This is a genomic window from Pseudomonas sp. GW822-FHT02E03 (assembly GCF_058802325.1).
Genome location: NZ_JBXAOA010000020.1, coordinates 55,071 through 105,391 on the forward strand (window position 1 = coordinate 55,071; position 50,321 = coordinate 105,391).

The window sequence follows — 50,321 nt, forward strand, 5'->3', positions numbered from 1 at the left end:
GTCCAGGGTATACGGACGTTTCGGGTGACGCGCCAGACGTGCGATCTGCCAGCTGGTCAGCTTGCCGAAGATGTCTTCGGTCAGCGTGCTGCTCTTGTCCTGCAGGCGGGAGATCTCATCGCCGATATTCAGCGAATTGTCATTACCGACCAAGCGCAACTCTTCGATCTTGGCTTGCAGGTCGGCGATCGGCTGTTCGAAATCTAGAAAATTCGGGTTCATAGGCGTCCGTCTTGGGTCGACCTTCCAAGAGAGCTTGGGCCGGCCGGTTGTCTATTCGCGCCCTACCTTAAGGGACAGGCGCGTTCAGGTCGAGATTAAAAATTTGGGTCGGGATCAGGCGCGCTCTAATGGTAAAGAATGGCACCTGACCGTCAACGGTATTGGAGGAAGACGTTGTCTCGCCCGAACTGGTCACGCAGGGCTTGAATCAAGGCATCCGCCGGATCGATCCGCCAGGTCTCGCCGAACTGCAACAAGGCCTTCGCATCGGGACTGGTGTACTCCATGGTGATCGGGCACGCGCCGCGGTGGCGCTTGAACAGCTCACCCAGCCAGCGTAGCTGATCGCCCTTCAAATCCTTGGTGTGCAATTTCAGGCGCAGGCTTTCGGCCAGGTTGGTGCGCGCATCTTCCATGCTCATCACGCGCTTGACCCGCAGCCGCAGGCCGCCAGAGAAGTCGTCATTACTGACTTCGCCTTCGACCACCACCATCGCGTCGGTCTGCAACAGCGACTGCGCGGAGTGGAAGGCGTCGGCGAACAGCGAGGCTTCGATCCGGCCGGAGCGATCGTCGAGGGTAATGAAACCCATCTTGTCGCCCTTTTTGTTCTTCATCACTCTCAGGGCGATGATCATGCCCGCGACTGTCTGGGTATCGCGAGCCGGCTTCAGATCGATGATGCGCTGACGGGCGAAGCGACGGATCTCGCCTTCGTATTCGTCGATCGGGTGACCGGTCAGGTACAGGCCCAGGGTGTCTTTCTCCCCTTTCAGGCGTTCCTTGAGGGTCAGTTCCTTGGCCTTGCGATGATTGGCGTAGACGTCGGCGTCTTCCTCGACAAACAGCCCGCCAAACAGGTCGGCGTGACCACTGTCGTGGGTGCGCGCGGTTTGTTCGGCAGCCTTGATCGCCCCTTCCATCGCGTTCAACAAGACCGCGCGGTTCTGGTCGATGCTGGCTTGATAGGCTTTGGGTTCGTCATGAAAATACGGGCCCAGACGATCCAGCGCGCCGCTGCGGATCAAACCGTCCAGGGTGCGCTTGTTGATCCGCTTGAGATCGACACGGGCGCAGAAATCGAACAGATCCTTGAACGGCCCGTCCTGACGCGCCTCGGTGATCGCTTCCACCGGCCCTTCGCCCACACCCTTGATTGCGCCGAGGCCATAAATAATGCGGCCTTCGTCATTCACCGTGAACTTGAACTCCGAAGTATTCACATCCGGCGCGTCGAGACGCAGCTTCATGGTGCGAATTTCTTCGATCAAGGTCACGACCTTGTCGGTGTTGTGCATATCCGCCGACAGCACCGCGGCCATGAACGGCGCCGGGTAGTGGGCTTTCAGCCAGGCGGTCTGGTACGACACCAGGCCATACGCGGCGGAGTGGGATTTGTTGAAGCCGTAACCGGCGAACTTTTCTACCAGGTCGAAGATGTTACCGGCCAGGTCGGCATCGATATTGTTGGTGGCGCAACCCTCAATGAAACCGCCGCGTTGCTTGGCCATTTCTTCGGGTTTTTTCTTACCCATGGCTCGACGCAGCATGTCCGCACCGCCAAGGGTGTAACCGGCCATGACCTGGGCAATCTGCATCACCTGTTCCTGATACAGGATGATGCCGTAAGTCGGCGCCAGGACGGGCTTGAGGCCTTCGTACTGGTAATCCGAGTGCGGGTACGCGAGTTCCGCGCGACCGTGCTTACGGTTGATGAAGTCGTCCACCATGCCCGATTGCAGCGGGCCCGGACGGAACAGGGCCACCAGTGCGATCAAGTCTTCCAGGCAGTCGGGCTTGAGCTTTTTGATCAGCTCTTTCATGCCGCGCGACTCGAGCTGGAACACCGCGGTGGTTTCAGCTTTTTGCAACAGCGTGTAGGTCGGTTTGTCGTCCAGCGGGATAAAGGCGATATCCAGCGGCGGCTCGTTGACCTTGGCGCGATCGCGGTTGATGGTTTTCAGCGCCCAGTCGATGACCGTTAGCGTCCGCAACCCCAGGAAGTCGAACTTCACCAGACCGGCCGCCTCAACGTCATCCTTGTCGAACTGGGTTACCAGGCCATCGCCCGCTTCGTCGCAATAAATCGGCGAGAAGTCGGTCAGCTTGGTCGGCGCGATTACCACACCACCGGCGTGTTTGCCGACGTTACGCACAACGCCTTCAAGCTTGCGCGCCATTTCCCAGATTTCCGCAGCCTCCTCATCGACCTTGATGAAGTCGCGCAGGATTTCTTCCTGCTCGTAGGCTTTTTCCAGGGTCATGCCGACTTCGAACGGAATCATCTTCGACAGACGATCCGCCAAACCGTAGGACTTGCCCTGCACCCGCGCCACGTCACGAACCACGGCTTTCGCCGCCATGGAACCGAAGGTGATGATCTGGCTAACCGCGTTACGGCCGTATTTTTCGGCCACGTAATCGATCACGCGGTCACGGCCGTCCATGCAGAAGTCGACGTCGAAGTCGGGCATGGAAACCCGTTCCGGGTTAAGGAAACGTTCAAACAGCAGGTCATATTCCAGCGGGTCGAGGTCGGTGATCTTCTGCACATAGGCCACCAGCGACCCGGCACCCGACCCACGACCAGGACCGACCGGCACGCCGTTGCTCTTGGCCCACTGGATAAAGTCCATCACGATCAGGAAGTAACCGGGGAAGCCCATCTGGATGATGATATCCAGCTCGAAATTCAACCGGTCGACATAAACCTGACGCTTGGCTTCGTAGTCTTCAGTGGTGTCCTTGGGCAGCAGAACGGTGAGGCGCTCTTCCAGACCGTCGAAGGAAACCTTGCGGAAGTACTCGTCGATGGTCATGCCATCGGGAATCGGGAAGTTGGGCAGGAAGTGCTTGCCCAGCTTCACGTCGATGTTGCAGCGCTTGGCGATCTCAACGGTGTTTTCCAGCGCCTCGGGCAAGTCGCTGAACAGCTCGGCCATTTCCTCGGCGCTTTTGAGGTATTGCTGATCACTGTAATTCTTCGAACGCCGCGGATCGTCGAGGGCGCGGCCCTCACCGATGCACACGCGGGTTTCGTGGGCTTCGAAGTCTTCCTGCTTGATGAAGCGCACGTCGTTGGTCGCCACCAGCGGCGCACCGATCTTCGCCGCCAGCGCCACGGCGCCGTGCAGTTGTTCTTCGTCATTGGGGCGGCTGGTGCGCTGGACTTCCAGATAGAAGCGATCCGGGAACACCGCCATCCACTCGCGAGCCAGGGTTTCGGCTTCGTCCGGGTTGCCGCTGAGCATGGCCAGACCGATCTCGCCCTCTTTCGCCGCCGACAGCATGATCAAGCCTTCGCTGGCTTCAGCCACCCACTCGCGCTCGATGATCACCGAGCCATTGCGCTGGCCGTCGATGAAGCCACGGGAGATCAGTTCGGTGAGGTTGCGATAACCCACCGCATTCATCGCCAACAGGCTGATCCGGCTCAAGGAGTTGTCCGGATCCTTGTTCGACAGCCACAGGTCGGCGCCGCAGATCGGCTTGATCCCCGCACCCATGGCCGCTTTATAGAATTTGACCAGGGAACACATGTTGTTCTGGTCAGTGACCGCCACGGCAGGCATGTTCATGCCGACCAGGGTCTTGACCAGCGGTTTGATCCGCACCAGACCGTCGACCAGGGAATATTCAGTGTGCAGGCGTAGATGAACGAATGAAGCCGGCATAGTGATCCTGTCTAGAAACTAGAAACGTGAAGACAACAAGGCCCGGATTGTACCGGGCCTTGAGTAAAACATCAGCCTGCGACTAACTCCCGATCAGGTTTTCCCGCGCTTCATACGCCAAGCGCACCGGGGCGAACGAGCGACGATGGATTGGGGTAGGCCCCAAGCGGGCCAGCGCTTCCAGATGAACGGGTGTCGGGTAGCCTTTATGGCCTCCGATCCCGTAACCCGGATAAATCAGTTCGAATGCCGCCATTTCCCGATCACGGCTGACCTTGGCCAGAATCGATGCCGCGGCAATGGCCGGTACCTTGCCGTCGCCCTGGATTACCGCTTCGGCGCGCATCGAGAGCTTCGGGCAACGGTTGCCGTCGATCATCGCCAGTTTCGGCTGAATATGCAGCCCTTCGACGGCACGCTGCATGGCCAGCATGGTGGCGTGAAGAATGTTCAGTTCGTCGATTTCTTCTACTTCAGCGCGAGCGACATACCAACTCAGGGCCTTTTCACAGATTTCGTCGTAAAGCGCTTCGCGACGGGCTTCGGTGAGCTTTTTGGAATCGTTGAGGCCCAGGATGGGGCGGCTCGGATCGAGGATCACTGCCGCCGTCACCACCGCACCGCACAGCGGGCCGCGACCGACTTCATCGACACCCGCCACCAGATCTACAACCTCATCGACCAGCATAAAATCCAGGCCCAGCTGCTTGCTTGCTTTGCTCATTATGCTCTGCCAATCAGGTTCAGTACCGCGTCCGCTGCCTGATTGGAGGCGTCCAAGCGCAGGGTTCGGTGGATTTCGTCAAAGCCTCGGGTCTGCTCCTGGCCACCTTCGATCAGTGGCGACAGGGTCTGGGCCAAGGCCTCAACCGTCGCATCGTCCTGCAACAACTCCGGCACCAGCAGGCGCTGGGCCAGCAGATTCGGCAACGAGACGTAGGGACTCTTCACCATCCGTTTGAGAATCCAGAACGTCAGCGGTGCCAAGCGATAAGCGACCACCATCGGCCGCTTGTACAACAAGGCTTCCAGCGTAGCGGTGCCCGAAGCGATCAACACGGCATCGCAAGCAGCCAAGGCCAGATGGGACTTGCCGTCGAGCAAGGTCAGCGGCAGATCGCGACCGGCCAGCAGCTCTTCAAGCTGGGCCCGACGCTGCGGGCTCGCGCACGGCATGACGAACCGTACGCCCGGGCGCATGGCACGCACGCGCTGGGCGGTGTCGAGGAACAGCGCACCAAGGCGCCCGACCTCACCACCCCGGCTACCCGGCATCAGGGCGACCAGCGGCCCATCCGGCAAGCCAAGTTCGGCACGCGCTGCGGCGCGATCAGCCTCAAGCGGAATCGCATCGGCCAGGGAATGGCCGACAAACCGCACCGGCACGCCCTTCTCTTCATAAAATTTAGCTTCGAACGGGAACAGCGTCAGCATCAGGTCGCAACCTTCGCGAATCTTCAGCACCCGCTTCTGTCGCCAGGCCCAGACCGACGGGCTGACGTAATGCACGGTCTTGATCCCGGCCTGACGCAGCTTGAGTTCGATATTGAGGTTGAAGTCCGGGGCATCGATACCGATGAACACGTCCGGCTTCTCGGCGATCAGGTCTGCGACCAGTTTCTTGCGACGTGCCAACAGCTCGCGCAAACGGCCCAGCACTTCCACCAGCCCCATGACAGAAAGGCGTTCCATCGGGAAATACGACGTCAAGCCTTCGGCCTGCATCAGCGGACCGCCGACACCGATGAACTCGACCGCCGGATGCTGAACCTTGAGTGCGCGCATGAGGCCCGCACCCAGAATGTCACCGGAAGCCTCTCCCGCCACCAGCGCAATACGCAAATTGGCCATGGTTAACGGGTGATGCCGCGGGTCGAAGACTGGATGGAGTCACGGAACACCGCGACTTCCGGGAACTGCAGCGAGGGTTCGGCCAGCTCGACAAGCGCCTGCTCGACCGTCAGGCCCTGGCGGTAAACCACCTTGTAGGCACGACGCAGGGCGTGGATCGCATCTTCGCTGAAGCCGCGACGGCGCAGGCCTTCGAAGTTCATGCTGCGGGCTTCGGCCGGGTTGCCGAATACCGTCACATAGGCTGGAACGTCCTTGCCAATGGCAGTGCCCATGCCGGAAAAGCTGTGGGCGCCAATGTGGCAATACTGGTGAACCAGGGTAAAACCGGACAGGATCGCCCAGTCTTCAACATGCACATGGCCCGCCAACGCGGTGTTGTTGACCAGGATGCAGTGGTTGCCAATAACGCTGTCGTGACCGATGTGGGCATAGGCCATGATCAGGTTGTGATCGCCCAGGGTCGTTTCCGAACGGTCCTGAATGGTCCCGCGGTGAATCGTCACGCCTTCACGGATGACGTTGTGGTCACCGATGACCAGACGGGTTTCTTCGCCCTTGTATTTCAGATCGGGCGTGTCCTCGCCTACCGAAGAAAACTGGTAGATGCGGTTGTGCTTACCGATTCGGGTCGGGCCCTTGAGAATCACATGCGGCCCGATCACTGTCCCCTCGCCGATTTCCACACCTGCGCCGATGATCGACCAAGGGCCGACTTCGACGTCGTCGGCCAGAATGGCCGTCGGATCGATGATTGCGCGAGGGTCAATCAAACTCATAGTTTGCGTTCCGCGCAGATGATTTCAGCGGAGCAGACTGGCTTGCCATCGACCGAAGCCTGGCATTCGAACTTCCAGATCTGACGCTTGCAGCTCAGGAACTTGGCTTCCAGGATCAACTGATCGCCCGGCAGCACAGGCTGACGGAAGCGCAACTTGTCGGAGCCGACGAAGTAATAAAGCGTGCCGTCGGCAGGCTTCACGTCGAGCATTTTGAAACCAAGGATCCCGGCAGCCTGAGCCATCGCTTCGATGATCAATACGCCCGGCATGATTGGATGCGCAGGGAAGTGACCATTGAAGAACGGTTCGTTGATGCTGACATTCTTGTAGGCGCGAATGCGCTTGCCTTCCACATCCAGATCCACGACCCGGTCCACCAGCAGGAACGGGTAACGGTGAGGCAGGTATTCGCGAATCTCGTTGATGTCCATCATTTCGGGGGGAAGCCTATGTAAAGATTGGGAGCGCGCGACTGACGCGCACTCCTCTAGCAAATCAAGGAGGCAGTCTAGCGGCTGTGCACACTTGATATGGAAATGGTATCAGCCATCTGATGAAGCATTACCGTCAGGGGTCACGTCCCCTACACGCTTTTCCAGCTGTCGCAGTCGTCGCGCGATGTCATCGAGCTGACGGATACGTGCCGCGCTTTTGCGCCATTCGGCTGCCGGTTGCATCGCCGTACCGGAAGAATAGGAACCCGGCTCGGTAATCGAGTGGGTCACCATGGTCATCCCGGTCAGGAAAACGTTGTCGCAAATCTCGATATGTCCCACCAGCCCTACGCCACCGGCGAGCATGCAATGCTTGCCGATTTTGGTGCTGCCGGAGATCCCCACACAGGCGGCCATGGCAGTGTGATCACCGACCTGGACGTTGTGAGCGATCTGAATCTGGTTGTCGAGCTTCACACCATTGCCGATAACGGTATCGGCCAGTGCGCCGCGATCGATAGCGGTATTTACGCCTATTTCCACGTCATCGCCGATCGAGACACCGCCGATCTGGGCGATTTTCTGCCAGACACCTTTCTCGTTGGCAAAACCGAAGCCTTCACCGCCGAGCACGGCACCGGATTGAATCACCACCCGTTTACCGATGCGCACATCGTGATACAGCGTGACCCGCGGGGCCAACCAGCCGCCTTCGCCGATTTCGCAGCGCACACCGATGAAGCAATGAGCTCCAACGGTCACACCTGCGCCAATACGCGCTGCACTTTCGATGACCGCAAAGGCACCGATGCTCGCCGCTGGATCGACCACTGCATCCGCTGCCACCACCGCTGTCGGGTGAATACCGGCAGGCGCCTTGGGTTTGGGATCGAACAAGTGGGAAACGCGCGCGTAGGCCAGATACGGATCCGGCACCACCAGTGCATCACCGGCAAAACCTTCTGCGTCAGCGGCCTTCAGCAATACGGCTGCGGCCCGACTGTCAGCCAGGTATTTACGGTATTGAGGATTTGCCAGAAAGCTCAACTGAGCTGGGCCAGCCTCTTGCAAAGTGGCTAGCCCAGTAATTGCTTTCTTCGGGTCGCCACGCAAGGTGGCGCCGAGGAACTCGGCCAACTGGCCGAGCTTTATAGTCGCTGTCATGGGTTACTTCAGCTGATTCATGCGCTCGATAACCTGGCGAGTGATGTCGTACTGAGGCTTGACATCAATCACTGCGCCACGCTCGAAGACCAGGTCAAAGGCACCTTTCTTGATGACTTCTTCCACAGCGCTGTCCAGTTTCGGCTTGAGCTGCTTCAGCATTTCACGGTCAGCAACGGCTTTGGCTTCGTTCAATTCCTTGGACTGGAACTGGAAATCACGGGCCTTTTGCTTGAACTCGAGTTCCAGACGTTCGCGCTCGCCTTGCTGCATCTTGTCGCCACCGGCCATCAGACGGTCCTGAATACCCTTGGCGCTGCTTTCCAGGCTCTTGAGCTTGGTCAGTTGCGGGCCAAACTTCTTCTCGGCATCCACGGCGTATTTTTTCGCCGCGTCAGATTCCAGCAGTGCCATCTGATAATTCAGTACGGCGATTTTCATATCGGCAAAAGCCGGTCCTGCAACCAGTACGGTCGCCAGGAGAACCAATTGAGTCAACTTACGCACGATGCACTCCTACAAAATCCATTGTCGTTATCTTGGGTCAGACGCTTAGAACGTCTGGCCGAGGGAGAATTGGAACACTTGAGTCTCAGCGTCATCCGGTTTCTTGATCGGCATGGCCAACGCGAAGCTCAAAGGACCCAGTGCGGTAACCCAGGTCACGCCGAGGCCGACGGAGCTGGCCACGTTGCTCAGACTGATGTCGTTGCATTCGGTTTGAGCGGTCGAACCGACATTGGCGTTCGTCGTTTTGTCGCAGTTGGAGTCGAATACGTTACCCACATCCCAGAATACCGAAGTACGCAGGGAACGCTGATCCTTGACGAAGGGCAGCGGGAACAGCACTTCAACACCACCCTGGATCAGGACGTTACCACCGAATGGCAGCGGATCCTGGTCCGGGTCGGCGATCGTACCGGCGTTACCCGTGACAGCCTGACCACGACTAGGTGTACTGCGCGGACCCAGTGTACTGTCCTTGAAACCACGAACCGAGTTGAAACCACCAGCATAGTAGTTCTCATAGAACGGCAAGCCATCGGTCGAGCCATAGCCATCGCCATAACCCAGTTCGGTATGAAGACGCACAGTGTAGTTTTCAGTAATTGGCTGGAACAACTGGCCACGGTAATCAAGCTTGAAGAACGACAGATCGCTACCCGGGGTAGTGGTTTCCAGAGTCAGGCTCTGGGAATGGCCACGGGTCGCTAATACGCCTTTGTTCAAAGTGGACTCGGACCAACCGGCCGAAGCCTTGAAGTTCAGGTAGCTGTCGCCTTCACGGTTAACGAAGTCGAAAATCTCGTCAACAGTGTACTGGCCGGTTTTGATATCGTCCTGCTGTGCCGACAGACCGAAGGTCAGACGCGAAGTCTCGCTGATCGGATAGCCCACATTCACGCCCGCACCCAGGCTATCTACCGCGTAGCTGGTGAGGTCGGCGTCAAGCTCATCGTAGTCGGTGGTGCGATAGAAAGCGTTGTACCCCAGGCTCACACCGTCAGCAGTCCAGTACGGGTCGACATAACCGAAGTTATAGCGGCTCTGGTATTCACTGCGGGTCAAACCGACGCTGACCTTGTTACCGGTACCCAGGAAGTTGTTCTGGGTGATCGAACCACCAAGGATCAGACCGGCACTCTGGGCGAAACCGACGCTGGCGGTAATCGAGCCGGACGCCTGCTCTTCAACGCTGTAGTTCACATCAACCTGGTCATCGACACCGGGCACGGCCGGCGTCTCGACGTTGACTTCCTTGAAGAAGCCCAGACGTTCCAGACGTGTCTTGGATTGATCGATCAGGTAAGTCGAAGCCCAACCGCCTTCCATCTGACGCATTTCACGGCGCAGCACTTCGTCTTCGGACTTGGTGTTGCCACGGAAGTTGATACGGTTCACATAAGCACGCTTGCCCGGATCGACAGCGAACGTGATATCGACCGTGTGATCGTCATCGTGAGGCTGAGGCACGCCGTTGACGTTAGCGAAGGTGTAACCCTCGTTACCCAAGCGACGGGTGATCAGTTCGGACGTGGTGGTCATCAGCTTGCGCGAGAACACCTGGCCTTTCTGAACCAGCAGCAGGGACTTGATCTGGTCTTCAGGGACTTTCAGGTCACCGCTGAGCTTGACGTCACGAACGGTGTACTTCTCGCCTTCGTTGACGTTGACGGTGATGTAGACGTGTTTCTTGTCCGGGGTGATGGACACCTGGGTCGAAGCGATATCCATATTGATATAGCCGCGATCCAGATAGTAGGAGCGCAGACGCTCCAGGTCACCGGAGAGTTTTTCACGAGCGTACTTGTCATCATTCTTGAAGAACGACAACCAGTTGCTAGTCTTGAGTTCGAACAGGTCGATGAGGTCTTCATCAGGGAAAACAGTGTTACCCACCACGTTGATGTGCTGGATAGCTGCAACGGTGCCTTCGTTGATATTGACCTTCAGGCCCACGCGGTTACGCGGCTGTGGCACCACTTCGGTATCGACAGTAGCGGAGTAGCGGCCCTGAGCGACGTATTGACGCTGCAGCTCGTTACGCACACCTTCAAGGGTGGCGCGCTGGAAGATCTCGCCTTCGGCCAGACCGGATTGTTTGAGGCCCTTCATCAGGTCTTCAGTGGAGATCGCCTTGTTGCCTTCGATCTCGATACTGGCGACCGACGGACGCTCGACTACAGTGATGACGAGGACGTTGCCATCGCGACCCAGCTGGATATCTTGAAAGAACCCGGTTTTGAACAACGCACGAGTGGATTCCACCAGGCGACGATCATCCGCCTGTTCGCCGACGTTCAACGGCAAGGCACCAAAGACGCTACCCGCGGAGACCCGCTGTAGGCCATTGACGCGAATATCAGAGATAGTGAAGGACTCGGCGTGAACTTCGGCGATCATCAATACGGTGAGAACCGCAGTTAGCAGCAGACGTTTCATGAAGTCCTTTCTTATTCCAACTGGCAATAAAAACTGCCGCAAAATGCGGCAGATTCGCAATTCAGCGAAGCGTTACAGTCGGCCCAGATCATTAACCAGAGCAAGTAACATCACCCCGACCACCAAACTGATACCGATCTGTATCCCCCAACCTTGCACCCGATCCGACAAGGGACGACCACGCGCCCACTCGATCAGATAAAACAACAAATGCCCCCCATCCAGTACAGGAATGGGCAACAAATTCAGAACCCCCAGGCTAATACTCAGATAAGCAAGGAAATTCAGGAAATCAGCGACGCCCGACTGGGCAGAAGCGCCCGCCACTTTAGCAATGGTTATCGGTCCACTCAAGTTTTTTACCGAGAGCTCACCGAACAACATTTTCTTGAGAGAATCGAGGGTCAGTACACTCATGGTCCAAGTGCGTCGGGCACCCTCGCCAATCGCAGCCACCGGACCGTAACTGACTTCGCGAATCATCTCTGGTGGCCAATCGACCGCTTTCACCCCGGCGCCCAGATAACCACTGGGCGATTTGCTCTCGCCGCGAGCGGCCAACGTCACAGGGACGTCGATTTGAGCACCATCGCGCTCGACGCGCAGCATGATTTTGGTATCCGGATGCATACGGACGATGTCGACTACCTGCTGCCAGTCGTCCAGCGCCTTGCCATCAAGGGCCAACAAGCGGTCACCCGTTTTCAGGCCGGCAGCCTTAGCCGGCCCTTTCGGATCAAATTCGGCCAGGACGGGCGGCAACGCCGGACGCCAAGGACGAATGCCCAGCGAGCGAATCGGATCTGGCTCCTCAGCCCCCTTGAGCCACTTGTCCAGCACCAGCTCACGGGGTGAGTCCACCGTGGAGCCCTGTTCGCGGACCAGCAATTGAACGGCACCGCTCTCGCCCAGACGACGGATCAGTTGCAGGTTCACCGCGGCCCAGCCGGAGGTTGGCTCGCCATCGATGGCCATGATTTCCTGGCCCGGGCTCAAACCTGCCTTGGAGGCAATACTGCCAGACTCTACCGCGCCGATAACCGGCCGCACCTGCTCGCTGCCCAGCATTGCCAATGCCCAGAAAAACACCATTGCCAATAGAAAGTTGGCGATCGGGCCGGCCGCGACGATGGCGATGCGCTGACGGACAGATTTGCGATTAAAGGATTGATCGATCTGCTCGGCCGGGACCTCGCCTTCGCGCTCGTCGAGCATCTTCACGTAGCCACCCAACGGGATGGCGGCGATTACGAACTCAGTGCCTTTGCTGTCGTGCCAGCGCAACAACGGCATGCCAAAGCCCACGGAGAAACGCAGCACTTTGACCCCACAGCGACGTGCGACCCAGAAATGGCCGAACTCGTGGAAGGTGACCAGCACACCCAGCGCTACCAGGGTGCCGACAATCATATAGAGCGCGCTCATGTACTTTCTCCGCAATCCTATCAGTGCTGCATGGGGCAACGTATTGCAGCACTTATCGCCCGTGACGGCTCAACCATTGCCCGGCCAGTACCCGTGCTTTCGCATCAGCCGTAAACACTGCCTCGAGATCATTCACTGCAACCACAGGCTCGAGGTTCAATACTTCCTCGATAATACTCGCGATTTCCAGGTAGCGAACCCGCCCGTCGAGAAACGCCGCCACAGCCACCTCATTCGCGGCATTGAGCATGGCCGGCGCACTATTGCCAGCTTCGGCGGCTTGACGCGCAAGGCGCAGGCACGGAAAACGTTCCTCATCGGGTGCCTGGAAATCCAGGCGAGCGATGGCAAACAGGTCCAGCGGCGCAACACCCGAGTCGATTCGTTCCGGCCAGGCCAGGGCATTGGCGATCGGCGTGCGCATGTCCGGATTGCCCAACTGCGCCAATACCGAACCATCGATGTAGTCGACCAGCGAATGGATCACGCTCTGCGGGTGAATCACCACTTCGACCTGGGACGGCGTGGCATCGAACAGCCAGCAGGCTTCGATCAGCTCGAGCCCTTTGTTCATCATGCTGGCCGAATCCACTGAAATCTTGCGCCCCATGGACCAATTCGGATGGGCACACGCTTGTTCGGGGGAAACGTGCTCCAGTTCGGCCATGGGCGTCTGCCGGAACGGGCCGCCAGAGGCTGTCAGTAAAATCCGACGCACCCCGACCGCGCCAAGTCCACGAGCGAAATCCTGTGGCATGCACTGGAAAATCGCGTTGTGTTCGCTGTCGATTGGCAGCAGCACTGAACCGCTTTTGCGCACGGCCTGCATAAACAGCGCACCGGACATCACCAGCGCTTCTTTATTGGCCAGAAGAATCTTCTTGCCAGCCTCGACCGCCGCCAGGGTCGGACGCAAGCCCGCCGCACCGACAATGGCCGCCATGACCGCATCGACTTGCGGATCGGAGGCGACCTGACACAAGCCCTCCTCCCCTACCAGAACCCGGGTCGACAGACCGGCCGCGCGCAAATCGTCCTGCAAGCGTCGGGCAGCGCCAGATTCCGGCACGACGGCGAAGCGCGGTACATGACGCACACACAGCGCCAACAGTTCACTCAAACGAGTGAAACCGCTCAAGGCGAAAACCTGATAACGCTCGGGATGACGGGCGATGACGTCGAGGGTACTCAGACCAATCGAACCGGTCGCTCCCAGCACGGTAATCTGTTGTGGGCGGCTCACGGTGCGGCCATCCACAGCAGCACGGCGAATACCGGAATCGCCGCCGTCAGGCTATCGATTCGGTCCAGCACGCCGCCGTGGCCAGGCAGCAGATTACTGCTGTCCTTGATCCCCGACTGGCGCTTGAACATGCTTTCGGTGAGGTCGCCCACCACCGAAATGAACACGATTATTGCGGCACCGAACAACCCCGTCAGCATCTGAGCGAAACTCCAGTCCCGCACAAAACCGACGATTGCTGTAATCACCAGACTCACCAGCAAGCCGCCGTACACGCCTTCCCAGCTCTTGCCAGGGCTGACCTGTGGCGCCAGCTTGCGTTTGCCGAAGGCCCGACCGGAAAAGTACGCACCGATATCGGCCCCCCAGACCAGCACCATCACCGCCATGATCAGCCAGTTACCCAAGGGCTCCTGCTTGATCAGGACCAGCCCCTGCCACGCCGGCAACAGAATCAACAAACCGATCACCAGCTTGCAGGCAGCACTGGCCCAATGTTGACTGGACTGTGGATAGGTCAATACCAGGTACGTGGCCATGCCCCACCAGAGCACCGCGGCACCCAACACCCAAGGCGCGAGCCCCGGCAGGATGTGCATGAAAAACAGCATCAACGCAACCACAGCGGCATAGGCAAGGCGAATCGACTGAGCAGCGAAACCTGCCAACCGCGCCCACTCCCACGCCCCAAGCGTCACCACCAGCCCGATGAACAGCGCAAAACCGGACCCTTCGAGCAGGAAAAACCCGCCCAGGGCAATCGGCAGCAGAATCAGTGCCGTGATGATTCGTTGTTTAAGCATTAAACCCGGGCTCCAGCCTCGACCTGCTCGCTCGTTTTACCGAAGCGACGCTGGCGAGAAGCGAAATCGGCTAGCGCATTGCGCATGGCGTCGTGTTTGAAGTCCGGCCAGAACAGGTCGGAGAAGTACAACTCGGCGTAAGCCAGTTGCCACAGCAGGAAATTGCTGATGCGATGCTCGCCACCGGTACGGATGCACAAGTCTGGCAACGGCAGATCACCGGTCGCCAGGCAGGTTTGCAACAGCTCGGGGGTAATGTCCTCCGGACGCAGATGCCCGGCCTGAACTTCACGGGCCAGACGCTGCGCGGCTTGCGCGATATCCCACTGACCGCCGTAGTTGGCAGCGATCTGCAGGACAAAGCGGTTGGCACCGGCAGTCATCGCCTCAGCTTCGCGCATGGCGGCCTGAAGCTCCGGGTGAAAACGCGAGCGATCACCAATGATGCGCAAACTGATGTTGTTGTCGTTGAGGCGCTTGGCCTCGCGACGCAACGCCTTGAAGAATAAATCCATCAAGGCACTGACTTCATCTACCGGGCGCTGCCAGTTCTCGCTGGAGAAGGCGAACAAGGTCAGTACTTCGACCTTGGCCTCGGCACACACCTCAATCACCGCACGCACCGCATCCACGCCCGCTTTATGCCCGGCGACACCCGGCATAAAGCGTTTTTTCGCCCAGCGATTATTACCATCCATGATGATCGCGACATGGCGCGGCACCGCGGACGGCGCAGTCTGCTTTGTCTTATCCATTAAAACGTGACCCTTATACGGCCATCAGGTCTTTTTCTTTCTGCGCCAAATTCGCGTCAATTTCAGCCACGTATTTTTTGGTCAGATCATCAATTTCGCCAGTAGCGCGACGCTCTTCGTCTTCGCTGATTTCCTTTTCCTTGACCAGATCCTTGAGTTGGCTGTTCGCATCACGACGGATGTTGCGCACCGCAACACGGGCATCTTCAGCGACATCGCGAGCCTGCTTGGTGAAGCCCTTGCGGGTTTCTTCGGTCAGGGCCGGCATGGAGATCAGCAGCAACTCGCCGAGGTTGGTCGGGTTGAGGTTCAGACCCGCGCTACCGATGGCTTTGTCGACGGCACCCAGCATGTTGCGCTCAAAGGCAACCACTTGCAGGGTACGGGCGTCTTTCACGGTGATGTTCGCCACTTGCTTGATCGGCGTGTCGGAGCCGTAGTACGGAACCATGACACCTTCCAGAATGCTTGGGTGCGCCTGGCCCGTACGAATACGGCCGAAGTTGTGCGCCAGCGATTCGACGGATTTTTTCATGCGCTCTTGAGCGTCTTTCTTGATTTCATTGATCATTGTTGGCCTTCCTCGATCAGAGTCCCTTCAGCGCCGCCATGTACGATGTTCAGCAGGGCGCCGGGCTTGTTCATGTTAAATACGCGCAACGGCATCTTGTGGTCGCGGCACAGGCAAATAGCCGTCAGATCCATCACGCCCAGCTTGCGATCCAGTACTTCATCATAAGTCAGATGATCGAACTTCTCGGCATGCGGGTCTTTGAATGGATCAGCCGTGTAAACGCCATCGACCTTGGTTGCCTTGAGCACGACGTCAGCGTCGATTTCGATTGCACGCAAGCAAGCTGCCGAATCCGTGGTGAAGAACGGATTACCGGTACCGGCCGCAAAAATCACGACTTCCTTGGCGTTCAGGTGGCGCATGGCTTTGCGGCGATCATAGTGATCGGTCACGCCAACCATGGAAATGGCCGACATCACGATGGCCGAGATATTGGCACGTTCCAGCGCATCACGCATCGCCAGGGCGTTCATCACAGTGGCCAGCATGCCCATGTGGTCGCCAGTGACCCGATCCATGCCGGCCGCGCTGAGCGCCGCACCGCGAAACAGGTTACCCCCGCCGATCACCAGACCAACCTGAACACCGATGCCGACCAGTTGGCCAACTTCCAGCGCCATGCGATCCAGAACTTTCGGATCGATCCCGAACTCTTCCGAGCCCATCAGGGCCTCGCCGCTAAGCTTGAGTAGAATGCGTTTATAGCGAGCCTGATAACCACTGCCCTGCTGAGCCATTGCGAATCTCTCCTGCGGCGTATTTTAAAAAATTCTTTGCGGGCTGTTTGCAGCCTGCGTTCACTCTAGCTTGACGCTATCACAGCGCCATCGGAACACGGCTTTGTAAGCCAGTTCCGACGAGAAGCCAAATAAATTGGCATCCCCATCTGAAAAGAGGCTGCGCGCGTGAGCGGGCAGCCTCTTCAGGGCGACAGTTAAAAAACCGTCTTATTGCTTGGCAGCAGCCAGCTGGGCAGCAACTTCTTCAGCGAAGTTGTCGACCGGCTTCTCAATGCCTTCGCCTACTTTGAAGTAGGTGAAAGAAACGATTTCTGCACCGGCTTTCTTGGCCAGTTCGCCGACCTTGATTTCAGGGTTCTTGACGAACGCCTGCTCAACCAGGCTCGCTTCAGCCAGGAACTTGCTGATACGGCCTTTGACCATGTTTTCAACGATGTTTTCTGGCTTGCCGGCGATCTTGTCAGCGTTGAGGGTCAGGAACACGCCTTTCTCGCGCTCGACCGCTTCAGCGGAAACTTCCGATGGCAGCAGGAATTCAGGGTTGGTAGCCGCAACGTGCATAGCGATGTCTTTGGCCAGCTCAACGTTGCCGCCCTTGAGAACAACCGCGACACCGATCTTGTTGCCGTGCAGGTAACCACCAACAACATCACCTTCAACACGAGCCAGGCGACGGATGTTGACGTTTTCGCCAACCTTGCCGACCAGAACCAGACGATCGGCTTCTTGAGCTTCGATCAGCGGAGCGACGTCAGTCAGCTTGTCAGCGAACGCTTTTTCTACGCTGGAAGCAACAAATGCCTTGAAATCATCCTGCAAAGCCAGGAAGTCGGTCTGCGAGTTCACTTCCAGCAGAACGGCGGATTTACCGTCTTCTTTAAGAGCGATCGCGCCTTCAGCGGCAACGTTGCCAGCTTTCTTGGCAGCCTTGATGGCGCCCGAAGCACGCATGTCATCAATGGCTTTTTCGATGTCGCCGCCGGCCTTGGTCAAGGCCTTTTTGCAGTCCATCATGCCTTCGCCAGTACGCTCGCGCAGTTCTTTGACCAACGCTGCAGTAATCTCTGCCATTTTCAAATTCCTCTTGGATAGGTTTTCAACCATTCCACCCGATCGAACGGGCGTTCAATTCTTCCCGAACCACCCTTGTTAGCCGCTGCACGTTACAGATGCTGTAGCTGCGCTGCTCACAAATGGTTTTCGAGGTGGCAAAAAGGGGGCCAAGCCCCCTTTTTGCTTACTGAGTCAACGCCAGGGCGTCAATTACTCAGCTGCAGCTGCCGGAGCTTCTTCAACAAACTGCTCGGTGCCGCCAGCAACGTGGTTGCGACCGCGGATAACAGCGTCAGCCATCGAACCCATGTACAGCTGGATAGCGCGGATTGCGTCATCGTTGCCTGGGATGATGTAGTCAACGCCTTCCGGGCTGCTGTTGGTATCGACTACGCCGATAACCGGGATGCCCAGCTTGTTGGCTTCGGTGATCGCGATGCGCTCGTGATCAACGTCGATAACGAACAGAGCGTCTGGCAGACCGCCCATGTCCTTGATACCACCCAGGGAACGATCCAGCTTCTCAAGATCGCGAGTGCGCATCAGCGCTTCTTTCTTGGTCAGCTTGGCGAAAGTACCGTCTTCGGCTTGTACTTCAAGGTCACGCAGACGCTTGATGGAAGCACGGATGGTTTTGAAGTTGGTCAGCATGCCGCCCAACCAGCGGTGATCGACGTACGGCGAACCGCAACGTGCTGCTTCTTCAGCAACGATCTTGCCAGCGGAACGCTTGGTGCCGACGAACAGGATCTTGTTTTTGCCCTGGGCCAGACGCTCTACGAAAGTCAGAGCTTCGTTGAACATTGGCAGGGTTTTTTCAAGGTTGATAATGTGGATCTTGTTACGCGCGCCGAAAATGTACTTACCCATTTTCGGGTTCCAGTAACGGGTCTGGTGACCGAAGTGCACACCGGCCTTCAGCATATCGCGCATGTTGACTTGGGACATGATAGTTCCTTAATAAGTCGGGTTTGGCCTCCACGTATCCCAATGACCAACCAGCAGCATCAGCTGAAGGCACCCAGGTCATCGTGTCGACACGTGTGTGGATTTAAGCTTCCCAGGGTATCCCCGGAAAGCGGCGCATTTTATATCACAAGGCAGAAAAAAACGGAACCCGGATTCTGAAAACCTGAGGAATGCTTTTCACCCCTGCCTTGGAATCTTCCCAGAATGCGCCATCCTATAGAGAGAAGCGATGCACAGAGGCTCAGATTTGCGCTGATCGTCTGGTAGAATCGCGTTTTTCAGGGCTGCGAAGATCGCTCACGCAATGCCCATTTCGTTTTAGAAGGCGCCATTGAGCGCAGAGAGAGCCTGTATGACCGTCACCCTCAAAACCCCAGAGGACATCGCAAAAATGCGGATCGCCGGCAAATTGGCCGCCGATGTGCTGGAAATGATTGCCGATTATGTCAAGCCGGGTGTCACCACCGAAGAACTGGACCGCATCTGCCACGACTACATCGTCAATGAGCAGAAAGCCATCCCTGCCCCGCTCAACTACAAGGGCTTCCCGAAGTCGATCTGCACCTCAATCAACCATGTGGTCTGCCATGGCATCCCGAACGAGAAACCGTTGAAGGATGGCGACACGCTGAACATCGACGTCACCGTGATCAAGGACGGTTACCACGGCGACACCAGCCGCATGTTCCACGTCGGTACCGTGCCGGTCTGGGCCGAACGTCTGTCCCAGGTGACTCAGGAATGCATGTACAAGGCCATCGAACTGGTCAAACCCGGCTGCCGCCTGGGCGATATCGGTGAAGTGATCCAGAAGCACGCGGAAAAGAACGGCTTCTCGGTGGTTCGCGAGTTCTGCGGCCACGGCATCGGCAAGGTGTTCCACGAAGAACCACAAATCCTGCACTACGGCCGCGCCGGCACCGGCATGGAACTGAAGGCCGGCATGACCTTCACCATCGAGCCGATGATCAACCAGGGCAAGGCCGACACCAAGGTGTTGGGCGACGGCTGGACCGCTATCACCAAGGATCGCAAGCTGTCGGCGCAGTGGGAGCACACCCTGTTGGTGACCGAAACCGGCTACGAGATCTTCACCCTGCGCAACGACGATACCATCGCGCGCGTTTCGGCCTGATCCCGCCCGCTCCGTTCCCAGCCTTATAGAAAGGAAAGCCAATCGATGCCGCAGGTGGATCCCGAACTCTTCGACCGCGGCCAGTTCCAGGCTGAACTGGCCCTGAAGGCAAGCCCTATTGCTGCTTTCAAGAAGGCGATCCGTCAGGCCCGCGAGGTGCTCGACGAGCGGTTCCGCAGTGGCCGGGACATTCGCCGGCTGATCGAAGATCGCGCCTGGTTTGTCGACAACATCCTGCAACAAGCCTGGGAACAGTTTAACTGGAGCGAAGACGCCGATATCGCCCTGGTGGCAGTCGGCGGCTACGGTCGCGGCGAGTTGCACCCCTATTCCGACATCGATCTGCTGATTTTGCTGGACAGCGCCGATCACGAAATTTTTCGGGATTCCATCGAACGCTTTCTGACGTTGCTGTGGGACATCGGCCTGGAAGTCGGCCAGAGCGTTCGTTCGGTGGATGAATGCGCCGTCGAGGCTCGCGCCGACCTGACGGTCGTCACCAACCTGATGGAAAGCCGCACCATTTGCGGCCCCGAACGACTGCGCCAGCGCATGCTGGACGTCACCAGTACCGAGCACATGTGGCCCAGCAAGGAGTTCTTCCTGGCCAAGCGCGCCGAGCAGAAAGCCCGCCACCACAAGTACAACGACACTGAATACAACCTGGAACCCAACGTCAAAGGTTCTCCCGGCGGACTGCGGGATATTCAGACGATTCTCTGGGTCGCCCGGCGTCAGTACGGCACCCTGAACCTGCGGGCCCTTGCGGGCGAAGGTTTCCTGGTGGAGAGCGAAAACGCCCTGCTGGCCTCGTCCCAGGAGTTTTTGTGGAAGGTACGTTACGCACTGCACATGCTCGCCGGCCGTTCCGAAGACCGCCTGCTGTTCGACCACCAGCGCTCCATCGCCGGGCTATTGGGGTTCGAAGGCAACGACGCCAAGCAAGCCATCGAAAACTTCATGCAGCAGTATTACCGGGTAGTCATGAGCATTGCCCAGCTCAGCGACCTGATCATCCAGCACTTTGAAGAAGTGATCCTGGCCCCCGAAGACGAAGCACCACCACAGCCGATCAACTCGCGGTTCCAGCTGCACGACGGCTACATCGAGGCGCGTAGCGACAACGTGTTCCGCCGTACGCCATTCGCCATGCTCGAGATCTTTGTGCTGATGGCCCAGCAACCGGAAATCAAAGGTGTACGCGCCGATACCATCCGCCTGCTGCGCGAGAATCGTCATCTGATCGATGACGACTTCCGCAACGATATTCGTAATACCAGCCTGTTCATCGAGCTGTTCAAGTGCAAAATCGGCATCCACCGCAATCTGCGGCGGATGAACCGTTACGGCATCCTTGGGCGCTATCTGCCGGAGTTCGGCTTCATTGTCGGGCAGATGCAGCATGACCTGTTTCATATCTATACGGTCGACGCGCACACCCTGAACCTGATCAAGCACTTGCGAAAGCTGCAGTACACCCAGGTGTCGGAAAAATTCCCGCTGGCCAGCAAGCTCATGGCCAAACTGCCCAAACCCGAACTGATTTACCTGGCCGGTCTTTATCACGACATCGGCAAGGGCCGGCATGGCGATCACTCGGAAATCGGCGCGGTGGATGCCGAAGCTTTTTGCCAGCGCCACCAGTTGCCGATCTGGGATAGCCGCCTGATCGTGTGGCTGGTGCAGAACCATCTGGTGATGTCGACCACGGCCCAGCGCAAAGACCTGTCCGACCCGCATGTGATCCACGATTTCGCGCAGACCGTAGGCGATGAAACCCGCCTCGATTATCTGTACGTGCTGACCGTTGCCGACATCAACGCAACCAACCCGACGCTGTGGAACTCCTGGCGCGCGAGCCTGTTGCGCCAGCTCTACACCGAGACCAAGCGCGCCTTGCGTCGTGGCCTGGAAAACCCGGTGGATCGCGAAGAGCAGATCCGCCAGACCCAGAGCGCGGCGCTGGACATTCTCGTACGCGGCGGCAACGATCCGGACGATGTCGAGCAGCTCTGGGCGCAATTGGGCGATGACTACTTCCTGCGTCACACCGCCGGCGACGTGGCCTGGCACACTGACGCGATTTTGCAGCAGCCGGCCGACGGCGGCCCGCTGGTGCTGATCAAGGAAACCACCCAGCGCGAGTTCGAGGGCGGTACGCAGATCTTCATTTATGCACCGGACCAGCACGACTTTTTCGCCGTGACCGTGGCAGCGATGGACCAGCTCAACCTGAACATTCACGATGCCCGGGTCATCACCTCCAGCAGCCAGTTCACTCTCGACACCTATATCGTGCTCGACACCGATGGAGACTCGATCGGCGACAACCCGGCGCGGGTCAAGCAGATCCGCGAAGGCCTGACCGAAGCCCTGCGCAACCCGGACAACTACCCGACCATCATCCAGCGTCGAGTGCCGCGCCAGCTCAAGCATTTCGCGTTTGCGCCACAGGTCACAATCCACAACGATGCTCAGCGTCCGGTGACCGTGCTGGAGCTCAGTGCGCCCGACCGTCCGGGGTTGTTGGCGCGGATCGGCACGATCTTCCTGGAATTCGACTTATCGCTGCAGAACGCCAAGATCGCCACCCTGGGCGAGCGCGTGGAAGACGTGTTCTTCATCACCGATGCGAACAATCAGCCGCTGTCCGACCCGTTGCTGTGCAGCCGCTTGCAGGATGCCATCGTCGAACAGCTGAGCGTCAGCCAGGAACCCGATATCAAACTGTCGCGCATCAGTATCTGAACCAACCATTTTCCCCTGTGGGAATGGACTTCCTGTGGAGAGGGGGCTTGTTGCCCCCTGCACCACACTAGCCCTCCCACATTGAACGAGGCCCCCATGAACAACGCTCTGAACCAGTTGCAGCCCTACCCGTTCGAAAAGCTCCGTGCCCTGCTCGGCAGCGTCACGCCAAACCCGGATAAACGCGCCATTGCGTTATCCATCGGCGAACCGAAACACCGCTCGCCAGCTTTTGTCGCTGAAGCCCTGGCAAGCAATCTGGATCAGATGGCCGTGTACCCGACCACCCTCGGCATTCCGGCCCTGCGTGAAGCCATTGCCGCCTGGTGCGAACGTCGCTTCAGCGTCCCGAACGGCTGGCTCGACCCGGCGCGCAATGTGCTGCCGGTCAATGGCACGCGCGAAGCGCTGTTCGCGTTTACCCAGACCGTGGTCAACCGTGGTGACGACGCGTTGGTGGTCAGCCCGAACCCGTTCTATCAAATCTACGAAGGCGCGGCATTCCTCGCCGGCGCCAAGCCGCATTACCTGCCGTGCCTGGATGAAAACGGCTTCAACCCGGATTTCGACGCTGTTTCGCCGGACATCTGGAAACGCTGCCAGATCCTGTTCCTGTGCTCTCCAGGCAACCCGACCGGCGCGCTGATTCCGGTCGAAACCCTGAAGAAGCTGATCGCCCTGGCTGACGAACACGACTTCGTGATCGCCGCAGACGAATGCTATAGCGAACTGTATTTCGACGAACAAACCCCACCGGCCGGCCTGCTCAGTGCATGCGTCGAACTGGGTCGCAAGGACTTCAAGCGTTGCGTGGTGTTCCACAGCCTGTCCAAGCGTTCCAACCTGCCGGGCCTGCGTTCGGGCTTCGTGGCCGGTGATGCCGATATTCTCAAAGGCTTTCTGCTGTATCGCACCTACCACGGCTGCGCGATGCCGGTTCAGACCCAACTGGCCAGCGTTGCCGCATGGAATGATGAAGTGCATGTACGCGCCAACCGTGCGCTGTACCGCGAGAAATACGATGCGGTGCTGGAGATCCTCAGCCCGGTGATGGAGGTACAGCGTCCGGACGGTGGTTTTTACCTGTGGCCGAATGTGAACGGTGATGACGCGGCGTTCTGCCGTGATCTGTTCGAACAGGAACACGTGACCGTGGTACCGGGCTCCTACTTGTCCCGCGATGTCGATGGCGTCAACCCGGGTGCCGGACGCATACGCATGGCGCTGGTTGCGCCGCTGGCTGAATGCGTGGAAGCGGCCGAGCGCATTCGCGCGTTCATTACCCGCAACAAATAGTCTCCCCGCCCGCACTGTGCAATACAGTGCGGGGGCTTTTTTATAACCAGTAACACATCACTCGCAATTAAAATTCACTGAACTGCAGAGACCTCTTACTCTCATGCAGCGCATCACTGTGCGCACTCACACACAACTTTAGCCTTTACTTCATGGAAGAAGTACCTAATGAACAATATTGAAAACTGCACCCTTATCCAATGGCCCGACGACCAGCAATCCTACGACGCGGCTATCAATGAAAACCCCGGAAATGCAGGATCCACCCTCGGCACACGTCGCAAGCGCTCTCTGATCGCTTATTCGAAGTTGTGGGCAAATGGACGCACGCTCAAAATCGCATTTATCGACGATCCCGACGATGAACACAAACAGAAGATCATCGGGGCGGCCAGTCAGTGGCTGCCCTATATCAATCTGAGTTTCGATTTCGTCGAAGGGCTGGAAGGTGATGTCCGAATTGCGACAAAAAACCCTATTAACAGCTCGATGTTGGGCACCGATGCGCTATTGATTCATCCAGACTGGCCAACCATGGATCTGGGCGTCGAGCCTGAACATGAAGATTTCGAAGTGATCGTGACCCATGAATTCGGACATGCATTAGGGGCGATGCACGAACATCAACACCCCGAAGCCAATATTCCTTGGGATAAACCGAAAGTGTATGAGTTCTACCAAAATCGAGAGATGAATCCACTGACCAAAGAACAAGTCGATATGAACCTGTTTCAGCCCTTCGATACCATCGAAGCGATTTATACGCCTTACGACAGGAAGTCCATCATGCATCACCCCGTGGCTAACACACTGACACTGGGCGATTGGGAAATTCCTATCAACCGCAAGATCAGTAGAAAAGACAAACAACTCATGAAGTTGCTTTATCCAAAACGCTGACAGCCCGACTTCCCGCAATGCGTCATCACCGATCTGGTGATGACGACCGATGCTATGCCACTCCAGCCGTTGCCCCCACAGATTTGTACCAGCGGCGGCTGCAGGGGGGCACCCGTCCGATGCCGTTGACTGTTGCCCCCATGTCGCACGACACAGCTGATCGCCATGGCCTACAGACAAACCCGACCACAGCCGACGCGAAACCGTCCGGTCATGGCATAATCCGTCACCTTTTATTTTCAGCACCTGCAAAGGGGGCAATTCCTTGACCGCTTCAAGCAAAACGTTGCACCTTTTCGGCATCAAAGCCTGCGACACCATGAAAAAGGCGCGCACCTGGCTCGATGAACACGCTGTCAGCTATGACTTTCATGATTACAAAACGGTCGGAATCGACCGTGAACACCTGAGCCAATGGTGCGACGAGCACGGCTGGCAAGTGGTGTTGAACCGTGCAGGCACGACCTTTCGCAAGCTCGACGACGAACGCAAAGCCGATCTCGACCAGCGCAAAGCCATCGAACTGATGCTCGCACAACCTTCGATGATCAAGCGCCCGGTGCTCGATCTCGGTGACCGAACCCTGATTGGCTTCAAGCCAGATATCTACGCGGCAGCGCTCAAGTAAGGCAGCCCGTTCCATTTTGTTAGAGGTATCAACATGTCCACTACCCTGTTCAGCCTGGCCTTTGGTGTCGGCACTCAAAACCGTCAAGGCGCATGGCTGGAAGTGTTTTACGCGCAGCCACTGCTCAACCCGTCGGCCGAACTGGTCGCCGCCATTGCGCCGGTTCTGGGCTACACCGACGGCAATCAGGCCATCGCCTTCAGCACCGCTCAGGCGTCCCAACTGGCCGAAGCGCTGAAAAGCGTCGACGCTGCACAAGCGGCACTGCTGACCCGTCTGGCCGAGAGCCACAAGCCGCTGGTCGCCACGCTGCTGGCCGAAGATGCACAGCTGAGCTCCACGCCTGAGGCTTACCTCAAGCTGCACCTGCTGTCCCATCGCCTGGTCAAGCCGCACGGCCTGAACCTCGCCGGGATCTTCCCGTTGCTGCCGAACGTGGCCTGGACCAGCCAGGGCGCGATCGATCTGGCCGAACTGGCCGAGCATCAACTGGAAGCCCGTCTGCGCGGCGAGCTGCTGGAAGTGTTCTCGGTGGACAAGTTCCCGAAAATGACCGACTACGTGGTACCGGCCGGCGTGCGTATCGCTGACGCGGCGCGTATTCGCCTGGGCGCTTACGTGGGCGAAGGCACCACCGTGATGCACGAAGGTTTCGTCAACTTCAACGCCGGCACCGAAGGCCCGGGCATGATCGAAGGCCGAGTGTCGGCGGGCGTTTTCGTTGGCAAGGGTTCGGACCTGGGCGGCGGCTGCTCGACCATGGGCACCCTGTCGGGCGGCGGCAACATCGTGATCAAGGTCGGCGAAGGCTGCCTGATCGGCGCCAACGCCGGTATCGGTATCCCGCTGGGCGACCGCAACACCGTTGAGTCGGGCCTGTACGTGACCGCTGGTACCAAAGTGGCGCTGCTGGACGAAAACAACAAACTGGTCAAAGTCGTGAAGGCGCGTGAACTGGCCGGTCAACCTGACCTGCTGTTCCGTCGCAATTCGGAGACCGGTGCCGTGGAATGCAAAACCCATAAATCGGCCATCGAACTGAACGAAGCGCTGCACGCTCACAACTAAACAGAGCGTCAAACGATCACCTGAACTTGTAGGAGCGAGGCTTGCCCGCGAAGCTTTTGGCGCCAGTAATGACGCCTTCGCGAGCAAGCTTCGCTCCTACACAGGTCCGGCGTAGACCCGACCATCAGGTCAGGAGTACACACCGCCCATGTTCACCAGGGCCCGATAGCATGATGATTCCCTCTCCCTGGCGCGCCGATTTTCCGGCCATCGCCGCCCTGCAACGGCAAGACCAGACTTATCTGGACAACGCCGCCACCACGCAAAAACCTCAAGCCCTGCTGGATGCCCTGGCGCATTACTACGCCAACGGCGCGGCCAACGTGCATCGGGCGCAACACTTGCCCGGCGCCCATGCCACCCAGGCGTTCGAAGACAGCCGCAGCAAAGTCGCGCAATGGCTCAATGCCGGCGATTGCGGGCAGATCATCTTTACCCACGGCGCGACGTCCGCGCTGAACCTCCTGGCCTATGGCCTGGAACACGTATTCAATCCGGGCGATGAAATTGTCATCAGCGCTCTGGAGCATCACGCCAACCTGTTGCCGTGGCAGCAACTGGCCCACCGTCGCGACTTGAAACTGGTGATCCTGCCACTGGATGCCGACGGCTTGATTGACCTTGAAGCTGCCGCTCACTTGATCGGCCCTCGTACCCGCCTGCTGGCGGTCAGTCAGCTGTCCAACGTGCTCGGTGCCTGGCAGCCGTTGCCCGCGTTACTGGCGATGGCCAAAGCGCACAACGCGCTGACCGTGGTCGACGGCGCTCAAGGCGTGGTGCATGGTCGGCATGACGTGCAGGCGCTGGGTTGCGACTTCTATGTGTTTTCCAGCCACAAGCTCTACGGCCCGGATGGCCTGGGTGCGCTGTTCGGTCGTCATGAAGCGCTCGAACAACTGCGCCCGTGGCAGTTCGGCGGCGAAATGGTGCTGGATGCCAACTACCACGACGCACGCTTTCGTCCCGCGCCGCTGGGGTTCGAGGCGGGTACGCCACCGATTTCCAGCGTGATTGGCCTGGGGGCGACCCTGGACTATCTGGCCGGGCTGGATCAGGACGCCGTGTCCGCCCATGAAGCGGCGCTGCATGACTATCTGCTCAAAGGCCTTGAGGCGCGCAACGGCATTCGTCTGCTGGGCAAGCCGCAACTGGCACTGGCCAGTTTTGTCGTCGAGGGTGTGCATAACGCTGATCTGGCGCATTTGCTGACCGAACAGGGAATCGCCGTACGCGCCGGTCATCATTGCGCCATGCCGTTGCTCAAAAGCTTTGAACTGGCCGGGGCGATTCGGGTGTCGTTGGCGCTGTACAACGACTCCGAAGACCTTGAGCGTTTTTTTGAAGCGCTGGATCAGGCCCTGGAGTTGTTGCGATGACCTTGCCCGCCGATGCCGTCACCGCGCTGGATACTTTTCAGCAGGCTGCAAGCTGGGAACAGCGGGCGCGGCTGCTGATGCAATGGGGTGACCGTCTGCCGCCGTTGAGTGATGTGGATAAAGTCGAAGCCAACCGCGTGCATGGCTGTGAAAGCCAGGTGTGGCTGGTCGGCACGTTGCAGGACGGGCACTGGCAATTCAGCGCCAGCAGCGATGCGCGGTTGATTCGCGGATTGGTGGCGCTGCTGCTGGCGCGGGTCAACGGCTTGTCCGCCGTTGAGTTGCAGCAGGTGGATTTGGCGGATTGGTTTAATCAGCTGGGGCTGGGCCGCCAATTGTCCCAGTCCCGCAGTAATGGCCTCAATGCCGTGTTACAGCGGATGCGTGAACTGGCCGCCTGACCGATCGTTCCCACGCTCTGCGTGGGAATGCCTCAAGGGACGCTCCGCGTTCCAGCTCTAGAAAGGGACGCGGAGCGTCCCGGGCTGCATTCCCACGCAGAGCGTGGGAACGATCAGTATCAGGCAGGCTTGATGCGATCGGCGGGGCGACGCACACCCGCCACAATCTTATCCACAGCCTTGGTCGCCGCGACCATGCCGAACGTCGCCGTCACCATCATCACCGCGCCAAAGCCCCCGGCGCAGTCGAGCTTCACGCCATCACCGACAAAACTCTTCTGCAAGCAAATGCTGCCATCCGGTTTCGGGTAGCGCAGTTGCTCGGTGGAGAACACGCAGGGCACGCTGTAGTGACGGGTCACGGTGCGGGAGAAGCCGTAGTCGCGGCGCAACGTGGAGCGCACTTTCGAGGCCAGGGGATCGTTGAACGTGCGGTTCAAGTCACAGACCTGGATCAGTGTCGGGTCAATCTGCCCGCCCGCGCCGCCGGTGGTGATGATCTGGATCTTGCGCCGCTTGCACCAGGCGATCAGCGCGGCTTTGGCGTTGACGCTGTCGATGCAGTCGATCACGCAGTCGATGTTCGGCGTGATGTACTCGGCCATGGTTTCACGGGTGACGAAATCCGCTACGGCGTGAACGGTGCAGTCCGGGTTGATCCCGCGCAGGCGCTCGGCCATCACTTCGACCTTGGGCTTGCCGACGGTGCTGTCCAGCGCATGCAGTTGACGGTTGACGTTGCTGACACAGACGTCGTCCAGGTCGAACAGCGAAATCTCGCCCACGCCGCAGCGGGCAACAGCTTCCGCCGCCCAGGAACCGACGCCACCGACGCCGACGATCGCCACATGGGCCGCGCGCAAACGCTCCAGGCCTTCGATGCCATACAAGCGGGCAATGCCAGCAAACCGCGGATCTTCTGTACTCATGACCATTACCCCAAAAACCGGCGCGCATTATAGGGCCGTCGGCGGCCAAGAGCATCTTTGGGTCTATAAACGGCGGTCTTGACTGCCTTAATTGCCTACAAATTTATTGGAATTGGGCTACAACGCCCCGGTCAAAGAACTTAAGTCGACTTGGATTGCCCAACGTCCGGCATTTCCCTGTCCGCTGTACGGTCAGTGAACGCCCAGTGTAGGATGCGCGCCCCCGCCCCTTGGCAGCCGGCCGCCGACCGTTCCTTCGTTCAGTAGCCCCTGGAACCTGAAATAGCTATGTCATCGCGTAAATTTGGACTCAACCTGGTCGTGGTTCTTGCAATCGCCGCCTTGTTCACCGGTTTCTGGGCGCTGGTCAATCGCCCCGTCACCGCCCCCAACTGGCCTGAGCAGATCTCCGGCTTTTCGTACTCGCCGTTTCAACAAGGCCAGTACCCGCAAAAAGCCCAGTACCCGACCGACGATGAAATGCGTCGCGACCTGGAGATCATGAGCAAGCTGACGGACAACATCCGGACCTACTCGGTCGACGGCACGCTGGAGAACATTCCCAAACTGGCGGAAGAATTCGGCCTGCGGGTGACCCTGGGTATCTGGATCAGCCCGGATGAAGAGCGCAACGAGCGCGAGATCACCCGCGCCATCGAAATCGCCAACACCTCGCGCAGCGTGGTTCGCGTGATTGTCGGTAACGAGGCGATCTTCCGTAAGGAAATCACTGCAGCAGAGCTGAGCCTGATCCTGGATCGCGTCCGCGCGGCCGTAAAGGTTCCGGTCACCACCTCCGAACAGTGGCACGTCTGGGAAGAAAACCCGAGCCTGGCCAAGCACGTCGACCTGATCGCGGCTCACGTTTTGCCCTACTGGGAGTTCGTTCCGGTGGACAAGGCCGGTCAGTTCGTTCTCGACCGCGCCCGTGACCTGAAAAAGATGTTTCCGAAAAAACCGCTGCTGCTCTCCGAGGTCGGCTGGCCGAGCAACGGCCGCATGCGCGGTGGCGCCGATGCGTCGCCGGCGGACCAGGCGATTTACCTGCGCACGCTGGTCAACAAGCTCAACCGCCAAGGCTTCAACTACTTCGTGATCGAAGCGTTCGACCAACCGTGGAAAGCCAGCGACGAAGGTTCGGTGGGCGCGTATTGGGGCGTATTCAACGCCGCACGCCAGCAGAAATTCAACTTCGAAGGCCCGGTCGTCGCGATCCCGCAATGGCGCGTGCTGGCTATCGGCTCGGTAGTGCTGGCACTGCTGTCCCTGACCCTGCTGATGATCGACGGCTCGGCCCTGCGTCAACGTGGCCGTACCTTCCTGACCTTTATCGCGTTCCTCTGCGGTTCGGTATTGGTGTGGATCGGTTATGACTACAGCCAGCAATACAGCACCTGGTTCAGCCTGACGGTGGGCTTCCTGCTCGCCCTCGGTGCACTCGGGGTGTTTATCGTTCTGCTGACCGAGGCCCACGAACTGGCCGAAGCGGTCTGGACCCACAAACGCCGGCGCGAATTCCTGCCAGTGGTGGGTGATTCGGACTACCGACCGAAAGTGTCGATTCACGTACCTTGCTACAACGAGCCGCCGGAGATGGTCAAACAGACCCTCAACGCCCTGGCCAACCTCGACTATCCGGACTTCGAAGTCCTGATCATCGACAACAACACCAAAGACCCGGCGGTCTGGGAACCGGTGCGCGATTATTGCGAAACCCTCGGCCCGCGCTTCAAGTTCTTCCACGTGGCACCGTTGGCCGGTTTCAAGGGTGGCGCGCTGAATTACCTGATTCCGCATACCGCCAAGGACGCCGAAGTGATTGCGGTGATCGACTCGGACTACTGCGTCGACCCGAACTGGCTCAAGCACATGGTGCCGCACTTCGCCGATCCGAAAATTGCTGTTGTGCAGTCGCCACAGGATTACCGCGACCAGAACGAAAGCACCTTCAAGAAGCTCTGCTACGCGGAATACAAAGGCTTCTTCCACATCGGCATGGTCACCCGCAACGACCGTGACGCGATCATCCAGCACGGCACCATGACCATGACCCGGCGCTCGGTACTCGAGGAACTGGGCTGGGCCGACTGGTGCATCTGTGAAGACGCTGAGTTGGGTCTGCGCGTGTTCGAAAAAGGCCTGTCGGCGGCGTATTACCACGACAGCTACGGCAAAGGCCTGATGCCTGATACCTTTATCGACTTCAAGAAACAGCGTTTCCGCTGGGCCTATGGAGCGATTCAGATCATCAAGCGTCACACCGCCAGCCTGCTGCGCGGCAAGGACACCGAACTGACCCGTGGCCAGCGTTACCACTTCCTCGCGGGCTGGTTGCCGTGGGTGGCGGACGGCATGAACATCTTCTTCACCGTCGGCGCGCTGTTGTGGTCGGCAGCGATGATCATCGTGCCGCAACGGGTCGATCCGCCGTTGTTGATTTTCGCGATCCCGCCATTGGCGCTGTTCGTGTTCAAGGTCGGCAAGATCATCTTCCTGTACCGCCGTGCGGTTGGAGTCAACCTGAAGGATGCGTTCTGCGCGGCATTGGCAGGGCTGGCGTTGTCGCACACCATCGCCAAAGCGGTGCTGTACGGTTTCTTCACCAGCAGCATTCCGTTCTTCCGCACCCCGAAAAACGCCGATAATCACGGCTTCTGGGTAGCCATTTCGGAAGCGCGTGAAGAGGTGTTCATCATGCTGTTGTTGTGGGGCGCGGCGCTGGGGATCTTCCTGGTGCAGGGCCTGCCGAGCAACGACATGCGCTTCTGGGTGACCATGTTGCTGGTGCAGTCGCTGCCATACCTGGCGGCGCTGATCATGGCGTTCCTGTCGTCGCTGCCCAAACCGGTGGCTGAAGCCACGACCGCACCGGCGGTCTAAATCAGTACAGATGCACTAAACGGCGGCCAATGGCCGCCGTTTTGCTTTAAGATAACCGCCATTTTGCAGGCCTTGGCGTGATATACGGTCTTGTCATCCGAACTCAATCCCTGTGGGAGCGGGCTTGCCCGCGATGAGGCCGGAACATTCAAGATCCATGTTGACTGTGCCGACGCCTTCGCGGGCAAGCCCGCTCCCACATTTGCCCGTGCCCAAATTTCAAGTTTCCGGAGTCTTACATGACGGCCCACGCCGACCTTTCGCCGACCCTTCAACTCGCCATCGACCTGATCCGCCGTCCATCCGTGACGCCGGTCGACGCCGATTGCCAGAAGCAGATGATGCAGCGCCTGGGCGATGCCGGGTTCAAGCTGGAACCGATGCGCATCGAAGATGTGGATAACTTCTGGGCGACCCACGGTAAACACGAAGGCCCGGTGCTGTGCTTCGCCGGCCACACCGACGTGGTTCCGACCGGCCCGGTAACAGCTTGGCAGATCGACCCGTTCAACGCGGTGATCGACGAACACGGCATGCTTTGCGGCCGTGGCGCGGCCGACATGAAAGGCAGCCTGGCCTCCATGACCGTGGCAGCCGAGCGCTTCGTCGCTGACTACCCGGATCACAAGGGCAAGGTCGCTTTCCTGATCACCAGCGACGAAGAAGGCCCGGCGCATCACGGCACCAAGGCTGTGATCGAACGCCTCGCCGCCCGTAAGGAACGTCTGGACTGGTGCATCGTCGGCGAACCGTCGAGCACCACCTTGGTCGGTGACGTGGTCAAGAACGGCCGTCGCGGCTCCCTCGGCGCCAAATTGACCGTGCGCGGTGTGCAGGGTCACGTGGCCTATCCGCACCTGGCGAAGAACCCTATCCACCTCGCTGCCCCGGCGCTGGCCGAGCTCGCCGCCGAACACTGGGACCACGGCAACGATTTCTTCCCGCCGACCAGTTTCCAGATTTCCAACGTCAATTCCGGTACCGGCGCGACCAACGTGATCCCGGGTGATCTGGTGGCGGTGTTCAACTTCCGCTTCTCCACCGAGTCCACCGTCGAAGGCCTGCAAAAACGCGTCGCCGATATTCTCGACAAACATGGCCTGGACTGGCACATCGACTGGGCGCTGTCCGGCTTGCCGTTCCTCACCGAACCGGGCGCCCTGCTCGACGCGGTGTCGGCGAGCATCAAGGACATCACCGGTCGCGAAACGCAAGCTTCCACCAGCGGCGGTACTTCCGACGGGCGCTTCATCGCGACCATGGGCACTCAGGTTGTCGAACTGGGCCCGGTCAACGCGACGATTCACCAGGTCAACGAGCGCGTACTGGCGGCCGATCTCGACGTGCTGACCGAAATCTACTACCAGACCCTGATCAAGTTGCTCGCCTGATGCTCGCGTGTCCGATCTGCAGCGAACCGCTGAACGCGGTGGACAACGGCGTGGCTTGCCCCGCCGGGCATCGTTTCGACCGTGCGCGGCAGGGTTACCTGAACCTGTTGCCGGTGCAGCATAAAAACAGCCGCGACCCTGGGGATAACCTGGCGATGGTCGAAGCCCGTCGCGACTTTTTGAACGCCGGCCATTACGCGCCGGTGGCCAAGCGTCTGGCGGAACTGGCGGCGCAGTACGCGCCCCAACGCTGGCTGGACATCGGTTGTGGCGAGGGTTACTACACCGCGCAAATCGCCGAAGCCTTGCCCAACGCTGACGGCTACGCCCTGGACATTTCCCGGGAAGCGGTCAAACGCGCCTGCAAACGCAACCCTGCCCTGACCTGGTTGATCGCCAGCATGGCGCGGGTGCCGCTGGCCTCAGGCAGTTGCCAGTTTCTCGCCAGCGTTTTCAGCCCGCTGGACTGGGAAGAAGCCAAGCGCCTGCTTAGCCCCGGCGGCGGCTTGATGAAAGTCGGGCCGACCAGCGGCCATCTGATGGAGTTGCGCGAGCGACTGTACGACGAAGTCCGCGAGTACACCGATGACAAGCATTTGGCGCTGGTGCCGGAAGGCATGGCGCTGCAGCACAGCGAAACCCTGGAGTTCAAACTGACGTTGGTCAGTGGTCAGGATCGCGCGAACCTGTTGGCCATGACACCCCACGGCTGGCGCGCCAGTGCCGAACGCCGGGCGGCGGTTATCGAACAGGCCGAGCCGTTCGAGGTCACTGTTTCGATGCGCTACGATTATTTTGTTCTTCAATAAACTCTTAAAATTTGGTCTTGAGCAAACAGCTTGAGGCCGGCTAAATCCGCGAATGGATTTTTCAGAACCGCAGTGAGGACATCCATGCGCCAACCCGATATCGAGATTTACCTGAAAGACGCCGACGTCGACTACAAGGCCATCGCGGCCTGGCTCGGCGCGGCTTTAGGCCCGTGCACCGACTGGGTTCAGAAAGGCCAGACCTACAAGTGCAAGGCCGGCAGCGTGCCGGTCACCTGGCTGCCGAAAGCCGTTGGCAAATGGAACAGCCTGTACCTGGAAAGCGACCAGACCCCATGGGAAGACGACATCGCCTGCGCCCGCGCAGCCTTTGCCGCGCTGAACGTCGAAGTGCGTTGCGCGCCGGGTAGCTGGGTCGAGGAAGAAGGTGAAGAAACGGCCGATCGCTGGATGCGCATCAGCGCCGATGGTGAAGAAGAAATCACCTGGAAAACCGCCTGACATTGATCGTTCCCGCGCTCTGCGTGGGAATGCCTCAACGGACGCTCCGCGTTCGGCTTTTGATGGGACGCGGAGCGTCCCGGGCTGCGTTCCCACGCAGAGCGTGGGAACGATCTTCAGAGGCCTACAACGTCTTCGGCCTGCAAGCCCTTCTCGCCGGTCACCACCGCATACTCAACCTGCTGACCTTCAGTCAGCGAGCGATGACCTTCGCCGCGGATCGCGCGGTAGTGCACGAACACGTCCACCCCGTCCTCGCGCTGAATGAAGCCATAGCCCTTGGCGTCGTTAAACCACTTCACATTGCCGGTTTCGCGTGTAGCCATATCTAGTTACCCCTTATTTTTATTTTGAAGGGCCGAGTATATGACAGACGCAAAAACTCTCAACTCAACTTTACTTAGGCGCTTTTTTGCCGATTTTCGGCGAATACGGCACACTATCGGCCGCCCGAGCATTTGCTTGGTTTTATCCACTCACGCAGAAGCCGTATGACCCGTTCCCCGTTCCGCCGTCTTGTGTTTGGCACCCTGCGCCGACTGCTGTACCTCTGGGTTCGCTCGGAGACGATCAATCAGTCGTCGTTCACCCTTGACCTCGACCGCAGCCGGCCGGTGTTCTACGTCCTGCAAAATCCTTCACTGACCGACCTCGCCGTGGTCGATACCGAATGCAGCAAGGCCGGCCTGCCCCGCCCGGTGTTGCCGGTATCGGTGGGTGCGCTGGTGGAGCCCGCAGCGTTCTTTTACCTGACGCCGGAGCCCGACTGGCTCGGCCGTCAGGACAAACGCGGTGCGCCGCCGACCCTGACCCGTCTGGTCAGCGCCCTGAGCCAGAACGCCGCCGAAGACGCGCAGATCATTCCGGTGAGCGTGTTCTGGGGCCAGTCGCCGGACAGCGAATCGAGCCCGTGGAAACTGCTGTTCGCCGACAGCTGGGCCGTCACCGGGCGTTTGCGTCGACTGCTGAGCATCATGATTCTGGGGCGCAAAACCCGGGTGCAGTTCTCGGCGCCGATTCATTTGCGTGAACTGATCGATCACAACAAAGGTCACGAGCGCACCGTACGCATGGCCCAGCGGATCCTGCGGGTACACTTTCGCAACCTGAAAGCTGCGGTAATCGGCCCGGACATTTCCCACCGCCGCAACCTGGTCAAAGGCCTGCTCAATCAACCCTCGGTCAAACAGGCGATCCTCGACGAAGCCGAGCGCGAGAACATCTCCCCGGAAAAAGCCAAGGCCCAGGCCTTGCGCTATGGAAACGAGATCGCCTCGGACTACACCTACACCGCGATCCGCTTTCTGGAAGTGGTGCTGAGCTGGTTCTGGAACAAGATCTACGACGGGATCAAGGTCAACCACATCGAAGGTGTGCAGAAAGTCGCCCAGGGTCACGAAGTGATCTACGTGCCGTGCCACCGCAGCCACATCGACTACCTGCTGCTCTCCTATTTGCTGTTCCGCAACGGCCTGACCCCGCCGCACATTGCCGCCGGGATCAACCTCAACATGCCGGTGATCGGTAGCCTGCTGCGCCGTGGCGGGGCGTTCTTCATGCGCCGCACCTTCAAGGGCAACCCGCTCTATACCTCGGTGTTCAACGAATACCTGCACACCCTGTTCACCAAAGGCTTCCCGGTTGAGTACTTCGTCGAGGGCGGCCGCTCGCGCACCGGGCGCATGCTGCAACCGAAAACCGGGATGCTCGCGATCACCCTGCGCAGCTTCCTGCGTTCATCGCGCATGCCGATCGTCTTCGTGCCGGTGTACATCGGCTATGAGCGCGTGCTGGAAGGCCGCACCTACCTCGGCGAACTGCGTGGCGCGAGCAAGAAGAAAGAATCGATCTTCGACATTTTCAAAGTCATCGGCGCGCTCAAACAGCGCTTCGGTCAGGTCGCGGTCAACTTTGGCGAGCCGATCAAACTGGCGGAATTCCTTGACAGCGAACAACCAGACTGGCGCCAACAGGAACTCGGTCCGCAGTTCAAACCGGCCTGGCTCAACGAAACCACCAACCGCCTCGGCGAGAAAGTCGCACAGCATTTGAATGAAGCGGCGGCGATCAACCCGGTGAATCTAGTAGCCCTGGCGTTGCTGTCCACCAGCCGCCTGGCCCTGGACGATCGCGCCATGGCGCGGGTGCTCGATCTGTATCTGGCGTTGTTGCGCAAGGTTCCCTACTCCTCGCATACCACCCTGCCGGAAGGTGACGGACGGGCGCTGATCGAGCACGTGAAGGACATGGACCTGCTGTCCGAGCAAAGCGATGCGCTGGGCAAGATTCTGTACCTGGACGAACAAAACGCCGTCCTGATGACCTACTACCGCAACAACGTGCTGCACATCTTCGCGTTGCCGTCGTTGCTGGCGAGTTTCTTCCAGAGCACCTCGCGCATGAGCCGCGAGCAGATCCTGCGCTACACCCGCGCGCTGTATCCGTACCTGCAATCGGAGCTGTTCATTCGCTGGTCGATGGACGAACTCGATGCCGTTATCGATCAATGGCTCGAAGCTTTCGTCGAGCAAGGCCTGCTGCGTTTCGAAAAAGACGTGTACCTGCGCCCGGCACCGAGCTCACGGCATTTCGTACTACTGACGCTACTGTCGAAAAGCATCGCCCAGACCTTGCAGCGCTTCTACATGACTGTTTCCTTGCTGCTCAACAGCGGCCAGAACAGCATCAGCGCCGAAGAACTGGAAGATTTGTGCACGGTCATGGCCCAGCGCCTGTCGATCCTCCACGGCCTGAACGCCCCGGAGTTCTTCGACAAGAGCCTGTTCCGTCACTTCATCCAGACAATGCTGGACCTCGACGTGCTGCGCCGCGACGAAGCCGGCAAGCTGAGCTATCACAAACTGCTCGGCGAACTGGCCGAAGGTGCGGCCAAACGGGTACTGCCGGCGGAGATTCGCTTGTCGATCCGCCAGGTGGCGCTGCATCGCAGTGAAGATGCGGCGGATCAAGTTTAGTTGGGGTTACCTGTAACTTTCTGACAATGATTATAAGAACAAGGACGTTCTTATAACCACCAAGTTATGAATTAATAGAGATCCTCTACAACTAATCCCGATACGGATATCGCGATGAACCCATTAGAAAATATCAACCCATACGTAACGCTCACCTTTAGTTTGCCTGAAGACTTTCTGCCGCCCAGCGGTGGCGAAGGCGAAACTTATATAAGTGTTCATACCGCGAACTCTTCCACCCCCATCAAAGTGGCGCAATCCCGTGACCCCGTACTGCGTAGTGGGCGCTGGAACTTTTCATTTGCACACAACTATTCCGATGTCAGCGTTAAATACCTTGTCACCGTCAGCATGACCCACAACGGCGTTCCACTGCTGATTGACCTGGACTACTTCGTGATCGTACATCGTGCTCCGCACCGACAAATCCTGCACCTTAGCCCCATCGGCCGCCTCTACCTCCAGGCACAGGAGCCTCAAGCGATTCAACCTGAACACGCAGTAACCGTTGTTGCCCACGAGCACGACAATACGGCTGCACAATTGACGCAAATACATATCAGCGAAAAAATGGCGGAAGCGTTTTACCTGGAATACGATCCAGACACTGTCGTACCTGGTAAACGCTATACGCTGACAGCCACTGAAAATGAATACCGCAATTCAATTGCGGTATCTCCAGGATCCGTTGTACTTAAACCCTTTAGTAAAACCTGAAAAAAGCGCTTATCAAAAGATTCATGGGGCGAAATCACCGGAAAAATCCGTTAAATGGTCAAAGGCCAGGTGCCGCTGCCGTTTCATCTGAGTTACGATCCAACGCAGGTCAAACCGGGCCATCGTTATTCGGTTAGCGCACGGATCGAAGTGAATGGCGAACTGATGTTCATCACCACCGAACATCATGCCGTGCAGCTGGATGGCAGCGATCCGCAGCCACTGAAAATCCGCGTCGACGCCGCCCGCTAATTCTCTATTTTGAACAAGGAAGCCGCCATGCTCCGCCCTACTCTTCGCTTCGCCGGCCTGTGCGCAGGCTTGATGATCTGCGCCAACGCCTTGGCCTTGTCGCTCAATGACCTGTCGCAACAAGACGCCACAGGAGGTCTCAAGGACGCTCTGACCCAAGGCGCGCAACTGGCCGTTAAACAACTCGGCGCGCCTGGTGGCTTCAGCAACAACCCGGACGTGAAAATCGAACTGCCGGGCAAGCTGGGCAAGGTCGCCAAGAAAATGAAACAGTTCGGCATGGGCGATCAGGTCGATCAACTGGAAACCAGCATGAACAAAGCGGCTGAGGCGGCCGTGACACAGGCTCAGCCGATTCTGGTGGATGCGGTGAAGAAGATGACCGTGGAGGATGCCAAGGGGATTCTCGGCGGCGGCAAGGACTCGGCGACTCAGTACCTGAGCAAAACCAGCCGCGAGCAGATCCGCACCAAGTTCCTGCCAATCGTCAAACAAGCCACCGACCAGGTCGGCCTGGCCCAGCAGTACAACGCGTTCGCCGGACAAGCGGCGACCCTGGGCGTGCTGGATGCGAAAAACGCCAACATCGAAGGCTACGTGACCGAGCAAGCGTTGAACGGTTTGTTCGAGATGATTGGCAAGCAGGAACAAACCATTCGCCAGAACCCTGCGGCGGCGGCGACCAGTTTGGCGAAGAAGGTGTTTGGTACGTTGTAATTTTCCAAGTGCAACTCATCACGAAAAGCCCGCTGACCTTTGAAGGTTCAGCGGGCTTTTTTTTGCGCTACTGTTGCGGATCCAGATTATCCAGCACGCGATTTACCGACAACTCCGCTAGTGAAATCATTTGTTGAATCCCCAGCACCAAGTTGCACGTGGGGCCGGTCAGGTCGAAGGCTAACTCACTGGCCATGACATTGGCCGTGGCAAGGGTTTCACAGGCATGAGCCAGGAGAGTTTCGGAATCGACGTTTGGACCGATGACGAAAATCGTACTGGGACGACGATCGGCTTTGGCCTTTTTTTCGGCCGCTGGGGCGAGATAATGATCGAGCGCGCGGATCGCTGCGTCGTGGAGTTTCCTGGAATTGAGGAAAGCGTAAGGGGAAACCGGATCAGTTTCTGTTTCTATTTCTGGTTCTGCTTCGGGGGGATTTGGACTGTCTTTGATCATTGTGTAGCTCCTGAAGTAATGGAGCTGCCACCGATCGCTGCGAAACGAATTTAAGGTGGCAGCTGTACGCAGGTTCGCAGACCGGGACTTCAGGAACCCGGCATACCCGAAGGTATCCCGCGCACAGCCGCCATAACACAGGCGTAAAAAAGCGCCCGCTTTCGGATGGTGGACGCTGTGCGTCTGAAGTTTAACCGGGCTGCGAAACCCGGTCGCTGCTTTTTGCAGCGACAGTCAAAGGCTAGAGGTCGCACTTCCGACGGACAACCTGAAAATCATGTGGGAAGGTTCTGATGATTTGACTGCCCAATAAACATCGTCGACTTTCAGGACGCCACATCGCGGGCAAGCCTCGCTTCTACAAGTGGGGCTGCGTATGTCTGAGAGGGATTGGTTGGCTGTCAGGCCGCCAAGATCAAAAGATCGCAGCCTTCGGCAGCTCCTACATGGGGTTGTTTACACCCGCGAGGGATTGGTCGTCTGTGAGGCCGCCTTCGCGGGCAAGCCTCGCTCCTACAAAAAGCCATCGCCGTACCCCCCCCTCACCACTCCACAGGCCGAGCGTTAGCTCGCCTGCCGCTTTTGATCTGGCTTTTGATCTTGATCTGCCCGCCCCTTCGGGAGGCTGAGTGGAGGTGTTCATCTGGGGATTGGCGCGTAGCGCCGTTCGACGCAGTCGAACCCATCGCATGTAGGTCGTAGCGAAGCAGACCGTAGGGCGATGCCCCCAGATGGATACCGGAGCGAAGGAACGCCGAGCCTCAGCGAGGGGCCGGACGCTTGGGGCGAAGCCTTTTGCTTACTTTTCGGCGTCTGGAAAAGTGAGTCGCCGTAAGGGCGAAACCCTAAGCCGCCGTTACCGCAGCAACGGATATGTACACAACCCAACCAAGAGCATGGTCGGCCCGAAGGCCGCCAAGACCAAACAATCACACAGACTCTTTACGGACCCTGAACCAAGCCGCATACAACGCCGGCAAAAACAGCAACGTCAACGCCGTCGCCACAATCAGCCCGCCCATGATCGCCACCGCCATCGGCCCGAAAAACACACTGCGCGACAATGGAATCATCGCCAACACCGCCGCCAGCGCGGTCAGCACAATCGGTCGGAACCGCCGCACCGTCGCCTCGATAATCGCCTGCCAGGGCTTAAGCCCGGCAGCGATATCCTGCTCAATCTGATCAACCAGAATCACCGAGTTACGCATGATCATCCCGGACAAGGCGATGGTCCCGAGCATCGCCACAAAACCGAACGGCTGGCGGAACACCATCAGAAACAGCGTCACACCAATCAGCCCCAGTGGCGCCGTCAGAAACACCATCACCGTGCGCGAGAAACTGCGCAGTTGCAGCATCAGCAACGTCAGCACCACCACGATAAACAACGGCACACCGGCCTTCACCGAGTTCTGCCCGCGCGCCGAGTCTTCCACCGTACCGCCGACGTCCAGCAGATAGCCGTCCGGCAGTTCGGCGCGAATCGGATCGAGGGTCGGCATGATTTGCTGCACCAGCGTCGCCGGCTGTTCCTTGCCGTAGATATCGGCGCGAACCGTCACGTTGGGCAGGCGGTTACGGTGCCAGATGATGCCTTCTTCGAAGCCGTATTCCAGCGTCGCAATCTGCGACAGGGCCACGCTGCGACCATTGTCGGTCGGCACGGCCAGGCTTGGCAGCAACGCCAATTCGGTGCGCTCATGCACCGTGCCGCGCAGCAGGATTTCGATCAATTCATTGTCTTCGCGGTACTGGCTGACGCTGGCACCGGTCAGCGAGCTTCGCAGAAAACCCGAGAGGTTCGTCGTGCTCACACCCAGCGCCCGGGCGCGGTCCTGATCGACGTTCAGGTAAACGACTTTGCTCGGCTCTTCCCAGTCCAGATGCACGTTGGCCACGTGTGGGTTCTCGCGAACCTTGGCCGCGACTTTACGGGCCAATGCGCGGACTTCCTCGATGTGCTCACCGGTGACCCGAAACTGCACCGGATAGCCAACCGGTGGGCCGTTCTCCAGCCGTGTAACCCGCGAGCGCAGCGCCGGGAATTGTTCGTTGAGGGTTTCAATCAGCCAGGTGCGCAGGGTTTCGCGGTCCTCGATGGTTTTGGCCAGGACGACAAACTGGGCGAAGCTCGCTGCCGGAAGTTGCTGATCCAGCGGCAGGTAGAAACGCGGCGAACCGGTGCCGACGTAAGCCACGTAGTTATCGATCCCGGCGTGATCCTTGAGCAGGCCTTCGAGGCGTTTGACCTCATCGGCGGTGTTACTCAGGGAGGCACCTTCGGCCAGCTTCAGATCGACCATCAACTCCAGCCGCCCCGAAGCCGGGAAAAATTGCTGCGGCACGAAACGGAACAGCACCACTGACGCGACGAACATCACGATGGTCAGGACGATCACCGTTTTGCGCCGGCGCACGCACCACTCCACCAGGCGCCTGACGCGCTGATAGAACGGCGTGCCATAAGGGTCGGGTTGGCCGTCGCCGGTGCCATGTTTGGCGGCGTGAATTTTCGCCAGGTCCGGCAGGAGTTTTTCCCCCAGATAAGGCACAAAGACCACGGCGGCAACCCACGACGCCAACAGCGCGATGGTCACCACCTGGAAAATCGAGCGGGTGTATTCGCCGGTGCCCGATTGCGCGGTGGCAATTGGCAGGAAACCGGCAGCGGTGATCAGCGTTCCGGTGAGCATCGGGAACGCAGTGCTGGTCCAGGCGTAGCTGGCGGCTTTGACCCGGTCGAAGCCCTGCTCCATTTTGATCGCCATCATTTCCACGGCGATGATCGCGTCGTCCACCAGCAACCCCAGCGCCAATACCAGCGCGCCAAGGGAAATCTTGTGCAGGCCTATCCCTAAGTAATACATGCAGGCGAACGTCATCGCCAACACCAGCGGAATCGCCAGTGCTACGACCATGCCGGTGCGCACACCGAGGGAGAAGAAGCTCACCAGCAACACAATCGCCAGCGCCTCCACCAGTACCTGGACGAACTCGCCGACACCGGTTTTCACCGCGGCGGGTTGATCGGACACCTTGCGCAGTTGCATGCCAGCCGGGAGGTTTTTCTGGATCCGGGCGAATTCGACCTCCAGCGCTTTGCCCAGAATCAGAATGTCGCCACCGCTTTTCATGGCCACGGCCAGGCCGATGGCGTCTTCAGCCATGAAGCGCATGCGCGGCGCCGGTGGATCGTTGAAACCACGACGAACGTTCGCTACATCGCCAATGCGGAACGTGCGATCACCGACCCGGATCGGGAAGTTCTTGATCTCGTCGACCGTCTGAAAATTCCCCGAAACCCGTAGCTGCAAACGCTCGCTGGTGGTTTCGAAGAAACCTGCATTGGACATCGCGTTCTGCTCTTCAAGCGCCTGCTGCACCGTCGCCAACGGCAATCCGAGGGTGGCCAGTTTGACGTTGGAAAGCTCGATCCAGATCTTCTCGTCCTGCAGCCCGAGCAAGTCGACCTTGCCCACATCCTTGACCCGTTGCAGCTGAATCTGGACGCGGTCGGCGTAGTCCTTGAGCACCGCGTAATCAAAACCTTCGCCGGTCAGGGCGTAGATGTTGCCGAAGGTGGTGCCGAACTCATCGTTGAAGAAGGGGCCCTGGATGCCCGGCGGCAAAGTGTGGCGAATGTCGCTGATCTTCTTGCGGGCCTGATACCAGAGCTCCGGGATCTCCACCGAATGCATCGAATCTCGAGCAATGAACGTGACCTGAGATTCGCCCGGGCGGGAGAACGAAGCAATCCGGTCGTACTCGCCGGTTTCCATCAGTTTCTTTTCAATGCGCTCGGTAACCTGGCGCGACACTTCCTCGGCCGTGGCCCCCGGCCAGTTGGTGCGAATCACCATGGCCTTGAAGGTGAACGGCGGGTCTTCACTTTGGCCCAGCTTGGTGTAGGACAACGCGCCGACGACGGCCAGCAAGAGCATCAGAAACAGTACGATCTGGCGGTTACGCAGCGCCCATTCGGAAAGATTGAAACCCATCGGGGATTACTCCTTGTGCGCCAGATTGACCACACGGTTGGAGCGATCCACCGGGCGTACTTGCTGCCCGTCGTGAAGCACATGAACACCGGCCGCCACCACCCAGTCGCTGGCGTTCAGGCCTTCAAGCACCGGCACGGTTTTCTCACCGAATGCACCGACCCGCACCGGGGCTTTCTTCAGGGTGTTGTTGGCGCCGACCACCCACACATAAGTGGCACCGTTTTCCGCAGTGACCGCCGACAGCGGCACCGACAACGCCACGACTTCGGCAGTCTGGATGAACACTCGGGCGCTCTGACCGAGTTCGGCGGGAACCTTGCCAGCGGTAAAAGCGATACGGGCGGCGAAGGTGCGGGATTTCGGGTCGGCCGCAGGTGACAACTCACGGATGCGTCCGGGGAAACGTTGATCGGGTTGGGTCCAGAGTTCCACCGAGACCGGTTGGCCGACCTTGAAGCGACCGAAGCTCTGCTCCGGCAAGCTGATCAACACCTCGCGTTCGCCATCGGTGGCGAGGGTAAACACGGTTTGCCCCGCCGCCACCACTTGCCCGACTTCAACCGCACGTTTGGCCACCACGCCATCCTGCGGCGCGCGCAGCACCGCGTAACTGGCCTGATTGGTCGATACGTTGAATTCGGCTTTGATTTGCTTGAGGCGTGCTTCACCGGAGCGGTAGAGGTTTTCCGCATTGTCGTATTGCGAACGGCTGACCATCTGCCGCTCCATCAGGGTCTTGTAGCGATCACGCTCGGCGCGCACCAGGTTCAGGTTGGCTTCTGCGGCCGCGACTTGGGCACGGGTGGCTTCCAGTTGCAGGCGCACGTCCTGAGGATCGAGTTCCGCCAAGGGTTGATCCGCCTTGACCCGCTGGCCTTCCTCGACCAGTCGTCGGCTGACTTTGCCGCCAATGCGGAAGGCCAGATCTGGCTCATAGCGCGCGCGGACTTCACCGGGATAACTTTCCATGGCCTGGGCCGAGGGCTCTGGCTGTACGACCATGGCCGGGCGGACGGTGACTTGAGGCGCCTCTTCATGGCCACACGCAGACAATAAAAAAGCCAGGCTGACCGGCAATGCGAGGGGCAAGGCATAGCGGAACATGGTGAAGGACCTTTCGCTAATGGTGCTTTGAATAATTATACTGACCAGTATGTTATTAATAGCAAACTCACCAGTCCAGTATTAAAGCGAAGAATGTCTAACAATCTTTCAACACCCAGCGGTCCGGGCCGTCCCAAGGATCTGGCCAAGCGCCAGGCCATCCTCGATGCGGCGAAAATCCTGTTTCTGAGTAAGGGATACGCCAACACCAGCATGGATGCCGTGGCGGCCGAGGCCGGTGTGTCAAAGCTGACGGTCTACAGCCATTTCAATGACAAAGAGACGCTGTTTGCCGCCGCAGTGATGGCCAAGTGCGAGGAGCAACTGCCAACGCTGTTTTTTGAATTGCCGGACGGCATTGCAGTGGAAACCGTGCTGCTGAACATCGCGCGCGGTTTTCATCAGCTGATCAACAGCGACGAATCGGTGAACCTGCATCGACTGATGATGACGCTGGGTAGCCAGGACCCGAAACTCTCACTGATTTTCTTCCAGGCCGGGCCAGAACGCGTACTTCACGGTATGGAGGGGTTGCTGAGTAAGGTCAATCAGAGCGGCGCATTGAGTATCGACAAACCGCGCAATGCCGCGGAGCATTTCTTCTGCCTGCTCAAGGGCGCGGGAAATTTCCGGCTGCTATATGGCTGCGGCGAGCCGGTGACCGGGGATGCGGCCGAGGCCCATGTGCGGGAAGTGGTGGGGTTGTTTATGCGGGCTTATCGGCCGGAGTCGGCCTGATGATCGTTCCCACGCTCTGCGTGGGAATGCAGCCCGGGACGCTCCGCGTCCCTTTCGAAGCGGACGCAGAGCGTCCATTGAGGCATTCCCACGCAGAGCATGGGAACGATCAGTATCGAATCAGGGCTTGAGCGCTTTCTTCGGATAAATGTCATACCGGCTGGACTTGCCATCCAGCGCATGACTCGGCTTCGGCCCGTCGATGCACGGCGCCTTGCGTGGGCGCTTGACCACCACCCGGTGACTGGCCAGGGCCAATGCCGCTTCAAGCAATGCCGGCGCATCCGGGTCATCGCCGACCAGCGGCCGGAACAGGCGCATCTCCTTCTTCACCAACGCGGTTTTCTCACGATGGGGAAACATCGGGTCGAGGTAAATCACCTGCGGCGGCTCGCCTTCCCAGTTGCGCATCACTTCGATCGAATTGCCCTTGAGCAAACGCATCCGCGCCACGATCGGCGCCACGTCGAAATCTTCCGCGCCGCGCGCCAGGCCATCTTCAAGCAAGGCGCCGATCAGCGGCTGGCGCTCGATCAGGCTCATCTCACAGCCCAGGCTGGCGAGCACGAACGCGTCCTTGCCCAGCCCCGCCGTGGCGTCCAGCACGCGCGGGCGCACGCCTTGGGCGACACCGACCGCCTTGGCGATCATCTGACCGCTGCCGCCGCCGTACAACCGACGATGAGCCGCACCGCCCTCGACGAAGTCCACCCGCACCGGTCCCGGTGCGTCCGGCCCGAGCTGCTGCAGCTGCAACCCCTGCTCGCCCACCTGCAAGGCAAACTCGCCGTCATCCACCTGTAACGGCAACCCCAGGCGCTCGGCCCATTGCTCGGCCTGTGGCTGAAAGGTCGTGCCCAAGGCCTCGACATGGATGCGGCAGGCCGCAGGTTGCTCAATCATGGGAAAACACGCTCAAAAAATTAATGATCGGCAAAAACGGCCGATAACCAAACTATCGAGCATTTTGCCAGAGCTGAGCGTCGACCGAGAGAAATGTCAGACATTCAACGCACATCGATAGGTTACATCTCGCCCCACGGCGATTTTAGCCTGCGAAATTCCCAAGCACTGAGCGGCGTCAGTCACCTGTGGCAGGATTTTTTTGCCCAGGCCCTGGCCGATCAGTCGGGCGATGTCGTGCCGGAGTCTCTCAACTTTCCGCCGGTCGATCTCGACAGCCCGGTCGAACCGACCGTTGGCAGTGAGTTGCTGGCGCACATCGTTTCCCAGCGCGAATGTGATGTGATCGAAACGCCAGTCCGCCCGCCAGAGCCACTGTTCCTGCCGATTGCCGAGTTCGAAATGGACCTGGCCGACAAACCTTCCCCGCCGTTCCCGCCGCAAGAAATCGTCGCGCAACAGAAACAACAGGACTTCGAAAGCGGCTGGGTACGCCCGATCGTGCTCACTGCCGGTCAACCGCTGCCAGAGCCTGGCATCGCACCGCAACCGCGTCCGCTGCACTTGCCGATCGCCGAGTTCGAGCTCGACTTGCTGGACAAACCGTTCCCGCCTTTCTCGCCCGAAGAGCTGGTGGAACAACAGAAACAACTCGATTTCGATAACGGCTGGGCACGCCCGATCGTTCTGCAGAACCTGCGCATCGCCGCATAACCCTCAGCGGCACCGCCACCACGGCCCGACATCCACATGAAAGTGGTTGCGATGGGCGGCGTTGTAGTCCGGGCTCAACACCACACTGAACATATCGCAGGCGCCGTCGCGGACCTGACGCAGAAATCGCGCGTCCTGGTTATCCTTCGGCCAATCCCTGAGTACGCTGATCGATCGGCCGTCCGCCAGCCGGAATCCGCTGATATCCAGTGCATCGGCCGTGGCATGCTGGCTGCGTCTGCCGTTTTCACGGTTGTAGACGTTACGACAGGCGAAGCTGCCAAGATGGTCGACCCGTTTCACCGCCTGCCCGTAGACAGCCTGAGCCGCCGGTTGCAGGGCGTGGCGCTCAAACAAGGCGAACGCTACCGCCAGGCTGCAACTGGCGAGGAAACTGCTGCTCAGCGCCACCTCGCCACCTTGCACACGCAAGGTGTTGGTCAATGGGCAAGTCGCGTCCGGGCTATCGACCTGACGGGCCACCCGCAAGCCTGAGCCGCTCAGGACCTGGCCGCATAACTGCGGATCATCGCGCAGGCGCATCAGTTTGTAGCGGGTCAGCAGGTTCGGTTCAGCCTTCACGTCCAGCGGCGCCCATGGGTTCCATTGCGGGGGAATGGAAACCCAGCCGCGCCAGACGCTCAACCCGGCAGCGCCGATGATCAACAGCACCAGCAACAGCCCCCACCGAAACCGCATCGTCAGCCTTTGAACAATTGATTGGCCTTCTGGAACGGCATCGAGCGAGAAGTAAAGCCGAAGGTCCCGTGTTGCTGGATTTCCTCGGCGGCGCGGAAGAACTCGCCATACGCGGCCAGGGCCAGGGCCGAACCGACGCTGATGCGCTTGACGCCCATTTCACTCAACTGCTCGACCGTCAGCTTGAGCCCGCCGGACATCAACACATTGACCGGTTTTGGTGCCACGGCGCGAACCACCGCCAAGACCTCTTCGGCGCTGCGCAAGCCCGGTGCATAAAGCACGTCGGCCCCCGCCTCGGCGAATGCCCGCAAGCGGCGAATGGTATCGTCGAGATCAGGATTGCCGTGCAAATAGTTCTCGGCACGCGCCGTCAGCACGAAGGGAAAAGGCAAACTGCGAGCCGCCGCGACGGCCGCTTCGATACGCGCCACGGCATGCTCGAAGCAGTAGATCGGACCGTCCTCACGCCCCGTGGCATCTTCGATCGAACCGCCGACCGCACCGGCCTTTGCCGCACGCACAATACTTTTGGCGCAGTCAGCGGGGGCATCGGCAAAGCCGTTTTCGAGATCCACCGCTACCGGCAGATCAGTGGCTGCGACAATCGCTTCAACGTTCGCCAGGGTCTCGTCGAGCGTCAGCCCACCGTCGGGACGCCCCCGGGAAAAGGCGTAACCGGCACTGGTGGTTGCCAGCGCCTCGAAGCCAAGGCTGGCGAGCATTTTCGCCGAGCCGGCGTCCCAAGGGTTGGGAATGACAAAAGCGCCCTCGCGTTCGTGCAGTGCTTTGAACGCTTGGGCTCGAAGGGTTTGCGCATCCATTGGCAGGCTCCTGAAAAGGGGAAGCGAAGCTGATACCAGCCAGTTAAGCGCAATCCCTGTGGGAGCGGGCTTGCTCGCGAAGACGGCGGCACAATCAACATTGTTGTCGTTTGACACTCCGCTTTCGCGAGCAAGCCCGCTCCCACAGGTTTCGCATCTCAGCTGACTGGCATCAGGGAACGAAGCCGCTTCAGAGCAAGCCAAGTTGCTCGGCGGCGGGCTCTCTGTATAGCTCAGGCAGCGGCGGCAAGCCAGGCAAACGCAGCATCAGTTGTGCGTGAAAACGTTGGGCGAGTTTTGCCGCCAGCAGGTTATCGGCGGTGTGCAGGAAGATATAGGGCGTGCGGCCCTCTTCGATCCAGGCAGCGATTTTCTCGACCCACGGCACCAGGAATGGATCGTTGGCTTCAAGCACAGGATGGCCGATGAAACGCACCTGTGGGAACTGAGTAAACGCAGCAGGACGAGGCGGCACCCTGGGCTTTTTCGATTGGGCGTGGAGCACCGAAGGATCGGTCGAGGTGCAGCTGAACAGCGCTCGCGGATCAAGGCAGATACGCTCGACACCACGGTCCAGCAACAGGCGATTAAGCATCCGCTCGGCATCGCCCTTGGCGAAGAACTCATCGTGTCGCACTTCGACCGCCAAGGGCCGATCCACCGCGTCAATAAAACCGGCCAGCTCGGACAAACGTTGCGGGGTGAAGCTTTTCGATAATTGCAGCCATAGCGGCGAAACCCGTTCACCCAGGGGGCTGAGCAATTGCAGGAAGGTTTCGGCGGCGATCAGCTGTTCGCGCAGGTCACCGCTATGGCTGATGTCGCCGGGGAACTTGGCGGTGAAGCGAAAGTGTTCGGGCATGGTCTCGGCCCAGCGCTGCACAGTGGCGGCAGAGGGGCTCGCGTAGAAGGTCGTATTGCCTTCTACGGCGTTGAACACTTGAGAATAAAGATTGAGAAACTCGGTGGGCCTGGCGTCTTGTGGATACAAGTAATCGCGCCAGGCGTTTTCACTCCAGGACGGGCAGCCGAGGTAGTAAGGCAGCCGCATCAGATGTACAGATCGAGACCCAGTACATCCGCTTCCCAATCGACAAACGTGGCGGTGCTCAGGTAACTGGCCAGCGCCATCGCCGCACTTTTGCTCATGGCGCGGTGATAAATCATGTCTTGTTGACGCGCGGGGAGATTGCTCAGGCGTTGTGCGGAAGCTTTGGCGGCACGAGCGGCCAACTGCTCTTCGGAAGGAGTTTCCAGCTCACCGTCGATATCGACGTAGTCGTCATCCGCTACAGGGCCTTTGCGGGGCTTGCGCTTGATGGGGTAGGACTGGGAGGAAACGCCGTCTATACGCATGAGTACATGTCCGGTATCAATGATGGCAGCTTAGTGGCACATAGCCCACTTCGCAAACTGCCGAGTGATAACTAGAACACAGAAAAGTGAAAAGGTTTAAAAGCGCGGGTTAGAAAGTGACGATTGGCGCAGGCTGGTAGACCGCCATCGCGGGCAAGCCCGCTCCCACAGGGTAAGCGCAGATCCTGTGGGAGCGGGCTTGCCCG

The 50,321-nt window shown here is 59.0% G+C and carries 44 protein-coding genes and 1 pseudogene (1 of these 45 only partly in view); 18 read left to right on the forward strand and 27 right to left on the reverse strand.

Annotated elements, in window-relative coordinates:
• The 17 genes from AC1RQB_RS16635 to rpsB form a co-directional block, all read right to left on the reverse strand.
• A protein-coding gene (locus AC1RQB_RS16635) for an acetyl-CoA carboxylase carboxyltransferase subunit alpha (protein WP_008010221.1) crosses the window boundary here: on the reverse strand, positions 1–222 show its 5' portion. It extends 726 nt beyond the left edge of the window; only the first 222 of its 948 coding nucleotides appear in the window; the start codon lies at positions 220–222; its stop codon lies beyond the left edge, outside the window.
• A 152-nt stretch (positions 223–374) separates the two neighbouring features.
• Positions 375–3,896: a DNA polymerase III subunit alpha gene (dnaE, locus tag AC1RQB_RS16640; protein WP_008072672.1), complete on the reverse strand. Its 3,522-nt coding sequence runs from the start codon at positions 3,894–3,896 to the stop codon at positions 375–377.
• 82 nt (positions 3,897–3,978) lie between these two features.
• On the reverse strand, positions 3,979–4,620 hold the full coding sequence (rnhB, locus tag AC1RQB_RS16645) for a ribonuclease HII (protein ID WP_063342641.1): 642 nt from the start codon (positions 4,618–4,620) through the stop codon (positions 3,979–3,981).
• Positions 4,620–5,747 (reverse strand): lipid-A-disaccharide synthase, encoded by a 1,128-nt coding sequence (gene lpxB / locus AC1RQB_RS16650; protein WP_008072670.1) that lies wholly within the window; start codon positions 5,745–5,747, stop codon positions 4,620–4,622. Before lpxB ends, rnhB begins: the two co-directional genes overlap by 1 nt.
• Positions 5,748–5,749: 2 nt before the next feature.
• Entirely contained in the window at positions 5,750–6,526 is a 777-nt protein-coding gene (gene lpxA, locus AC1RQB_RS16655) for an acyl-ACP--UDP-N-acetylglucosamine O-acyltransferase (RefSeq protein WP_063342640.1), read from the reverse strand.
• The gene (fabZ, locus tag AC1RQB_RS16660; RefSeq protein ID WP_007907157.1) at positions 6,523–6,963 is read right to left on the reverse strand and encodes a 3-hydroxyacyl-ACP dehydratase FabZ; all 441 of its coding nucleotides are present in this window, start codon (positions 6,961–6,963) and stop codon (positions 6,523–6,525) included. The genes lpxA and fabZ overlap by 4 nt, the downstream gene beginning before the upstream one ends.
• 108 nt (positions 6,964–7,071) lie before the next feature.
• A complete protein-coding gene (gene lpxD, locus AC1RQB_RS16665) occupies positions 7,072–8,127 on the reverse strand; it encodes a UDP-3-O-(3-hydroxymyristoyl)glucosamine N-acyltransferase (protein ID WP_008072668.1) in 1,056 nt (351 codons plus the stop codon).
• A gap of 3 nt (positions 8,128–8,130) precedes the next feature.
• Positions 8,131–8,634, reverse strand: coding sequence for an OmpH/Skp family outer membrane protein (locus AC1RQB_RS16670; protein ID WP_007907155.1), 504 nt, complete (start codon positions 8,632–8,634; stop codon positions 8,131–8,133).
• Positions 8,635–8,679: 45 nt separating this feature from the next.
• Positions 8,680–11,070, reverse strand: a complete 2,391-nt coding sequence (gene bamA, locus AC1RQB_RS16675) for an outer membrane protein assembly factor BamA (protein ID WP_063342639.1) — start codon at positions 11,068–11,070, stop codon at positions 8,680–8,682.
• Between the two features lie 72 nt (positions 11,071–11,142).
• The gene (rseP, locus tag AC1RQB_RS16680; protein ID WP_063342638.1) at positions 11,143–12,495 is read right to left on the reverse strand and encodes a sigma E protease regulator RseP; all 1,353 of its coding nucleotides are present in this window, start codon (positions 12,493–12,495) and stop codon (positions 11,143–11,145) included.
• A gap of 52 nt (positions 12,496–12,547) precedes the next feature.
• On the reverse strand, positions 12,548–13,738 hold the full coding sequence (ispC, locus tag AC1RQB_RS16685) for a 1-deoxy-D-xylulose-5-phosphate reductoisomerase (protein ID WP_008070326.1): 1,191 nt from the start codon (positions 13,736–13,738) through the stop codon (positions 12,548–12,550).
• The gene (locus tag AC1RQB_RS16690; RefSeq protein ID WP_063342637.1) at positions 13,735–14,541 is read right to left on the reverse strand and encodes a phosphatidate cytidylyltransferase; all 807 of its coding nucleotides are present in this window, start codon (positions 14,539–14,541) and stop codon (positions 13,735–13,737) included. Before AC1RQB_RS16690 ends, ispC begins: the two co-directional genes overlap by 4 nt.
• The gene (gene uppS / locus AC1RQB_RS16695) at positions 14,541–15,296 is read right to left on the reverse strand and encodes a polyprenyl diphosphate synthase (RefSeq protein ID WP_063342636.1); all 756 of its coding nucleotides are present in this window, start codon (positions 15,294–15,296) and stop codon (positions 14,541–14,543) included. Before uppS ends, AC1RQB_RS16690 begins: the two co-directional genes overlap by 1 nt.
• Positions 15,297–15,309: 13 nt before the next feature.
• On the reverse strand, positions 15,310–15,867 hold the full coding sequence (gene frr / locus AC1RQB_RS16700; RefSeq protein WP_007907979.1) for a ribosome recycling factor: 558 nt from the start codon (positions 15,865–15,867) through the stop codon (positions 15,310–15,312).
• Positions 15,864–16,607 carry a UMP kinase gene (gene pyrH / locus AC1RQB_RS16705; protein ID WP_003172271.1) on the reverse strand — a complete coding sequence of 248 codons (744 nt, stop codon included), beginning with the start codon at positions 16,605–16,607 and terminating at the stop codon, positions 15,864–15,866. The genes frr and pyrH overlap by 4 nt, the downstream gene beginning before the upstream one ends.
• Positions 16,608–16,817: 210 nt before the next feature.
• On the reverse strand, positions 16,818–17,681 hold the full coding sequence (tsf, locus tag AC1RQB_RS16710) for a translation elongation factor Ts (RefSeq protein WP_063342635.1): 864 nt from the start codon (positions 17,679–17,681) through the stop codon (positions 16,818–16,820).
• A gap of 192 nt (positions 17,682–17,873) precedes the next feature.
• A complete protein-coding gene (gene rpsB / locus AC1RQB_RS16715; protein WP_007907989.1) occupies positions 17,874–18,611 on the reverse strand; it encodes a 30S ribosomal protein S2 in 738 nt (245 codons plus the stop codon).
• Between the two features lie 373 nt (positions 18,612–18,984).
• On the opposite strand from rpsB, the gene map reads away from it, so the two are divergent.
• From map to AC1RQB_RS16755, 8 genes are all read left to right on the forward strand, one after another.
• Complete coding sequence (gene map, locus AC1RQB_RS16720) at positions 18,985–19,767, forward strand: type I methionyl aminopeptidase (protein WP_008070337.1); 783 nt, start codon at positions 18,985–18,987, stop codon at positions 19,765–19,767.
• A gap of 45 nt (positions 19,768–19,812) precedes the next feature.
• A complete protein-coding gene (locus AC1RQB_RS16725; protein WP_008070339.1) occupies positions 19,813–22,515 on the forward strand; it encodes a [protein-PII] uridylyltransferase in 2,703 nt (900 codons plus the stop codon).
• Between the two features lie 96 nt (positions 22,516–22,611).
• Complete coding sequence (dapC, locus tag AC1RQB_RS16730; protein ID WP_063342634.1) at positions 22,612–23,811, forward strand: succinyldiaminopimelate transaminase; 1,200 nt, start codon at positions 22,612–22,614, stop codon at positions 23,809–23,811.
• 168 nt (positions 23,812–23,979) lie between these two features.
• Positions 23,980–24,711 (forward strand): M12 family metallopeptidase, encoded by a 732-nt coding sequence (locus AC1RQB_RS16735; protein ID WP_063342633.1) that lies wholly within the window; start codon positions 23,980–23,982, stop codon positions 24,709–24,711.
• A gap of 265 nt (positions 24,712–24,976) precedes the next feature.
• Positions 24,977–25,339 (forward strand): ArsC family reductase, encoded by a 363-nt coding sequence (locus tag AC1RQB_RS16740; RefSeq protein WP_007907995.1) that lies wholly within the window; start codon positions 24,977–24,979, stop codon positions 25,337–25,339.
• Between the two features lie 33 nt (positions 25,340–25,372).
• The gene (gene dapD / locus AC1RQB_RS16745; protein ID WP_008070343.1) at positions 25,373–26,407 is read left to right on the forward strand and encodes a 2,3,4,5-tetrahydropyridine-2,6-dicarboxylate N-succinyltransferase; all 1,035 of its coding nucleotides are present in this window, start codon (positions 25,373–25,375) and stop codon (positions 26,405–26,407) included.
• A gap of 170 nt (positions 26,408–26,577) precedes the next feature.
• Positions 26,578–27,783, forward strand: a complete 1,206-nt coding sequence (locus AC1RQB_RS16750) for an aminotransferase class V-fold PLP-dependent enzyme (RefSeq protein WP_063342632.1) — start codon at positions 26,578–26,580, stop codon at positions 27,781–27,783.
• On the forward strand, positions 27,780–28,184 hold the full coding sequence (locus AC1RQB_RS16755; protein ID WP_063342631.1) for a SufE family protein: 405 nt from the start codon (positions 27,780–27,782) through the stop codon (positions 28,182–28,184). Before AC1RQB_RS16750 ends, AC1RQB_RS16755 begins: the two co-directional genes overlap by 4 nt.
• A 119-nt stretch (positions 28,185–28,303) precedes the next feature.
• On the opposite strand, the gene tcdA is transcribed toward AC1RQB_RS16755, so the two are convergent.
• Positions 28,304–29,113: a tRNA cyclic N6-threonylcarbamoyladenosine(37) synthase TcdA gene (gene tcdA / locus AC1RQB_RS16760; protein WP_176466917.1), complete on the reverse strand. Its 810-nt coding sequence runs from the start codon at positions 29,111–29,113 to the stop codon at positions 28,304–28,306.
• A gap of 288 nt (positions 29,114–29,401) precedes the next feature.
• Between tcdA and AC1RQB_RS16765 the strand changes: the two genes are divergently transcribed.
• From AC1RQB_RS16765 to AC1RQB_RS16780, 4 genes are all read left to right on the forward strand, one after another.
• Complete coding sequence (locus AC1RQB_RS16765) at positions 29,402–31,993, forward strand: glycosyltransferase (RefSeq protein ID WP_008070347.1); 2,592 nt, start codon at positions 29,402–29,404, stop codon at positions 31,991–31,993.
• Positions 31,994–32,232: 239 nt separating this feature from the next.
• Positions 32,233–33,384 (forward strand): succinyl-diaminopimelate desuccinylase, encoded by a 1,152-nt coding sequence (gene dapE / locus AC1RQB_RS16770; RefSeq protein WP_008070348.1) that lies wholly within the window; start codon positions 32,233–32,235, stop codon positions 33,382–33,384.
• Positions 33,384–34,193 carry a putative RNA methyltransferase gene (locus tag AC1RQB_RS16775; protein ID WP_008070350.1) on the forward strand — a complete coding sequence of 270 codons (810 nt, stop codon included), beginning with the start codon at positions 33,384–33,386 and terminating at the stop codon, positions 34,191–34,193. The genes dapE and AC1RQB_RS16775 overlap by 1 nt, the downstream gene beginning before the upstream one ends.
• A gap of 84 nt (positions 34,194–34,277) precedes the next feature.
• Positions 34,278–34,655, forward strand: coding sequence for a hypothetical protein (locus AC1RQB_RS16780; RefSeq protein WP_008070352.1), 378 nt, complete (start codon positions 34,278–34,280; stop codon positions 34,653–34,655).
• A gap of 116 nt (positions 34,656–34,771) precedes the next feature.
• Here the strand turns inward: AC1RQB_RS16780 and AC1RQB_RS16785 are convergent, their stop codons facing one another.
• Positions 34,772–34,981, reverse strand: coding sequence for a cold-shock protein (locus AC1RQB_RS16785; RefSeq protein ID WP_007964248.1), 210 nt, complete (start codon positions 34,979–34,981; stop codon positions 34,772–34,774).
• 165 nt (positions 34,982–35,146) lie between these two features.
• Here AC1RQB_RS16785 and plsB point away from each other — a divergent pair, with 165 nt between their 5' ends.
• The 4 genes and pseudogenes from plsB (at position 35,147) to AC1RQB_RS16805 (ending at position 39,316) form a co-directional block, all read left to right on the forward strand.
• Complete coding sequence (gene plsB, locus AC1RQB_RS16790; protein WP_063342630.1) at positions 35,147–37,630, forward strand: glycerol-3-phosphate 1-O-acyltransferase PlsB; 2,484 nt, start codon at positions 35,147–35,149, stop codon at positions 37,628–37,630.
• Positions 37,631–37,744: 114 nt separating this feature from the next.
• A complete protein-coding gene (locus AC1RQB_RS16795; RefSeq protein WP_131816021.1) occupies positions 37,745–38,347 on the forward strand; it encodes a hypothetical protein in 603 nt (200 codons plus the stop codon).
• Between the two features lie 57 nt (positions 38,348–38,404).
• Positions 38,405–38,599 (forward strand): annotated as a pseudogene (locus AC1RQB_RS16800) (YbaY family lipoprotein); the annotation flags it as partial.
• 27 nt (positions 38,600–38,626) lie between these two features.
• Positions 38,627–39,316, forward strand: a complete 690-nt coding sequence (locus AC1RQB_RS16805; protein WP_063342628.1) for a DUF4197 domain-containing protein — start codon at positions 38,627–38,629, stop codon at positions 39,314–39,316.
• A gap of 67 nt (positions 39,317–39,383) precedes the next feature.
• Here AC1RQB_RS16805 and AC1RQB_RS16810 read toward each other — a convergent pair whose 3' ends face one another.
• The 3 genes from AC1RQB_RS16810 to AC1RQB_RS16820 form a co-directional block, all read right to left on the reverse strand.
• Complete coding sequence (locus tag AC1RQB_RS16810) at positions 39,384–39,773, reverse strand: DUF6124 family protein (protein ID WP_063342627.1); 390 nt, start codon at positions 39,771–39,773, stop codon at positions 39,384–39,386.
• A 929-nt stretch (positions 39,774–40,702) separates the two neighbouring features.
• The gene (locus AC1RQB_RS16815) at positions 40,703–43,774 is read right to left on the reverse strand and encodes an efflux RND transporter permease subunit (RefSeq protein ID WP_063342626.1); all 3,072 of its coding nucleotides are present in this window, start codon (positions 43,772–43,774) and stop codon (positions 40,703–40,705) included.
• 6 nt (positions 43,775–43,780) lie between these two features.
• Positions 43,781–44,881 carry an efflux RND transporter periplasmic adaptor subunit gene (locus AC1RQB_RS16820; RefSeq protein WP_008070368.1) on the reverse strand — a complete coding sequence of 367 codons (1,101 nt, stop codon included), beginning with the start codon at positions 44,879–44,881 and terminating at the stop codon, positions 43,781–43,783.
• A gap of 93 nt (positions 44,882–44,974) precedes the next feature.
• Here AC1RQB_RS16820 and AC1RQB_RS16825 point away from each other — a divergent pair, with 93 nt between their 5' ends.
• On the forward strand, positions 44,975–45,619 hold the full coding sequence (locus AC1RQB_RS16825) for a TetR/AcrR family transcriptional regulator (protein ID WP_063342625.1): 645 nt from the start codon (positions 44,975–44,977) through the stop codon (positions 45,617–45,619).
• Positions 45,620–45,739: 120 nt separating this feature from the next.
• Here AC1RQB_RS16825 and AC1RQB_RS16830 read toward each other — a convergent pair whose 3' ends face one another.
• A complete protein-coding gene (locus AC1RQB_RS16830) occupies positions 45,740–46,522 on the reverse strand; it encodes a class I SAM-dependent methyltransferase (RefSeq protein ID WP_008012270.1) in 783 nt (260 codons plus the stop codon).
• 93 nt (positions 46,523–46,615) lie between these two features.
• On the opposite strand from AC1RQB_RS16830, the gene AC1RQB_RS16835 reads away from it, so the two are divergent.
• Positions 46,616–47,236: a hypothetical protein gene (locus tag AC1RQB_RS16835; protein ID WP_063342624.1), complete on the forward strand. Its 621-nt coding sequence runs from the start codon at positions 46,616–46,618 to the stop codon at positions 47,234–47,236.
• A gap of 3 nt (positions 47,237–47,239) precedes the next feature.
• On the opposite strand, the gene AC1RQB_RS16840 is transcribed toward AC1RQB_RS16835, so the two are convergent.
• From AC1RQB_RS16840 to AC1RQB_RS16855, 4 genes are all read right to left on the reverse strand, one after another.
• Positions 47,240–47,935: an extensin-like domain-containing protein gene (locus AC1RQB_RS16840; RefSeq protein WP_063342623.1), complete on the reverse strand. Its 696-nt coding sequence runs from the start codon at positions 47,933–47,935 to the stop codon at positions 47,240–47,242.
• Positions 47,936–47,937: 2 nt separating this feature from the next.
• Positions 47,938–48,759, reverse strand: a complete 822-nt coding sequence (locus tag AC1RQB_RS16845) for an isocitrate lyase/PEP mutase family protein (protein ID WP_207267389.1) — start codon at positions 48,757–48,759, stop codon at positions 47,938–47,940.
• 190 nt (positions 48,760–48,949) lie between these two features.
• Positions 48,950–49,810 carry a DUF72 domain-containing protein gene (locus AC1RQB_RS16850; RefSeq protein WP_008070379.1) on the reverse strand — a complete coding sequence of 287 codons (861 nt, stop codon included), beginning with the start codon at positions 49,808–49,810 and terminating at the stop codon, positions 48,950–48,952.
• The gene (locus AC1RQB_RS16855) at positions 49,810–50,115 is read right to left on the reverse strand and encodes a hypothetical protein (RefSeq protein ID WP_063342622.1); all 306 of its coding nucleotides are present in this window, start codon (positions 50,113–50,115) and stop codon (positions 49,810–49,812) included. The genes AC1RQB_RS16850 and AC1RQB_RS16855 overlap by 1 nt, the downstream gene beginning before the upstream one ends.
• Positions 50,116–50,321: the final 206 nt, after the last annotated feature.

What these genes read in the sequence shown, in the direction of transcription:
- rnhB (WP_063342641.1), bottom strand. Translation starts at nt 4,620, where the DNA reads ATGAGCAAAGCAAGCAAGCAGCTGGGCCTGGATTTTATGCTGGTCGAT.
- AC1RQB_RS16795 (WP_131816021.1), top strand. Translation starts at nt 37,745, where the DNA reads ATGAACCCATTAGAAAATATCAACCCATACGTAACGCTCACCTTTAGT.
- lpxB (WP_008072670.1), bottom strand. Translation starts at nt 5,747, where the DNA reads ATGGCCAATTTGCGTATTGCGCTGGTGGCGGGAGAGGCTTCCGGTGAC.
- bamA (WP_063342639.1), bottom strand. Translation starts at nt 11,070, where the DNA reads ATGAAACGTCTGCTGCTAACTGCGGTTCTCACCGTATTGATGATCGCC.
- AC1RQB_RS16850 (WP_008070379.1), bottom strand. Translation starts at nt 49,810, where the DNA reads ATGCGGCTGCCTTACTACCTCGGCTGCCCGTCCTGGAGTGAAAACGCC.
- uppS (WP_063342636.1), bottom strand. Translation starts at nt 15,296, where the DNA reads ATGGATAAGACAAAGCAGACTGCGCCGTCCGCGGTGCCGCGCCATGTC.
- AC1RQB_RS16775 (WP_008070350.1), top strand. Translation starts at nt 33,384, where the DNA reads ATGCTCGCGTGTCCGATCTGCAGCGAACCGCTGAACGCGGTGGACAAC.
- AC1RQB_RS16765 (WP_008070347.1), top strand. Translation starts at nt 29,402, where the DNA reads ATGTCATCGCGTAAATTTGGACTCAACCTGGTCGTGGTTCTTGCAATC.
- AC1RQB_RS16810 (WP_063342627.1), bottom strand. Translation starts at nt 39,773, where the DNA reads ATGATCAAAGACAGTCCAAATCCCCCCGAAGCAGAACCAGAAATAGAA.
- AC1RQB_RS16735 (WP_063342633.1), top strand. Translation starts at nt 23,980, where the DNA reads ATGAACAATATTGAAAACTGCACCCTTATCCAATGGCCCGACGACCAG.
- AC1RQB_RS16840 (WP_063342623.1), bottom strand. Translation starts at nt 47,935, where the DNA reads ATGCGGTTTCGGTGGGGGCTGTTGCTGGTGCTGTTGATCATCGGCGCT.
- AC1RQB_RS16830 (WP_008012270.1), bottom strand. Translation starts at nt 46,522, where the DNA reads ATGATTGAGCAACCTGCGGCCTGCCGCATCCATGTCGAGGCCTTGGGC.
- AC1RQB_RS16855 (WP_063342622.1), bottom strand. Translation starts at nt 50,115, where the DNA reads ATGCGTATAGACGGCGTTTCCTCCCAGTCCTACCCCATCAAGCGCAAG.
- AC1RQB_RS16845 (WP_207267389.1), bottom strand. Translation starts at nt 48,759, where the DNA reads ATGGATGCGCAAACCCTTCGAGCCCAAGCGTTCAAAGCACTGCACGAA.
- AC1RQB_RS16755 (WP_063342631.1), top strand. Translation starts at nt 27,780, where the DNA reads ATGACCTTGCCCGCCGATGCCGTCACCGCGCTGGATACTTTTCAGCAG.
- plsB (WP_063342630.1), top strand. Translation starts at nt 35,147, where the DNA reads ATGACCCGTTCCCCGTTCCGCCGTCTTGTGTTTGGCACCCTGCGCCGA.
- AC1RQB_RS16805 (WP_063342628.1), top strand. Translation starts at nt 38,627, where the DNA reads ATGCTCCGCCCTACTCTTCGCTTCGCCGGCCTGTGCGCAGGCTTGATG.
- lpxD (WP_008072668.1), bottom strand. Translation starts at nt 8,127, where the DNA reads ATGACAGCGACTATAAAGCTCGGCCAGTTGGCCGAGTTCCTCGGCGCC.
- dapD (WP_008070343.1), top strand. Translation starts at nt 25,373, where the DNA reads ATGTCCACTACCCTGTTCAGCCTGGCCTTTGGTGTCGGCACTCAAAAC.
- AC1RQB_RS16690 (WP_063342637.1), bottom strand. Translation starts at nt 14,541, where the DNA reads ATGCTTAAACAACGAATCATCACGGCACTGATTCTGCTGCCGATTGCC.
- dapC (WP_063342634.1), top strand. Translation starts at nt 22,612, where the DNA reads ATGAACAACGCTCTGAACCAGTTGCAGCCCTACCCGTTCGAAAAGCTC.
- map (WP_008070337.1), top strand. Translation starts at nt 18,985, where the DNA reads ATGACCGTCACCCTCAAAACCCCAGAGGACATCGCAAAAATGCGGATC.
- AC1RQB_RS16815 (WP_063342626.1), bottom strand. Translation starts at nt 43,774, where the DNA reads ATGGGTTTCAATCTTTCCGAATGGGCGCTGCGTAACCGCCAGATCGTA.
- AC1RQB_RS16785 (WP_007964248.1), bottom strand. Translation starts at nt 34,981, where the DNA reads ATGGCTACACGCGAAACCGGCAATGTGAAGTGGTTTAACGACGCCAAG.
- AC1RQB_RS16835 (WP_063342624.1), top strand. Translation starts at nt 46,616, where the DNA reads ATGTCAGACATTCAACGCACATCGATAGGTTACATCTCGCCCCACGGC.
- pyrH (WP_003172271.1), bottom strand. Translation starts at nt 16,607, where the DNA reads ATGGCTCAGCAGGGCAGTGGTTATCAGGCTCGCTATAAACGCATTCTA.
- AC1RQB_RS16780 (WP_008070352.1), top strand. Translation starts at nt 34,278, where the DNA reads ATGCGCCAACCCGATATCGAGATTTACCTGAAAGACGCCGACGTCGAC.
- lpxA (WP_063342640.1), bottom strand. Translation starts at nt 6,526, where the DNA reads ATGAGTTTGATTGACCCTCGCGCAATCATCGATCCGACGGCCATTCTG.
- fabZ (WP_007907157.1), bottom strand. Translation starts at nt 6,963, where the DNA reads ATGATGGACATCAACGAGATTCGCGAATACCTGCCTCACCGTTACCCG.
- tcdA (WP_176466917.1), bottom strand. Translation starts at nt 29,113, where the DNA reads ATGAGTACAGAAGATCCGCGGTTTGCTGGCATTGCCCGCTTGTATGGC.
- rpsB (WP_007907989.1), bottom strand. Translation starts at nt 18,611, where the DNA reads ATGTCCCAAGTCAACATGCGCGATATGCTGAAGGCCGGTGTGCACTTC.
- AC1RQB_RS16725 (WP_008070339.1), top strand. Translation starts at nt 19,813, where the DNA reads ATGCCGCAGGTGGATCCCGAACTCTTCGACCGCGGCCAGTTCCAGGCT.
- AC1RQB_RS16825 (WP_063342625.1), top strand. Translation starts at nt 44,975, where the DNA reads ATGTCTAACAATCTTTCAACACCCAGCGGTCCGGGCCGTCCCAAGGAT.
- AC1RQB_RS16820 (WP_008070368.1), bottom strand. Translation starts at nt 44,881, where the DNA reads ATGTTCCGCTATGCCTTGCCCCTCGCATTGCCGGTCAGCCTGGCTTTT.
- frr (WP_007907979.1), bottom strand. Translation starts at nt 15,867, where the DNA reads ATGATCAATGAAATCAAGAAAGACGCTCAAGAGCGCATGAAAAAATCC.
- dnaE (WP_008072672.1), bottom strand. Translation starts at nt 3,896, where the DNA reads ATGCCGGCTTCATTCGTTCATCTACGCCTGCACACTGAATATTCCCTG.
- dapE (WP_008070348.1), top strand. Translation starts at nt 32,233, where the DNA reads ATGACGGCCCACGCCGACCTTTCGCCGACCCTTCAACTCGCCATCGAC.
- rseP (WP_063342638.1), bottom strand. Translation starts at nt 12,495, where the DNA reads ATGAGCGCGCTCTATATGATTGTCGGCACCCTGGTAGCGCTGGGTGTG.
- AC1RQB_RS16750 (WP_063342632.1), top strand. Translation starts at nt 26,578, where the DNA reads ATGATGATTCCCTCTCCCTGGCGCGCCGATTTTCCGGCCATCGCCGCC.
- tsf (WP_063342635.1), bottom strand. Translation starts at nt 17,681, where the DNA reads ATGGCAGAGATTACTGCAGCGTTGGTCAAAGAACTGCGCGAGCGTACT.